Here is a 57,671-nt window from a genome sequence, read left to right on the forward strand (position 1 = left end):
CCCGCCCGAGGCGGTCTTCCGGATCGACCACTACCTGGGCAAGGAGACCGTCCAGAACATCATGGCGTTGCGCTTCGCCAACACCATGTTCGAGCCGCTGTGGAACCGGTCCTACGTGGACCACGTACAGATCACCATGGCCGAGGACATCGGCATCGGCGGCCGGGCCGGGTACTACGACGGCATCGGCGCCGCGCGCGACGTGATCCAGAACCACCTGCTCCAACTGCTCGCGCTCACCGCGATGGAGGAGCCGGTGTCCTTCGACGCCGACTCGCTGGTCGCCGAGAAGCTCAAGGTGCTCAGCTCGGTCAAGCTGCCCGACGACCTCTCGCGCGGTACCGTCCGGGCCCAGTACACCCGCGGCTGGCAGGGCGGCGAGCTGGCCAAGGGCTACCTCGAGGAGGACGGCATCCCGCCGGACTCGCGCACCGACACCTACGCCGCGATCAAGCTGGAGATCGCCAACCGCCGCTGGGCGGGCGTGCCGTTCTACCTGCGCGCGGGCAAGCGGCTGGGGCGCCGGGTCACCGAGATCGCGGTGGTCTTCCAGCGCGCGCCGCACCTGCCCTTCGACGCCACCGCGACCGAGGAACTGGGGCAGAACGCCCTGGTCATCCGGGTGCAGCCGGACGAGGGCATGACGGTCCGGTTCGGCTCCAAGGTGCCCGGCACCGCGATGGAGGTGCGCGACGTGAACATGGACTTCGCGTACGGCGAGTCGTTCACCGAGTCGAGCCCGGAGGCGTACGAGCGACTGCTGCTCGACGTCCTGCTCGGCGACGCGCCGCTGTTCCCCCGGCACGAGGAGGTCGAGCTGTCCTGGAAGATCCTCGACCCGATCGAGGAGCACTGGGCGCAGCACGGCAAGCCCGAGCCCTACGTGTCCGGGACCTGGGGTCCCGACGCGGCCGACGAGATGCTCGCACGTGACGGACGGAGCTGGCGCCGCCCATGATGATCGATCTGACGGACACCAAGTCGAGCAAGATCAATGCCGCACTGGTGGAGGCCCGCCGAGGAATGGGCAGCCCCACTCTCGGCATGGTGCTCACCCTGGTCATCGTCACCGACGAGGCCAACCAGTACGACGCGATGAAGGCCGCGAGCACCGCCGCCCGCGAGCACCCGTCCCGGATCCTGGTGGTGATCGGCCGCCCCGGCCAGGAGATCAGCCCCCGGCTGGACGCCGAGGTCCGGGTCGGCGACTCGGGTGTGGGCGAGACCGTACTGCTGCGCATGCACGGCGAGTTGGCCAACCACGCCGAGTCGGTCGTGCTGCCGCTCCTGCTGCCGGACGCGCCGGTCGTGGTGTGGTGGCCCGGTCGGGCGCCGGAGGTGCCGAGCAAGGACCTGCTGGGCGCGCTGGCCACCCGCAGGGTGACCGACGCCGCCGCGCCGCCGCGCCGGGCCGATGTGCTGCGTCTGCGCGCGAGCGCGTACACGCCGGGCGACACCGACCTGGCCTGGACCCGGACCACGCCGTGGCGCAGCCTGCTGGCCGCGGCGCTGGACCAGAAGTACAGCCGGATCCTGCGCGCCAAGGTCGGCGCCAAGGCGGGCAACCCGAGCGCGGAACTGCTCGCGCTGTGGCTGACCGACCGGCTCGAGGTCGACGTGGAGCGGGTGGAGACCGGCGGTCCCGGGATCACCTCGGTGACGCTGGTGACCGAGGACGGCGAGATCGTGATCGACCGCCCGGACGGGATGATGGCGTCGTTGTCCTCGCCCGGCCAGCCGGACCGCGTGGTCGCGCTCAAGCGCCGCGAGGCCTCCGACCTGGTCGCCGAGGAACTGCGCCGGCTGGACCCGGACGACGTGTACGCGGCGACCCTGGCCCGGGCCGCGCTGGAGGCGGCGCGCGATCCCTCGCCGGGCTCGTTCACCGAACCTCCGGTGTCGCAGACGCCGGTGCGGGACGTGGAGCGCGCCGAGGAGGGCGAGGCGCCGCGCCCGAAGGCGACCAAGGACCTCGGTACGGCTCCGCCGCTCAAGCGCACGTCGAGCGCTGCGGCGACCAAGCCGGTCGCCACCCGCAAGGCCGTCGACAAGGGCGAGGCCGCCGCGGCCAAGCCCGCCGCGCCGCGCACCCCCCGGAAGAAGAAGGACGGCGGCGCGTGAGCGCGCACGGGCCGGTACGGGTGCACGCGGACACCGTGCTGATGGCCAAGGCGGCGGCGACCGGGCTGATCCAGCGGGTCGCGGACGCCCAGGCCGAGTTCGACGTCGCGCACCTCGTGCTGACCGGTGGCCGCAACGGCAACGCGCTGCTGCACGAGTTGTCGCTCACGCCCACTCTGGGTGCGATCGACTTCGACCGGCTGCACATCTGGTGGGGCGACGAGCGCTTCCTGCCGGCCGGTCACCCCGACCGGAACGAGAGGCAGGCGCGCGAGGCGTTGCTGGACACCGTCCCGGTGGTGCCGGAGCTGGTGCACGCGATGCCGGCCAGTGACGGTCCGGACGGCGACGACGTGGACGCGGCGGCGCGGCGCTATGCCGCCGAACTGGCCGCCGCCGCGTCGGACGGCGCGTCGGTGCCGGCGTTCACGCTGGCCATGTTCGGGGTCGGCCCCGACACGCACGTGGCGTCGCTCTTCCCGGGCTTCGCCGCGACGGCGGAGTCGGTGCGCACGGTGGTCGCCGTACGCGAGGCCCCCAAGCCGCCGCCGACCCGGATCACCCTGACCTTCCCGGCGATCCGAGCGGCGCACGAGGTGTGGCTGCTCGCCGCGGGCGAGGACAAGGCGGACGCGGTCGCCACGGCCCGGACCTCCACGGACGCCACGAAGACCCCGGCGGCCGGGGCCTACGGCACGGGCGCGACGTTGTGGCTGCTGGACCGGGCGGCGGCGGCGAAGCTGCCCGAGTAGATCGAAGCGGCTTCGGCCGTGGGCCGGTTGCGAACACGGGGTAGGGCGGGAGCCGGTCGGCTCCCGCCCCACTTTTTCGCAGGTGCCGTGCGGGTCCGGGCGGGCCGTCCGCCATCGCCGCGGCACGCCGGCCCGTCTTCGTCGCCGTGGAGTTCCACGGGTCGATGGTGTCCTCTCGAGGTCGACCCGGGCACGCCCACCCGCCGGCTCCCGCGTCACGATCGCACCCGCGTCCCGCTCAGGAGTGGAAGATCTCCTTGATGTCGGTGATCTCGTTCGCCGCGTTCAGGGTGATGTCGTACGTGCCGTTGGACGAGCACAGGTTGTCGCCGTCGGTCTGGTGGGACAGGCACTTGTCGATGTGCTCCCAGATCTGGCCGATGTACTCCGCCTTCCGCGCCGGCGGGCCGGCGAAGGTGCCGGTGGCCTTCGGGGCGAACAGCAGCGGCGTCTGCTCGGCGCCGACCGGCTCGTAGTGGCCGTCGTTGGGATCGCAGACGAACTTGGTGTTCTTGTAGTACAGCGAGCCCTTGGTGGGCAGCTTGGTCGGATACACGATCTTGTGGCCGGGCTTGGCCGCGGGCGGCGGGCCACAGTCCTCACCCGGTTCGCCGCTCGCCCCACCCGTCGACGGCTTGGCGGACTTCGGCGCCTGGGTGCGCGCCGGGCCGGAGGCGGTGGGACCGCCGCTGGGCGCGGGTGCCACCACCTGTGCCGTGGCGGCCGGCGTGTCGGCCGCCTTCGGCGTGTCCTTCTTGTCCTTGTCGTCCGCGTCACACGCGACCAGCGCGAGCGCGGCGACCGTCGCGGCGGTGATTCCGCCCCACATCCTGCGAGTCGTCGGATACATCGAACCCCCTGTACGCCGGGCGCCGAGCGCCCGCACTTCGATGGAACTCGCACACATTAGCGATCTTGGAATCTCGCCATACGTGAACCAACACGCGTAAGGTAAAGGTAACCTCAAGATAACTACCGACTCTGGTAAAATCGCGCTCGGTGGACATCTCGTCACCACACGGACGAGCCGACCGTGGCCGGATCCGCACCCGTTCGGCCCCGTCGGCGGCCCGCTCGCGATAGCGTCACGCGGAGGTCTTCGGGACCAGAGGCGAGGTGGGACCCGTGCGGTTCGGATGGCTGCGGCGCCATGAGCGTCACCTGGAGGAATACCGGCACCGGCGCGAGCAGGCGTCGCCGTGTCCGGGCCGTGCCACGCCCGAAACCCCGCCCGCCGCGCCCTCCTTCGCCGAATTCGCCCGCCGCGAGGGACACAATCCGGCCGAACCGGAATCGAATCCGCCGGGCGGCACCGGCCCGCCGGCCGAGTCCGACGACGCCGAGGCCACCCGGGCACGGATGCTCACCGAGAAGGCACAGCAACTGACCCGGGCCGGCCGGCACGCGGACGCGGCGGCACCCGCCCGCGCCGCGGTGCGGATGCTGGGGGCGTTGGCCGGCAAGGACCACCACCGGCACGGTCCCGCGCTGGTCGGCGGGTTGCGCGCGTTCGCCGCCGTGCTGGCGGCCGACGGCCGGGCCGAGGACGCGGTCAAGGTGGCCACCAGCGCCACCGAACACGCCCGCCGACTGGCCGCGCTCGACCACCGCGCACACCGCCCGCTGCTCGCGGTGGCGCTGCGCGAACTCGGCGCGCGGCTCGGCGACCACGGCGACGAGTCGGCGGCGCTGGGCGCGCTGCGCGAGTCGGTCCAGGTGTTCCGCACGCTCGCCGCCCAGGCGCCCGAGCGACATCGCGCCGAACTGGCCATGTCGCTGGACGAACTCGCCGGTCGACTGGCCGCCACCGGAGGCACCGAGGCCGCGCTAGCCGCGTTCACCGAGGCCGAACGGCTGCTCGGGATCGGCCCCCCGCAGGCCCGCCAGGCCGCCGTACTGCTGCGCCACGCGACCCTGCTCGCCCGGCTCGGCCGAGGTCCCGAGGCGATCGCGCTGGCCACCGACGCGGTCGAGGTCCGCCGGGGCCACGCGGGCGCCGAGCACGCCCCGGCCGGCCGCCGCGAGGACGAACTCGCCGCGTCCCTGCAGAGCCTGGGCCTGCTGCACAGCGCCGGCGGCGCGCACGACGAGGCGGTGGACGCGCTGGAGGAGGCGGTCCGGCTGCGAGCCCGACGGGTCAGGGCCGACCCGGTGCTGGCCCGCCGCCCCGAAGTCCCGGTCACCTACGCGCTGTACGGCATCGTCCTGGTCGCCGCGGGCCGGCCCGCCGACGCCGTCCCACCCCTTGCCGCGGCACTGGGCGTGGGCACCGCGCTGAACCTGGACCGGGTCTCCGACCTGGCCGGTGACACCCTGGTCCGAGCGCATCGCGCCGACCCGGAGGCGGTCCGCAACCGCTGGATCGCGGCCACCGGCGAGGAGTTGCCCGCCTGGATCGAACGCGGCCAACGCCCGCTCCCACAGCAGGCCAACCGCCGCCAGGTGCAGCACCGCCCCGAATCCCGCGAGGCGCTGCCCGTCCACGACTGACCTCGCGCGGCGCCCCTGCGGCCCACGACGAAGGCGCACGACAAAAGAGCCGCCGGGAGCGGCGACGCACCCGAAGGTGTATCGCCGCTCCCGGCGGCTCACCCACGACGGCCTACGGCCGTACGTGTGGGTCGAGACTCACCGACTCCTCGCGACTCGCCGACGTGCCGACTCGTCGAGGCTCGGAAAACTCAGAGCTCGCCGCGCAGCTTCGCCAGCGCCTCGGCGAGGATCGCCTCGCCGTCGGCATCGCTGCGACGCTCGCGCACATAGGCGAGGTGCGTCTTGTAGGGCTCGGTACGCGGGGCGTCCGGCGGGTTGTGCTGGTCCTGCCCGGCGGGCAGGCCGCAGCGGGGGCAGTCCCACGTCTCGGGGACCTGAGCGTCGGTCGCGAAGCTCGGCTGCGTCTCGTGCTTGTTCGCGCACCAGAAAGAAATACGGAGACGTGGGGCTGCTTCGCCGCGCTCTGCCTCCCCCATCGGGCCGGCGCCGACCCGACTCCCACGGATGGCGTTGCCACTTGCCACGGTAAAAACTCCCCTTGGTCCTTGAGGTCGCGCCCCCGTTGCGCGGCTTGGCGTCCAGTGTACGTGCGCCCCGCGCAAGGTTGAACCGAGCGGTGGGCCTTTTCCGACAGTCCGTCAGAAAGGCCACCGCGCGGGTGGAAACAGCGGCCGAACCGGCGCTGTCAGTACGTGTTCTTGAGCAGCAGACCGAGTACGACGATCGTCACGAACCAGCACACACCGACGATGATGGTCATGCGGTCGAGGTTCTTCTCGACGACGGACGAACCGCCGAGCGAGGAGGACATGCCGCCGCCGAACAGGTCGGACAGGCCGCCGCCCTTGCCCTTGTGCAGCAGCACCAACAGCACCATGAGCAGGCTGAAGACGATCAGGGCGATCGAGAAACCGGTGACCACGGCCGGGCCCAACTCCTTCTGGCGGAACGCGGGGGCCGAGGATTCCCGGCCATCGGACAGAGTACGCTGCCGCGCCCCGCATGTGGGAGCCGTGCGCCCCTTCGGCTAATCCGGCGGATCATACTATTACGGTCGACCGGGCTCGGACCCCTCCCCCGGCGACCCGTGCCCTCGGGGCTCCTGCCCGGCATCGCCGGCCGGCTCCGGAGCGGCCGGATCCACGTCGCCGGTGTCCTCGACCTCCACGTCGTGGCCGGTGCCGCCGACCAGCGCACCCGTGCTGGTCAGCGGGTGCCCGGGATCGGTGCCGCGGGACCCGCGCGCGGAGCCGGTACGACGCACCGCGACGCGGTTGTCGCCACCGGCGACGATCGCGCCGGTGTTGGTCACCGGGCCACCCGACAGGCTGATCCCGTCGTTGCCGCGCGGCTCGTCCTCGTTCTCGTCCGGTTCGTCGGCATGCGACGCGGAATCGTTCACGTGGTACCTCCCGGTGTCGATCGTGCGCCCGATCCGGCCGCACCGGAACCCCGTACGGACGCCTGATTGCCCCGCCCGGCGACGATCGCGCCGCTGTTGTTCAGATCACCCGAGACGTGCTGGATGACGCCGTTGTTCAGGACCAGCTCGTTGCGCTGCCGATACTCGGTCACGTCCACGTGCCGGCGCTGGAGGAAGTCCAGCACGAACACGGTGAACTTGCGCTCGATCAGCTTGAGGTACTTCTCCGCGTCCGAGTTCTGGAAGAACGTCGCGTAGTTCGCCGACGCGCCCAACTCTCGCACCGACGCCCGGGCACCCCGGTCCACCGGGAGGTTGCGCGCCGCGCGCTCCTCCGCCGCGCGCAGATTGCCCGACCGGCGCCACCACGAGGCCCACACCCGCATCAGTCGACCCGCCGAGGAGACCATCAGCCCCGGCGCATCCACCAGCGAACGGCCGAACGCGCCCCACAACGTCGCCGCGTCGGCGGTGTGCAGCCACTCGTCGGCCACGTGGTAGTCCGGCCGGATCGGCGGCAGCACCAACTCGTGCAGTTCGGTGTACAGCAGTCGGCCGTCCATGGTGAAGCGGATCAGTACCGAGACCACCACCTCCTGCGACCACGTGCCCACCCGCACGCACAGGTACCGCCGGGTGGCCTCGGCCGGCGGCGGCACCGCGCCGCCGGTCACCCCGCTGCTGAACTCGTGCATCTGCACGCTCAGTCCGGACAACCGGTGCCGGCCCTCCTCGGACCGGGCCAGTTCCTCGAACGACGCGCAGATGGCGCTGGTCAACTCCTCGACGGTGAACGGCGTGAACGCCTTCGTCCCGCCGGACGGGCGCGCCGCCTCCAGCACCGAGGGCTCCGCGCCGCGCAACTCGACCGGGAAGGTCCAGCTCTCCACCAGTTCACCCGCGCCGACGAACGGCAGGTATCCGCTGTAGCGCACCGTGGAGGGAATCGGCGGGCCGGTCGGGAGCGTCCCGACCGAGCCGCCCACCGGCGCGTGCGTCGGGCGCGGCGGCAACACCTTGGCCAGGGCCCCCTGGAGGGTTCCCGGCGGGACCGGCGTCGCGTTGCCGGCCGGTGGCTCGGCCGGCATCCAGGTCCGCCCCGGCCCCAGGTCCGTGACCACGGTGGCCCGCTGCTGCATGCGCTCGATCCACACCACGAACACCACGACCGCGTAGGTGGGCAACACCGTCGCCGCCAGCGTGCCGCCGGACGGGAAGCCGCCCTCCCCGCCCGCGACGTACAACATCAACCCGAACAGCAACGCCGCCACCCAGGACACCTGCGCCGCGGCCCGGGTCCGGAAGTCGCGGACGCCACCGCCGCCGGCGACCCCGGTGCGCACCGTCAGCAGCCCGACGATGACCACGATCGCGAGCCAGAACAGGCCGGGCGCGAACCCGAAGCCGATCAGGAACATCACCGCGGGCACTAGGAACGCGATCACATCGCGCAGGATCCGCCGCCGTCGAGCGGCCAACGCGTGTTCCAGGACCGCCTGTTCGTTGTATCCGTAGGACGGCGCCCGGTCGCGGTGGGCGTTCTCCCACAGTTCCTCGATCACCCGGGCGGCGAACCGCTCGTCGATCTCCGCACCCGTGCACAGATACCGCGTCGCTCCGGTATCCCCTGTTCTGGACATGTCTGGAAATGACACCCGGACCCCCTGGGGTCGGCCGACCGAAACGCCCTGGAGGGGCGACTACCGGCCACTTGGCGATGACTTATGGTCAGGTACCGGTTACGCGAGGGGCAAGCGGATTGGAAATACTTACGTGTGGTTTATGAGGAACGAGCGATTCCGGCCGGCGGCCGGATCGCGGACGGTCCGGCGAACCCGTGCGGACGCCCCGGACGGTCCCGAACAGGCGCCTTGGGACATGGCGGAGGCCCGGAGCGATCTCCCGCTCCGGGCCTCCACCGCGGGTCACCCGCGAGCGCGCGACCGCTAGGCCTTCTGCTCCTGGTAGCGGACGATCTGCGCGAACTCCTCGGCCGCCAGGCAGGCGCCGCCGACCAGGCCGCCGTCCACGTCCGGCTGCGCCATCAGCCCCGCCACGTTGCCGGGCTTCATCGAACCGCCGTACAACACCCGCACCCGGTCCGCGAGTTCCGGCGTGTACAGCTCGGCGAGCTTGCCCCGGATCGCCGAGCACACCTCCTGCGCGTTCTCCGGAGTGGCCACCTCGCCCGTGCCGATCGCCCAGACCGGTTCGTACGCGATCACCACGGACTCGGCCTGCTCGGCCGTGATGCCCTTGAGCGCACCCTCGACCTGCGCGAGCGTGTGGGCCACGTGCTCGCCCGCCTTGCGCACGTCCAGGCCCTCGCCGACACAGACGATCGGCACCAGGCCGCTGCGGTACGCCGCGTGCGCCTTCGCGTTCACCAGCGCGTCGTCCTCGGCGTGGTACTGCCGCCGCTCGGAGTGCCCGACCAGCGCGTACGTGCAGTTGAGCTTGGCCAGCATCGCGCCGGAGATCTCGCCGGTGTAGGCGCCGCCCACGTGCTGCGAGATGTCCTGCGCGCCGTAGGTGAACCGGAGTTTGTCCGCGTCGACCATGGTCTGCACCGAGCGCAGGTCGGTGAACGGCGGCAGCACCGCGACCTCGACCCGGTCGAAGTCCTTGTCGTTCAGGGTGAAGGCGAGCTTCTGCACCAGGGAGATGGCCTCCAGGTGATTCAGGTTCATCTTCCAGTTGCCCGCCATCAGCGGGGTGCGACCGGAGTTGTTCTTGACGGCAGACATCGGGTTCAGCCCTCCAGGGCTTCGAGGCCGGGCAGGGACTTGCCTTCGAGGTACTCCAGGCTCGCGCCGCCGCCGGTCGAGATGTGACCGAAGGCGTTCTCGTCGAAGCCCAGCGTGCGGACGGCCGCGGCCGAGTCGCCGCCGCCGACCACGGTGAACGCGTCGGAGTCGATCAGGCCCTGCGCCACCGCGCGGGTGCCGTGGCTGTAGGGCTCCATCTCGAACACGCCCATCGGGCCGTTCCAGAAGACCGTCTGCGCGTCCGCGAGCTTGTCCGCGAACAGTTCGCCGGACGCGGGGCCGATGTCCAGACCGAGCCGGTCCGCCGGGATCGCGTCGGCGGAGACCACCGCGTGGTCCGCGTCGGCCGCGAACGCGGTGGCCGCGATCACGTCGACCGGCAGCACGAACTCCACGCCGTTCGCCTCGGCCCGCGCGAGGTACTCGCGGACCCGGTCGAGCTGGTCCTTCTCCAGCAGCGACTTGCCCACCTCGTGGCCCTGGGCGGCCAGGAAGGTGAACACCATGCCGCCGCCGACCAGGATCCGGTCCGCCTTGTCCAGCAGGCTGTCGATGACGCCGAGCTTGTCGGACACCTTCGAGCCGCCCAGGATCACCGCGTACGGACGCTGCACGTCGTCGGTGAGCCGCTTGAGCACGTCCAGCTCGGTGGCGATCAGGCCGCCGACCGCGTGCGGCAGTCGGGCCGGCACGTCGTACACCGAGGCGTGCTTGCGGTGCACCGCACCGAAGCCGTCGCCCACGTACACGTCGGCGAGCTCGGCGAGGCGGTCCGCGAAGGCGCCGCGCTCGGCGTCGTCCTTGGCCGTCTCGCCCGGGTTGAAGCGCAGGTTCTCCAGCAGCGCGACCCGGCCGTCGGCGAGCTTGCCGACCGTGGCCTGCGCGCTCTCGCCGACCGTGTCGGTCGCGAACGCCACGTCGGCGCCCAGCAGTTCGCCCAGCCGCCCGGCCACCGGCGCGAGCGAGTACGCGGGCTCGGGAGCGCCCTTGGGCCGACCCAGGTGCGAGCACACGATCACCTTGGCGCCGCGGTCGACCAATGCCTTGATGGTCGGCACGCTCGCCCGGATCCGGCCGTCGTCGGTGATACGTCCGCCGTCGAGCGGGACGTTGAGGTCGGCGCGCACCAGGACGCGCTTACCGGATACGTCGATGTCGTCGATGGTCTTCAAGTTCGACTCGTCCTCGGATGTCGAAGAAACGGGTGGGGTAGCGCAAGAAACGGGCCCGAGTGACGACGTGTCACCCGGGCCCGCATCGTCAAGCGTTATCGGTGCGTGTACCGCACCCTCAGAGCTGACCACCGATGTAGCCGACCAGGTCGACCAGGCGGTTGCTGTAGCCCCACTCGTTGTCGTACCAGCCGACGACCTTGACCTGCTTGCCCTGGGCCATGGTCAGGCCCGAGTCGAAGGTGCACGAGGACGGGTCGGTCACGATGTCCGAGGAGACGATCGGGTCCTCGGTGTAGGTGAGGTAGCCCTTGAGCGAGCCCTCGGCGGCCTTCTGGAAGGCGGCGTTGACCTCGTCGCGGGTCACCTCGCGCTCCAGCTCGACGACCAGGTCGGTGACCGAGCCGGTGGGAACCGGGACGCGCATCGCGATGCCGTCCAGCTTGCCCTTGAGCTCGGGGATGACCAGGGCGGTGGCCTTGGCGGCACCGGTCGAGGTCGGGATGATGTTGGTCGCGGCGGCCCGCGCGCGGCGCAGGTCCGAGTGCGGGAAGTCCAGGATGACCTGGTCGTTCGTGTACGCGTGGACCGTGGTCATCATGCCCTTGACCAGGCCGAAGTTCTCCAGGAGAACCTTGGCCATCGGCGCGACGCAGTTGGTCGTGCAGGAGGCGTTCGAGATGATCGTGTGCGCGGCGGCGTCGTACTTCTCGTGGTTGACGCCCATCACGATCGTGACGTCCTCATTCTTGGCCGGAGCCGAGATGATGACCTTCTTCGCGCCGGCCTCGATGTGCTTCTTGGCCTTCTCGGCGTCCGTGAAGATGCCGGTGGACTCGATCACGATGTCCGCACCCAGCTCGCCCCAGGGCAGCGCGGCCGGGTCACGCTCGGCGATGACCTTGAAGGTCTTGTCGCCGACGGTGATCGCGTCGTCGGTGTAGGTGACCTCGTGGCCGATCCGGCCGAGGATGCTGTCGTACTTCAGCAGGTGGGCCAGGGTCGCGATGTTCGTGAGGTCGTTGACCCCGACGATCTCGAAGTCCGCGCCCGAGGCCAGCGCCGCGCGGAAGAAGTTGCGGCCGATACGGCCGAATCCGTTGATGCCTACCCGGATCGTCACGAACCGATCTCCTCTGTCGAACGCCGAATGCCCTGATGGTGAATGGCCGAGGAGATGGTCAGTGGAATCTGCGATATCCCCGGCCATGTCCGACCCTACCGTGACGCCCCGGGCACCTCCACGCAGGCTTGCTGCACAAGACGCCCGGAGCCGTACGGACCATCACAAAAACGGATCAACGGGCGCTCGATCTCGCGGTCACTTCTCGCCGACGGTCTTGGTGATACCGAAGCCGCCGAACAGCGCGAAACCGTAGATCAGCACGTCGAAGAACCCAAGTTCGTCCTTCCACTCCCGAAAGATCTCGTTGCTGAATTCGCGCACTGCGGTGAGCACCGAGATGTCCAGGCTGTCGGCGCCGTCGATGGTGATCTGAGTGAGTTGCCCGAGCGCGACGCCCAGGATCGCCAGTCCGGCACCGACGAACGGCAGCACCGGATCGGCGGCACCGATTCGGCCGAGCACGAACGCGATCAGGGCCGCGACGCCCAGACCGAACCAGTTGCTCTCGATGCCCGCCTTCGCGGTGATCACGCCGTACAGCCCGGCGGCCAGCAGCATCGCGACGACTCCGGCCAAGACGGCCAGGCCCGGCTTTCCCTGCCGGCGCGGCGGCACCGGCGGCGGGCCGCCGTACGGACCGGGACCGAACGGCCCGGGCGGACCCGGCTGTTGCTGCCACTGCCCCTGGCCCGGTTGCGGCCCCCACTGCCCCTGGCCCGGTTGCGGCCCCCACTGCCCCGGGCCGGGCTGCCCCTGCGGCGGCCCCCAGGGGCCGGGCGCGTTGTTGCTCAAGGTGATTCCCCCCGAATAAAAACTCGCACACGCGGGAACTCGCGTGTGCGCAGAGACGTTAATGGCCCCCGACGGAGGAGTCTCCGCCGGGGGCCATCGTTTGGCTACCGCTTTTCGCCGATCACCACATCGTGATCATCGGCTCCTACTTGTACAGCTCCCGCAGGATCCGGTCGACGACCACCTTGCGGTCCTCGGCCGAGGCCAACTGCTCCAGGCCGAAGCCGAAGAGCATGGTGTCGTCGGTGGCGATCACCGACGAACCGAACGCGGCCTGGCTGCGGCTGAAGCCGACGAGCGCGAGGTCACCGGGCGGCGGGCCGGCCAGGGCCCACGGACCCAGACCGGTCTCGAAGCCCTCGGCGTCCACGACGCCGGCGCTGGTGGTGACCTTGGTGTCGTCCACGAACAGGCCGGTGCCACCGGTGTTCGAGTCGCTCACGTACGAGATCGAGACCTCGATCTTCTTGCCCGCGTACGCGGACAGGTCGAACGCGACCGGCTTCCAGCCACCCGAGTTGCCGGTGAAGGAGTTCCACGCGCCGGTGGTGCCGGTGCTCAGGCACTTCGGGGTGGTCACCGTCAGGTAGTGCCGCAACTGCGTGTGGGTCCGGACGAAGTCGCCACCCTCACAGGAGGTGGGCGGCCTGGTGCTGGTCGCGCCGTTGAGGTCGGGCAGCGTCGTCCAGTCGTCGGCGCCGACCGTGTGGGCCTCCACGATCGCGTGGTCCCACTCGCGCTCGGTGTCGTACGAGAACTGCGCGGTGAGCTTCGCCGCGTCCGCCGCCGACACCCCGGTGAGGTCGATCGTGCGGGTCAGTCGCTTGTACGCGTTGTCCGAGTGCAGGCCGTTGATGTACCACGAGCCCTCGGCCGGCGAGTACGGCCCGGACGTGTTGCCCGAGTAGGTCGCCACCGAACGGCTGTCGAACATCGGGAACTGCTCCGGCGTCAGGATCGCGCTGGTGGGCAGGAAGCCGCCCGCCTCGTTCAGCGGGTTGCTCGCCGTGCCCGGCAGCGGCTTGTCGACACCCTGCAGCGGCGGGGCCGAACCGACCACGCCGGTGGCGCCGTTGGTCGCCGACCGGTCGTACGCGCCCAGCCAGTACTGGCTGAAGTCGTCCGAGACGATCAGACAGTCGCCGGCCGCGTCGGCGGTGACCTTGCAGGGCTGGTCGGGGTGCCCGTTCAGGCCGTAGTAGATGCCGCCGCCCGCCGCGCTGCGCAGGGGACCGTAGTAGGCCGCGGTCTCGCCGAGGAAGGCCAGCTTGCCGCCCTCGTTGAGGAAGTCGCGCACGTTGATGGTCACGTCCTGGACCACCGGGGTGACCTGGGCGTCCTGGACCGGCTCACCGAAGAAGTCGGTGTTCTCCCGGGCCGCGTCCTGGGTCAGTCGGTTGTCGCCGAGGTACCAGAACACCCCCTTGAAGTGCGAGAGCACGCCGAGGTGATGCGGTGCGCCGAGCTTGTCGACGTCGTACACCGCCGCCTTGATGCCGTTGGCCGCCAGCGCGTCCACGTACTGCCGGGCGTACTTGGGGCCGACCGTGTTCGGCGGGTAGGTCGGGTTGACGCCCTTGTAGTCCTCGTTGGCCAGGACCAGCGTCTCGGTCTTCTCGGCGATGCCGCTCTCCACCGTGAAGGTGAAGCGATCGCTCTCCACCTTGCCGGTGCCGGCCTTGTCGCCGGTGAACCACACCTCGATCCGGTCACCGGTACGCACGTTCTTGATGTCGCCGCGGTACTCGGCGTAGTAGTCCGAGCCCTGCTCGCCGTACCGCTTGCCGCCCTTCCACTCCTTGACGCCCGCGGTCTTGGTCGGGCCGCCGTTGACGCGGTAGTTGAGCTTGCGGTTGGTCAGCGCACGCTTGGCGATCACCGCGACGGTCTGGTCGTCGTGGTCCTCGGCGTAGGAGTGCGCGAACCGGTCGGCCACCAGGTCGGGGGCCTTGCGCCCGACCGAGGAGATCGGGTCGTCCGGGTCCTTGGCCGACTTGGCGATCGAGAGCGCGAACGCCTGGTTCTTGGCGTACTCCATCCCGACCAGCGTCTCGTCGTTCGGGAAGCTGAAGATGCTGCCGCAGTTCTCCACCGTGTACGGGTCGTCCGGCAGGTAGCCGGCGGCCGTGGCGCACGTGGACATCTCCGGGGTGAACGACAGCGTCTTGTACGCCTCGTTCATCTGCCCGTCGGTGTCGCCGTTGGTGGTGTACAACTCCGCCGACAGGTCCGGGTCGAAGTCCGGGACCGCCGGGTGCTCGTCGTCGCCGGCGAGCGCGATCATGATCTCGTCGTCGGGGCTGGGTGTGGCCACCTGCGAGCCGACGCCGTACAGGATCAACTGCGCGGCGGAGTGGTAGTTGACCACGAACTCCGCCTTGATGCGCTTGGCGAAGTTCTGGATGGCCTGGGTCTCCGGCTCGGAGGCCGGAGCGGTGCCCCGGTAGGTCTCGTTCAGCGGGTCGGGCGAGGAACCCTCGTTGTCGTAACCCCACTTGTAGTCGAAGTTGCGGTTGAGGTCGACGCCGTCGCCGGCGGTGATCACACCGTCGCCGTTGTTGTCGCGCAGGTTCTTGCGCCACAGCCGCTGGCCGGTCTGGAAGGTCCAGTCGTAGCCGTCGGGGTTGGCCGAGAGCACGAACCACAGCTCGTTCTCCGAGACCAGCTTGGTGGCCTCGTCGTCCGTGCCGTAGCCGTCCACGTAGTGGTGCAGGAGCCGGCGGGTCATCTCCGGCGTGATCCACTCACGCGCGTGCTGGTTGGACATGTACAGCACGCCGGGCTTGGATCCGTCCGCGCTGGTCCGGACGTTCTTGGTCACCTTGACCGCGAGGATGTCCTGGCCGAGCACGGTCTTGCCGATGCTGACGGTCTTGGCGATGTCGGGGTGGTCCTTGGCGATCTGGACCAGCTCCGCGCCGAGGCCGCCGGGGCCGCTGTACTTGCGGAAGACGCCCGCCGCGGCGGGCGCGGCCTGCCGGTTCTGGACCTGGGACTTCGCCTCCAGGGCAATGCCGGCGGCACGCAGCTTGGCGGCCTGGGCATCCCCCAGGACCACGTCCAGCTTGGCCTTGCCGTCGGCTGCCTTGGTCACCTGGGTCTCGTGTCGGTCCACGCCGAGGTCGAAGATCTGCTTCAACTGCGCGGCGTCGGCCGTGACGGAATAGGACTGCGGACCGCTGTCGCCCGCCGGAGGAAGTTTCGCTTCCGGCGGCGCACTGGTCACTTCGGGATAGGAGACCGGTTTGTCGGCGGGTGCCGCGGTACTCACCGGCGCTGCGGTCAACAGACCGAGCGCCAGTGAGAGCGCCGCGATTCCCGTCGTTCCGATCCGGACTCGTGTGGTGGTGCCCCTGGAACGATGACGCCTCATCGACCCCCCAGTCGTGTGGTCGGCGTGCATAGGGACGGCGCGAAATCACGACCTAAGGGACGGAACGTGACTCCTGCGCCCGGGTGTTGCGCATGCTACGGCAACTACCGTGTGGTACACGAGACCTGACGGACGGTCATATTCGGTCGAAGCTACGCGCTTTTTAACCCGCATTGTGGTCAGAACCAGTCGGGGCACCACGGCTCGCGCGGCGTCCGCAACAGGGCCTCGGCACGCTCGGCCGCACCGGGCGTGCGCTCGGATATGCGGTCGGCGACGGCGAGCCGTACCGGCGACCCCGAACCCAGGTACAGCGCGCCCAGCGTCGAGGCGTCCAGGACCAGGTCGGCCGGGTCGCCGGTGGGTACACATCGCGCGTCCTCGGCCGCGCCGTCGATCGCGAACCGACCCGCGGCGTAGCCCATGTCGTCGCGCACCTCGACCACGAGCCGGTCGCGGGCGCCGTACGTGCGGGCCGAGAACGCGGCGGGCACGTCCAGGATCCGCGCCCACACGAAGTCACGGCGCGACTGCGTGGTGATCGCCCGCGGGTCCCGCACCAGCATCGGCAACAACTCGTCGGGACTGCGGTCGGGGCCCTCGATGCGCTCGACGTAGTCGACGCTCGCACAGAACCGCCACAGCGCGATCTCCGCCGCCGGGGTGAGCGCGAGCAGCGAGTCCACGGTCAGCGTGACCTTGGGTACGAACTCGTCCCAGTGGTCGTCGGTGCGATAGCTCACCAGTCCGGCGACCTTGCCGGAGGGATCGCGGTACACCGCGTGGAAGCGCGGCGGCACCGGGTTCATCGGCAACGAGACCAGACCGGTGTACATCTTCCACCACAGCGGGGTGCGGCCGATCGCGCCGGGCCGCAGCGGGCGGAACTCCTCGTGCAGCGGCGGACCCAGCTCGGCCACCTCCTCGGCGGAGACCAGCTCGATCCGGGCGCCGGGCTCCACCGGCGCGTCCGGCACGAAGTCGGTGCGCACCGCGTCCAGGGTCAGCTTCTGGTACTCGGTGGCCGCTCCGAAGCCGAACCGGCCGTAGATCCGGTACTCGGCGGCGATCAGGATGGCCAGCGCCTCGCCGCGCGCGGCGGAGTCCGCCAGGTCCAGGCCCATCATCTCGGTGAGCAGGCCTCGGCGGCGGTGCGTCGGCGAGACGGTGACGTTGGTGATCGCCGAGACCGGCACGATCGCGCCGCCGGGCACGGTCAGACCGGTGGCGAAGCTACGGAAGGTACCGACACAGCGTCCGCCGTCGAAGGCGCCGCGCGTACGGGCGAAGTCGGCCCGCTCGCGCCAGTGCTCGATCCGCTTCTCCCGAGTCTCCTTGGCATCGTCGGGAACCCGGAGAAAACCGATGCCGACGGCGTCGGTCCAGGGGATGATCTCGTCCTCGCCGATCGTGCGGATGTCCACTGCGGTGGTTCCTTCCTCGCGTGTGCGGCCTCCCTCCGACTACGGACGAAGGCGCCGACCCGGAGACCCTACGTCTCGCGGTTCGACGCCTTCGAGTGGTTTTCGGGTGCGCCGGTCCACATCCGGGCCGGTCGGGACCGGATCAGGACACGAGTATGTCCACCGACAGGCCCGCGTCCGTGCCGGGCATGCCCAACTCGCCCGCGCGCTTGTCGGCCATCGCGAGCAACCGACGGATGCGACCCGCGACCGCGTCCTTGGTCAGCGGCGGCTCGGCCAGCCCGCCGAGCTCCTCCAGGGACGCCTGCTTGTGGTCCAGCCGCAGCTTGCCGGCCGCGGCCAGGTGCTCCGGGACCTCCTCGCCGAGGATCTCCAGGGCCCGCTGTACGCGCGCGCCCGCCGCGACGGCCGCGCGGGCCGAGCGGCGCAGGTTCGCGTCGTCGAAGTTGGCCAGCCGGTTCGCGGTGGCCCGCACCTCGCGGCGCATCCGCCGCTCCTCCCAGGCCAGCACGCTCTCGTGCGCGCCGAGCCGGGTGAGCAGCGCGCCGATCGCGTCGCCGTCGCGGACCACCACGCGGTCCACGCCGCGCACCTCGCGCGACTTGGCCGCCAGGCCCAGCCGACGGGCCGCGCCGACCAGCGCGAGGGCCGCCTCCGAGCCGGGGCAGGTCACCTCCAGGGCCGAGGAACGGCCGGGTTCGGTCAGCGAGCCGTGTGCCAGGAACGCGCCCCGCCAGGCGGCCTCCGCGTCACAGGTCGCGCCGGAGACGACCTGGGGCGGGAGACCCCGCACCGGGCGCCCGCGCGCGTCCAGCAAGCCGGTCTGCCTGGCGAGCTGGTCGCCGCCGACGGCGACCCGGACCACGTAGCGGCTGCCCCGCCGCAGCCCGCCGGGGGCCACCACCACCAGGTCCGAGCTGTGCCCGTAGACCTCCAGGATGTCCTTGCGCAGGCGGCGCGCGGCCATCGCCGTGTCCAACTCCGCCTCGATGACGATCCGCCCGCCCACGATGTGCAGTCCGCCCGCGAAGCGCAAGAGCGCGGAGACCTCCGCCTTGCGACAGCACGACCGGGTGACCGGGAGGCGGCTGAGCTCGTCCTTCACTGCTGCCGTCATCGCCATGGAGCGATCCTTTCACGATCGACGAAGATCCGGCCGTAGGCTGCGGCCAACCGTTCGGGGTCGTGTCGCGGGGAGCCGTCGACCGCCGAAACGGGGGCCAAGTGGACGTGTCCACCGAGCGCCGCCGTGGCCCGTTCCAGGCCCGGTACGTCCTCCACACGGTCGCGGTCGCCGAGGACGATGTCAAAGGTCAGTCCCGGCGCGTGCGCGGCCAGTACCTCCAGGTGCTGCTGCGGCGAGAAGCCCGCCGTCTCACCCGGCTGCGGGGCCAGATTCAGCGCCAGCAGCCGTCTGGCCTTGGTCTCCACCAGGGCCGTCGCCAACTCGGGAACGAGCAGGTGGGGCAATACCGAGGTGAACCAGGAACCGGGCCCGACAACCACCCAATCGGCGTCACGAACCGCCGCGACCGCCTCCGGCACGGCGGGCGGATCGCCCGGCAGCAGCCGGATCCCGCGCACGTCGCCCGGGGTCACCGCGACCTGCGCCTGCCCGCGCACCACCGACACCTCGTCCGGCCGGGCCGGGTCGTGCCCGGCCACGTCCGCCTCGATGTCCAGCGGGACCGCCGACATCGGCAACACCCGCCCGTGCGCGCCGAGCAGCCGCCCCATCCAGTCCAGCGCCGCGATCGGGTCGTCCATCAGTTCCCACAGGCCGACCAGGAGCAGGTTGCCGACCGCGTGTCCGTTCAGCTCGCCCTCGCGGCGGAACCGGTGCTGGATGACCCGGCTCCAGGTCACCCCCCACTCGTCGTCGCCGCACAGCGCGGCCAGCGCCATCCGCAGATCGCCGGGCGGCAACACGCCCAGGTCCTTGCGCAGCCGCCCGCTGGAGCCGCCGTCGTCGGCGACCGTGACGATCGCCGTCAGGTCGTCGGTGAGCCGGCGCAGTGCCGCCAGCGAGGCCGAGAGCCCGTGTCCGCCGCCCAAGGCGACCACCTTGGGGCCGCTCATTCCCTGCCCATGTCGCGGTGCACGAGCACGGTGTCCAGACCGTCCTCGGTGAGCCGGCGGGCCAGTCGCTCCGCCATCGCCACGCTGCGGTGCTTGCCGCCGGTGCAACCCACCGCGAGCGTCACATAGCGCTTGCCCTCGCGGCGGTAGCCCTCGGTGACGATGTGCAGCAGCTCGGCGTAGCGGTCCAGGAACTCCTTGGCACCGGTCTGGTCGAACACGTAGCGGCTGACCGCCTCGTCCATGCCGGTGTGCGGACGCAGCTCCGGAATCCAGTGCGGGTTGGGCAGGAAGCGGCAGTCGACCACCAGGTCGGCGTCCACCGGCAGGCCGTACTTGAAGCCGAAGGACATCACGGTGGCCCGCAACTGCGGCTCCCCGGACCCGGCGAACCGGTCGTCCATCCGCGCGCGCAACTGGTGCACGTTGAGGTCGGACGTGTCGATCACCAGGTCGGCCTCGCCGCGCAGCTCGCGCAGCAGTTCGCGCTCGCGGGTGATGCCGTCCGGGATCCGCCCGTCGCCCTGGAGCGGGTGCGGCCGGCGCACGCCCTCGAAACGACGCACCAGGACGTCGTCGGAGGCCTCCAGGAAGACGATCCGCCGCACCACACCGGCCGCCTCCAACTCGCTCAGCGCCGAGCGCAGGTCGTCGAAGAAGGTACGACCGCGCACGTCCACGACGACCGCTATCCGCGCGACCGCACCCTGGGTACGGGCCCCGAGGTCGACCATCGCCGGGATCAGCGACGGCGGCAGGTTGTCCACCACGAACCAGCCGAGGTCCTCCATGCCCTTGGCGGCGGTACTGCGACCGGCACCCGACATGCCGGAGATGATCACCAGCTCCGGAGTGCCCTCGACCTCTGCGTTCGTGATCTCGGTACTCATGCGTCCCCCCGGTGCGTGCCGCACCTACGGCTGGGCGAGTTCAACGCTTCCTCCTGCTGTTTCCTGCCTCGGGGGTACAACCGGGACCGCCTCATCGGCTTCGACAACCTCATCCACCGCAACAACGGCGTCGTCTTCAATGATCTCGCCCGTCGCGGTGTTCACCGCCGGCGCCGCGGGCGCCCGCGCGGCGAGCGACGCCACGATCGCCGCCGCGGTGGCGCGGCCGATCCCGGGCACCTCGGTGATCTGCTCGATGGTCGCCGTGCGCAGCCGCTTGAGCGAGCCGAAGTGCGCGAGCACCGCCTTGCGACGGGTCTCGCCCAGCCCCGGGATGTCGTCGAGCGCGCTCGCCGTCATCGCCTTGGACCGCTTGGAGCGGTGATAGGTGATCGCGAAGCGGTGCGCCTCGTCGCGGATGCGCTGGAGCATCAGCAACGCCTCGCCGCTGCTGCGCGGGAGCACGACCGGGTCGTCCTCGCCGGGCACCCAGACCTCTTCGAGCCGCTTGGCCAGCCCGCACACGGTGACGTCGACCACGCCGGCCTCCTCCAGGGCCCGCACGGCGGCGGCGACCTGGGGCTGACCGCCGTCGACCACGATCAACTGCGGTGGGTAGGCGAACCGCTTGGGCTTGCCGGTCTCCGGATCGATCGGACCGGTGTTCTCCGCGTCGTCCGCGCCGTCCACGCCGCCGTCGGCCGCGTCCGTGGCCGCGTCGCGCGCGAGGTCGGACCGGTACCGCCGGAACCGCCTGGTGAGCACCTCGTGCATCGCCCTCGGGTCGTCCTGCCCCTCGAACGACTTGATCGCGAAGCGCCGGTACTCGCTCTTGCGCGGCAGACCGTCCTCGAAGACCACCATCGAGGCGACCACCTCGGTGCCCTGCAGGTGCGAGATGTCGAAGCACTCGATGCGCAGCGGCGCGGTGTCCATCTCCAGCGCCTCGGCCAGTTGTTGGAGCGCGAGCGAACGTGCGGTCAGGTCGCCGGCCCGGCGCAGCTTGTGCAGGTTCAGCGCCTGCGCGGCGTTGCGCTGCACGGTCTCCTGAAGCGACTTCTTGTCGCCGCGCTGCGGCACCCGCAGCTCCACCTTGGCGCCGCGCAACTCGCACAACCACTGGGTCAGCGCCTCGGTGTCCGCGGGCAGCGCGGGCACCAGCACCTCGCGCGGCACCGCCTCGCCGCGTTGTTCGCCGTAGAGCTGCTGGAGGAAGTGTTCGACCAGGTCGGCGGTGTCCACGTCCTCGACCCGCTCGGTGACCCAGCCGCGCTGACCGCGCACCCGGCCGCCGCGCACGTGGAAGATCTGGACGGCGACCTCGAGTTCGTCCTCGGCCAGCGCGATCACATCCGCGTCGGTGCCGTCGCCGAAGACGATCGCGTTCTTCTCCAGCGCCCGGGTCAGCGCCGTTATGTCGTCCCGCAGCCGGGCCGCCTTCTCGTACTCCATCGCCTGCGCGGCCCGCTTCATCTCCCGCTCGACGCGCTTGATGTAGGGGCCGGTGCGGCCGGCCATGAACTCGCAGAAGTCCTCGGCGAGCGCGCGGTGGTCCTGCGCGGAGATCTTGCCGGTGCACGGCGCCGCGCACTTGCCGATGTAGCCGAGCAGGCACGGCCGGCCGGTGCGGTGGGCGTTCTTGAACACGCCGGCCGAGCAGGTACGCACCGGGAACACCCGCAGCAGCAGGTCGAGCGTCTCGCGGATGGCCCACGCGTGCCCGTACGGGCCGAAGTAGCGCACGCCCTTGCGATGCGGACCGCGCATCACCTGCGCTCGGGGGAACTCCTCATTGAGGGTCACCGCGAGCGAGGGGTAGCTCTTGTCGTCGCGGTACTTGACGTTGAACCGCGGGTCGAACTCCTTGATCCAGGAGTACTCCAGTTGGAGTGCCTCGACCTCGGTGCCGACCACGGTCCAGTCCACCGCCGCGGCGGTGGTGACCATGCTCTGGGTGCGCGGGTGCAGGTTGGCCAGGTCCTGGAAGTAGGACGAGAGCCGGGCACGCAGGTTCTTCGCCTTGCCGACGTAGACCACGCGCCCGTGCTCGTCGCTGAACCGGTACACACCGGGCGACGTCGGGATCTGGCCGGGAGCGGGCCGGTACGACGACGGGTCCATTTCTCCACCCTATGTGCTGGCTCCAACAGATTTTCGCGGTCAACCCACGACGATCTCACCGTTCGCGACCGCGACCGGCAGCGGCGTCAGGCCGCGCCTGGCGGGCCGGCGAACGACGGAGCCGTCGTTCATCGAGAACTGGCTGCCGTGGCACTGGCACTGGATGACACCCTGGTCGACCTTGGTGACCAGACACCCCTGGTGCGGACAACGGGCGTCGAACGCCTTGTAATCGTCCTTGGCCGGCTGGGTGACCACGATCGAGGTGTCGGTGTACACCTTGCCCTTGCCGACCGCCACGTCCTCGGACCGACCCACCGTGACCGGTCCGTCCAGCAGCTTCTTCTCGTGCGGCGACGCGGCCTGGTTGTCCGCGGTGCACGCGCTCAGGCCGAGCCCGGCGGCGCCGACCGCGCCGACCACCGCGGCCCCCCGCAGCAGCGTGCGCCGGTCCGGTCCGTGATCGCCCTGCGGGTCGGTCGCGGTCTCGGTCCGGGGCTGCTGCTGCGCGGTCATGCGGGATCTCCTTGTGAACGGTGACGCCGGTGGCGTGGCCCGGACGGGCCACGCCACCGTGAGGCCGGTCAATCCTCGCACCCGGCCCGGATGCCACTCACGTCACCGTCGGTCGTACAGCACGTCCTGGAGGAACTTGCCGGTGTGGCTGCCGGCCACCTCGGCGACCTCCTCGGGCGTGCCCTCGGCGACGATCAGGCCGCCGCCGCTGCCCCCCTCGGGCCCCAGGTCGACCACCCAGTCGGCGGTCTTGATCACGTCGAGGTTGTGCTCGATCACGATCACCGTGTTGCCCTTGTCGACCAGGCTGGTCAGCACGCCCAGCAGCCGGCGGATGTCCTCGAAGTGCAGACCCGTGGTCGGCTCGTCGAGCACGTACACCGTCTTGCCGGTGGAGCGGCGCTGCAGTTCGGAGGCGAGCTTGACCCGCTGCGCCTCGCCGCCGGAGAGCGTGGTCGCGGGCTGGCCGAGCCGCACATAGCCCAGGCCGACGTCGTTGAGCGTGCGCAGGTGCCGGGCGATCGCGGGGACCGCCTCGAAGAAGGCCAGGCCCTCCTCGATCGGCATGTCGAGCACCTCGGAGATGTTCTTGCCCTTGAAGTGCACCTCGAGCGTCTCGCGGTTGTAGCGCGCGCCGTGGCAGACCTCGCACGGCACGTAGACGTCCGGCAGGAAGTTCATCTCGATCTTGATGGTGCCGTCGCCCGAGCAGTTCTCGCAGCGACCGCCCTTGACGTTGAACGAGAACCGGCCCGGCAGGTAGCCGCGCACCTTGGCCTCGGTGGTCTCCGCGAACAACTTGCGCACGTGGTCGAACACACCGGTGTAGGTGGCCGGGTTCGAGCGCGGGGTGCGCCCGATCGGGCCCTGGTCCACGTGGACGACCTTGTCCACCAGGTCGGTCCCGGTGATCCGGGTGTGCCGGCCCGGCACCAGTCGCGCGCCGTTGAGCTCGCGGGCCAGGTGGGTGTACAGGATGTCGTTGACCAGGGTCGACTTGCCCGAGCCGGACACGCCGGTGATCGCGGTGAACACACCCAGCGGGAACGCCACGCTGACGTCCTGGAGGTTGTTCTCCCGGGCGCCGTGCACCACCAGTCGGCGCTTGGTGTCGGGCACCCGGCGCTCGGTGGGGGTGGGGATGGACTTGCGGCCGGAGAGGTAGTCGCCGGTGGCCGAGCGCTTGTTCTTGAGCAGTTCCTTGTAGCTGCCCGAGTGCACCACCTCACCACCGTGCTCGCCCGCGCCGGGACCGATGTCCACGACCCAGTCGGCGATCCGGATGGTGTCCTCGTCGTGCTCGACCACGATCAGCGTGTTGCCCATGTCGCGCAGCCGGACCAGGGTCTCGATCAACCGGTGGTTGTCCCGCTGGTGCAGGCCGATGGACGGCTCGTCGAGCACGTACAGCACGCCGACCAGGCCGGAGCCGATCTGGGTGGCGAGTCGGATGCGCTGCGCCTCGCCACCGGACAGGGTGCCCGCGGCCCGACTCAGCGAGAGGTAGTCCAGGCCGACGTCGACCAGGAACCTCAGCCGCTCGTTGACCTCCTTGAGCACCCGCTCGGCGATCTTCTTCTCCCGCGCCACCAGCTTGATCCGGCCGAGGAACTCGGCGCAGTCGCTGATCGACATCGACGCGACGTCGGCGATCGACTTGTCCGCGATGGTCACCGCGAGCACGATCGGCTTGAGCCGGGCGCCGTGACACGTGGCACACGGCACCTCGCGCATGAAGCCCTCGAAGCGCTCGCGACTGGTGTCGGTCTCCGCCTCGGAGTGCCGACGCACGATGTAGGGCAGCGCGCCCTCGAAGGACGTGTAGTACGAGCGCTCGCGGCCGTACCGGTTCTTGTACTTGACGTGGATCTGCGTCTTGTGGCCGTTGAGCAGCGCCTTCTTGGCCCGCTGCGGCAGACCGTCCCAGGCGATGTCGGTCCGGAAGCCCATCTCGGCCGCGAGCGCGGAGACCAGCCGGCCGAAGTACTCCGACGCGTGTCCGCTCGACCACGGTGCGAGCGCGCCCTCGTCCAGCGACTTCTGCCCGTCGGGCACCACCAGCTCGGGGTCGACCTCCATCCGGGTGCCGATGCCGGTGCAGTCGGGGCACGCGCCGAACGGCGAGTTGAAGGAGAACGAGCGCGGTTCCAGCTCCTCGAACGACAGGTCGTCGTACGGGCAGTACAGGTGCTCGGAGAACATCCGCTCGCGGTGCGCGTCGTCCTCGGGCAGGTCGACGAAGTCCAGGATGACCATGCCGGAGCCGAGCGAGAGCGCGGTCTCCACCGAGTCGGTCAGCCGGCGCTTGGCCGAGGACTTGACGGTCAGGCGGTCGATGACCACCTCGATGGTGTGCTTCTCCTGCTTCTTGAGCTTGGGCGGGTCGGTGAGCTGGATCACCGCGCCGTCCACCCTCGCCCGGCTGTAGCCCTTGGACTGGAGCTCGGCGAACAGGTCGACGAACTCGCCCTTGCGCTCGCGCACGATCGGCGAGAGCACCTGGAAGCGGGTGCCCTCCTCGAGCTCCAGCACCCGGTCGACCACCTGCTGCGGGCTCTGCCGGGCGATCGGGCGGGAGCACTGCGGACAGTGCGGATGGCCGATTCGGGCGTAGAGCAGGCGCAGGTAGTCGTAGACCTCGGTGATCGTGCCGACCGTGGAGCGTGGGTTGCGGTTCGTCGACTTCTGGTCGATCGAGACCGCGGGCGACAGGCCCTCGATGAAGTCGACGTCGGGCTTGTCCATCTGCCCGAGGAACTGGCGCGCGTAGGACGACAGCGACTCGACGTAGCGGCGCTGTCCCTCCGCGAAGATCGTGTCGAACGCGAGCGAGGACTTGCCCGAGCCGGACAGCCCGGTGAAGACGATGAGCGCGTCGCGCGGAAGGTCGAGGGAGACGTCCTTGAGGTTGTGCTCGCGCGCGCCACGGACGATGAGACGGTCGGCCACTTGAGAATCGAAACCCTTCGACGACATGCCGCTGCGGCTGGATGGTGTCGGATCGGTACGCGTCGACGCGCGGAACGAGGTCGACAGTGCGGATCGCGGCGGTGTTCGAGCAGTGTCGGACCAGTGCTCGATGATGTACCTCGCGCCATCGTAAGCAGCCCGGGGCAGGTTTTTGTTCCCTTTGGGCCGCCAGGCTATCGCACATTCATTCGAACAAAACTTCTTGCGGCCACTCTTCACTCGATCGTGTGAAACACAGGCCCGGGGGTCCGCGCCACTAAGGTGAGACCCCAAGACCTCGTCGCTCCGGGACCCGTCTCGTCCCGCAGGTCGGCGGCGAGGCCGATCCGGGGGAGGTATGCGTGACCACGGACGGGTTCGATCCCGCCGCACTGCTCGCGGAGATCAACGACGCGACCGCGCAGGTATTGGCGACCGCGGAACGGCTGACGCCCGAGCACCTGGCCGGGCCGTCGTTGCTGCCCGGGTGGACCAGAGGCCACGTGCTGACCCACCTCGCGCGCAACGCGGACGCCCTGACCAACCTGCTGAACTGGGCCCGCACCGGGATCCCGACCCCGATGTACCCGCCCGGTGACGCCCGCGACCGGGCCATCGCGGAGGGCGCCGGGCGGCCCGCCCAGGAGCTGCTCACCGACCTGTACGACGCGTCCGGCCGGTTCGCCCAGGCGTTCACCGCGATGACGCCGACCGCGTGGGGCGCCAAGGTCACCGCGCGCAACGCGGGCGAGATCGCCGCCACGACGCTGCCCGCGAAGCGGCTGCGCGAGCTGTACATCCACCATGTCGATCTGGACGCGGGCTGGACGCCGGCGCACTGGCCGACCGAGTACACCGAGCGCGAGCTGAACGAGGTCGCGGCCTCCTTCCGCGGCCGCCCGGACTGCCCGCCGCTGCTGCTGCGCGACGACATCACCCACCGCGAACTGCGCATCGGCCCGGAGGGCGTGGCTCCGGCCGCCGTGGTCTCCGGCCGCCGGCAGTCGCTGCTCGCGTGGCTGATCGGCCGCACCAACGGCGACGGGTTGATCGTCGAGCCGTTCGGTCGACTGCCACCGCTGCCCGCGTGGATGTAGCGGGTGGTTCCGGTCGGCGAGGGCGCCGGTCGGTAGCCGGGAGGGCGCGCGGACGGGGAGGATGGCCTACATGACGTATCACGGATCCGTGAAGGTCGGCGGCGCCCCGGCCGTGCGCGAGCTGGCCAATCTGATGATCACCAAGGTGGCCGTCGGGCCCTACGACAACGACGCCTACCTGCTTCGCTGCCGCGCCACCGATCGGCAGTTGCTGATCGACGCGGCCAACGACGCGAGCACGCTGATCACCCTGGTGGGCGACGGCGGCCTGGCGAAGGTGGTCACCACCCATCGGCACCAGGATCACTGGCAGGCACTCGCCGAGGTGGTCACGCACACCGGCGCGACCACCGTGGCCGGGCGCGCCGACGCCGAGGCCATCCCGGTGCCCACCGACGTGCTCGTGGACGACGGCGACACGATCGCCTTCGGCGCGATCGAACTGCGGGCCATCCACCTGGTGGGCCACACCGAGGGCAGCGTGGCGCTGTTGTACGACGACCCCAAGGGCCACCCGCACCTGTTCACCGGCGACTGCCTGTTCCCGGGCGGGGTGGGCAACACCTTCGGCGACCCCGCCGCGTTCGACCGGCTGATCGACGACGTCGAGCACAAGCTCTTCGACCGGCTCCCGGACGAGACCTGGGTCTACCCGGGCCACGGCAACGACACCACGCTGGGCGCCGAGCGCCCGAGCCTGACCGAGTGGCGCGAGCGCCGCTGGTGATCCGCGCGCGCCGAGCGCCGGTCCGGCCGGGTCAGGCCCGACCGGCGCTCGGCGCGTTCGCCTTGCGCCGGGCCCGGTGCGCGGCCACGTTCGCGCGGTTGGCGCACGCGTCCGAGCAGTAGCGCTTGCGGCCGTTGCGGGAGGTGTCCGCGAACACCCGGTCACAGTCGGCCGCCGCGCACACGCCCGAGCGGCCCACACCGTAGTCGGCCACCAGGTTGGCCAGCCCCATCGCCGTGTTGATCCGCAAGCGCTGCACGAACGGCACCCCCGAAGGCGCGTGGTGCAGGTGCAGCCCGCGGCCGTGATCCACCAGCCGCGGCCGCACCTCGACCCGCGCCAGCAGGCCGTTGACGTGTTCGACGGCCGCCTCCAGGTCGGTGATCACGAAGAACGCGCGCAGCTCGCCGGCCCACTCCAGCAGGGGTTCGAGCGCGTCCCGGTCCAGGTCCTCGACCAGGAACGAGAACGCCCGCAGCACCTCCCGCGCGGAGAGCAGGTCCGGCGTCGAGCCGTGCGTGCCCGTCCACGCGTTGACCATCGCGACGGCAGCGCCGACGCCGTCACTACGGTAACCGTTGACTTCCATTGAACCCTTACCTAGGCTGCGAGTATGTAAGGAGCTACACCAGAACACTCATTACCCTATGCGATATGGGGGCAAAACGATGTCTTCCCGGTGCGATGCCTGCGGGCGGATCGAGGATCCGCGCATGACCGTACTGTCCCGGCACTCCACATCCCAGGGCGAGATCGTCTACACCCGCTGCCTGTGCGGCAGCGTCGGCGTGCGACTGCGGCCGGGAACGACACAACGACCCCCGCACGAGGTGGTCCTCGCACAGGGGCCGTCGGCCGTACCGCTTCCGGGCTGAAACGCTCCGGGGTCTAGACGCTCGCGTCCTTGTCGGCTCGCTCCGCCGCCTCGGCCGCCGCGTGCTCGTCCTTCTTCGTCTTGCGCAGGCTCAGCACCGTGGTCACCGTCAGGGTCGCCACGATCACGCCGAGCGAGAGCGGAATGCCGATCTCCGGCACGTGCACACCCTGACCGTGCAGCGCCTCGAAGATCAGCTTGACGCCGATGAAGCCGAGGATCACCGACAGGCCGTACGACAGGTAGACGAGCTTCTTGAGCAGCCCGCCGATCAGGAAGTAGAGCTGGCGCAGCCCCATCAGCGCGAACGCGTTCGCGGTGAAGACGATGTACGGCTCCTTGGTGAGGCCGAAGATCGCCGGGATCGAGTCCAGGGCGAACAGCACGTCGGTGGTGCCGACGGCGATCATCACGATCAGCATCGGGGTGACGAGGCGCTTGCCGTTCTCCTTCACCACGAGCTTCATGTCGCGGTAGCCGTCGGTGGTCGGCAGGACCTTCTCGACCTTGCGCAGGAGGGCGTTCTCCTCGAACTCCTCCTCCTCGTCCGACTTGGCCTCCTTGATCAGCTTCCACGCGGTCCAGATCAGGAACGCGCCGAAGATGAAGAAGACCCACGAGAACGCGGCGACGACCGCGGCGCCCGCGGCGATGAAGATGCCGCGCAACACCAGCGCGAGCAGTACGCCGACCAGGAGCACGCGCTGCTGGTACTGCGGCGGCACCGCGAACTTGCCCATGATCAGAACGAACACGAACAGGTTGTCGACGCTCAGCGACTTCTCGGTGATGAAGCCGGCGAAGAACTCACCGGCGGGTGCCGATCCGGAGAAGACCCACAGGCCGATTCCGAATACGACGGCGAGACCGACCCAGAAGATGCCCCACAGGGACGCTTCCTTGAGGGTGACCTCGTGCGGTTTGCGATTGAGGAACAGATCGACCGCCACCAGTGCCAACAGCACGACGATGGTCAGGATCCAGGCAACGGGTGAAACGTCCACTGCGCCTCCGGCAGACGTGGGGGGTCGCGTCATAGCCGGAGGGGGGATGCACCCCTCCGATTGCCTCCAGGATGCCAGAAGGTAAAGGAAACACCAAGCGATCCTTTACCAAATCCTGGTGACAGGTCGTCAGAAGACCTCTTGCGTCGGCCCGCTCGGAGTGTCCACTCACCCGTCAGGCCACCGGCGCGAACCCCCGACGCGGCTTGAGCGCGGGCGCCGGCAACCGCTCCGGGGCCCGGGCGGGCGGGACCGGCAGGCCCAGCCTGCGGGCACCGAGACCGGCCAGCAGCAGCGGCAGCAGGCGGGCGGTCACCCGGGCGTCGGCCAGCGCCGCGTGCGCGTCGGGGAAGGTCAGCCCGAAGTGCGCGCAACAGGTCCCGAGCTTGTGGTCGGCCAGCGGCAGTGCGGACGCCTTCGCGAGCTTCATCGTGCACAGCGCGGGCAGCGTCGGCGGGGTCATCCCCGTCGCAACGAACTCGGCCTCCAGGAACCGCTGCTCGAAGGACGCGTTGTGCGCGACCACCACGGCGCCCGCGAGCAGCCCGGCCAACTCGGTGGCGACCTGCGCGAACCGGGGCGCGCCCACCACGTCGGCGGCGGTGATGCGGTGTACGTGGCTCGCGCCGACCGAGCGCCCGGGATCCAGCAGCGTGGTCCACTCGCGCAACACCTCGCCGGTGCCGCGCATCCGCACCACGCCGATCTCCACGATGCGATCGCCACGGGCGGGCGAGAACCCCGTGGTCTCCAGGTCGACGACCGCGAACTCGGTACGCGCGACCTCGGCGGGCACCCCGAGCACGCGCGCGGGATCGACATAGGCGAACAAGGCGACATCCCTCTCCCCCGGCCGCCTTGACACGACCGACGGGGCGAGAGTCTATGACCCCCGCCCCGCCACATTTACCGCATCAGCACAATCCGCCCCATTCGAGCGACCCCACCATCCGCCGGGCCAAACCCACCTCACCCGACCGACGTTCGAGGCCACCCCGGCCGGAGACCAAACCGCAGCACCACACCCGGCCGGGCAAAACCACCTCAGCCCGGCCGGCGTTCGAGACCACCCCAAGCCAACCGACGCCGAACCCGAACCGGCGAACCAGTCCAGCCCGGCCGGCGTTCGAGGCCACCCCGGCCGGAGGCCGAAACCCCGCGCGCTCCGCGCTCAACGCGTGCCGGCCACCCAGGACAACAACTGCCGCGTCGCATCCGCACCGCCGGAGGGCAGGTCCGCCGTGTACACCCAGGGCAGCCCGATCCACGGGTCCATGATGTGGTCCTCCGGAATCGCGGTCAGCCGCAACAACGACCGCCACAACGGGTCGAGCAACGGCCCGAACGACTCGGCGTCACCGCGCGAGCCCACCACGACCACATGCACCCCGACCCGGGGCCCCTCCTCGACGATGTGCCGCAGTTGCGCCGCGCTGCGATCGTCGAAGCCGAACGGGAAGTCGTGCACCAGCAACAACTGCCGGGCCAGGTCCAGCTCGCTCGGCAGCGAGTCCACCGCGTCGTTGGCAACCGCCATCCGGACCAGCTCGATCCGGTCCAGCAGCCGCCCGAGCAGCGCGGACACATCGGCGGCGTCGGTGGCCACCGGGCCCACCAGCAGCCCGGAGGCCGCGAGCGGCTGCAACGGCGCGGCCGCCGTGCCCTTGCCCGCCGGGTCCACCACGTGCACCTTGAACTCGCCCACCGGGAACGCCGCGAACATCCGCGCGGTCAGCGACACCGCGAGCTCGTCGGCCCGCTCCGAGCCGTTGCCCCGCTCGCCCTCCAGGCCCGACGCGGCGGTGTCGATCCACAGTCCGCGATCCATCGGCAGCCGCAACACCATCGGCACCCGCAGCTCCGGCCGCTCCGGCAGATGCAGGTCGCCGAGCCGAATCGCCGGCGCCCCGTCCTCGGGAGCCTGCCACCCGGCCCACGACGTGCTGTCCCAACGCGCCATCACCGGCGGCAGGTTCGGCTCCAACTGCTCGATCTCGCCGACCAATTGCGCGGTGTCCCGGTCCAGCACGGCCTTGGCCTGCTCGGCCAGCGCCCGGTGCCGATCACGCGCGGTGTCCTGCGCGGCGAGCCCCGCCGGCGAGAAGCGCGCGGCCGGGTCGTTCAGGACGCCTTCCAGCTCCTTGTCCAGCCGACCGTCGGCGTACTCGATCGCCGACCGGTAGGCGGCGGCCGATCGGGCCGCGTCCTCGAACACGCCCCAGACCTGCTCGTACAGCTTCTCCACCTCGCGCCGCGCGGCCCGCTGCGCGGCCTCGCGCTCGACGTCCGGCGGAGCCGCGGCCCACGCCATGCCGCCGTTCGGGTCCACCCGGGGCACGGTGCCCGGCTCGCGCGGCTCGGTGGGCGCGTTCGCGGCGCTGAACGGCGCGGCGGTGGTACCGCCCAGCGCGGTGCGCGCCCGGTCCACCACGCGGGCCCGGTTCGCCACCCCGACGTCCTTGAGCAGCGCCTCCAGGCCGGCCTCGTAGCCCTGCCCGACGGCCCGCACCTTCCACGCGCCCTGACGGCGGTACAGCTCGACCGTTTGCAGCGCACGCTCGCTGCCCAGGTCGGTGATCCGGAACGTGGCCAGATCCTCGCCGGCCGCGCGCACGGTGACCACCGGCGCCGCGACCACACCGAACCGGTCCACGCCGCCGCCCTCGATCGTGACGCCGACCAGTGCCCGCTCGATCCCGGCGGGCAGCTTGTCCAGCTCGAAGGTCGCACCGGCCTGACGGATGCCCACCCCGGCGGCGTCGACACCGCCGCGCTGGATCACATCGTCGTCGTCGCGGACCCGATCGTCGGCCCCTACCAGGGTCACCACCAGCTCGACCGGGCATTGCGCCGCGATCTCGACCTCCACCCGGGTGTCGGGCAGCGCCAGGTTCTGACCCCGTACCAGTTCGGTGCTCACGTGCGTTCGTCCCCTCCCCGCCCCGCCGGGACGGACCCCGCGCGAGCGGGCCGGGAGGCGTGTTCCGCCCGTCCCGGCCCGCTCACCATGTTTGGTTGTACGTCCTACAGGTGCGCCATCAGAGCCGGGAGCAGGTCGCGCAGCGTCTGCCCGTGTGCGGGCTCGCCGATCGCGGCCATCTTCCAGGCGGTGCCGTGCCGGTACAGCTTGGCCATGATCTGGCCGGTGTAGTTGCCACCGCCGGAGAGCGTGTAGCGCGCCAGCTCGGTGTTCGTGCTCTCGTCCACGATCCGGCAGAACGCGTTCTCGATCTCCTGGAAGGTCTGCCCCTGGAACGAGCTGACCGTGAAGATGATCTGGTCCACGTGCACCGGCACGCGGGACAGGTCCACGAGAATCGACTCGTCGTCGCCGTCACCGTGCCCGGTCAGGTTGTCGCCGGTGTGGCGAACGGACCCGTCCTTGCTGGTGAGCTGGCCGAAGTAGCAGACGTCGACCGGCTGGTTCTCGGCGAACAGGACGCACGACGCGTCCAGGTCGACCTCCTTCTCCCGGCTGCCGAACAGGCCGCGGCGCTTGATGGCGTCCCATCCCAGGCCCATCCGGACCATGGTCAGCTCGCCACCACCCGGCTTGTCGAGTGAAATCCTCTGGCCCTTGGACATGTTGACGGCCACTGGCGACGTCTCCCCTCACAGAATTTGGTCACGCGGCTCGCGGGCCCCGCCCCGACGGGGCGGGCCCACACTGGCCGCAGAGTAGTCCTCGGAGGTCGCCGGTGTCCCGGCGAGCCCCCTCGGTCGCGTTCCGGATCACGAACCTACCGGTCAAGACGTACAGGCATCACAGGCCGTTCCCTCATATCCGGCAATCCGTCCCGGACATCCTGCTACGCGATGCCCGCCGCCTTCATCCCGCGCAGCTCCTTCTTCAGCTCCCCGACCTCGTCGCGCAACCGCGCGGCCAGTTCGAATTGCAGTTCCGAAGCGGCGGCGTGCATCTGCTCGGTCATCACCCGGATCATGTCCGTGAGATCGGCCGCAGGCATATTGTCCGAACCCGCCTTCCTGCCCAGCGACGGCACCGGCGCCTTCGTCCGGCCCTTGTTGCCGGCCAGCAGATCGGCGGTGTCCGCGTCCTCGCGCGAGATCGAGTCCAGGATGTCCACGATCTTCTTGCGCAGCGGCTGCGGATCGATACCACGCTCGGTGTTGTACGCGATCTGCTTCTCGCGCCGCCGGTTGGTCTCGTCGATCGCCTTGGCCATCGACGGCGTGATCTTGTCCGCGTACATGTGCACCTGGCCGGAGACGTTGCGCGCCGCGCGGCCGATGGTCTGGATCAGCGAGGTCCCCGAGCGCAGGAAGCCCTCCTTGTCCGCGTCCAGGATGGACACGAGCGAGACCTCGGGCAGGTCCAGGCCCTCGCGGAGCAGGTTGATGCCGACCAGCACGTCGTACTCGCCCAGCCGCAGCTCGCGCAGCAACTCGACCCGGCGCAGCGTGTCGATGTCGCTGTGCAGGTATCGCACCCGCACACCCTGCTCCAGGAAGTAGTCCGTGAGGTCCTCGGACATCTTCTTGGTGAGCGTGGTGACCAGCACCCGCTCGTCCTTCTCGGCACGGGTGCGGATCTCGTGCAGCAGGTCGTCGATCTGCCCCTCGGTCGGCTTGACCACGACCTCGGGGTCGATCAGGCCGGTCGGGCGGATGATCTGCTCGACCACCGCGTCCGCCTTGGCCAGCTCGTACTTGCCGGGCGTCGCGGACAGGTACACCGTCTGGCCGACCCGCTCCAGGAACTCCTCCCACTTGAGCGGGCGGTTGTCCATCGCGGACGGCAACCGGAAGCCGTGCTCGACCAGGGTGCGCTTGCGCGACGCGTCGCCCTCGTACATCGCGCCGATCTGCGGCACGGTCACGTGCGACTCGTCCAGCACCAGCAGGAAGTCCTCGGGGAAATAGTCCAGCAGCGTGTTCGGCGCGGTGCCCGCCTCGCGGCCGTCCATGTGCCGCGAGTAGTTCTCGATGCCGGAGCAGGTGCCGATCTGGCGGAGCATCTCGATGTCGTACGTGGTGCGCATGCGCAGGCGCTGGGCTTCCAGCACCTTGCCCTGCTTGTCCATCCGGGCGAGCGTCTCCTCCAGCTCCCGCTCGATCCCGGCGACCGCGCGCTCCATCCGCTCCGGACCGGCCACGTAGTGCGTGGCGGGGAACACGTAGAGCTCCTGATCCTCGCTCACCACCTCGCCGGTGAGTGGGTGCAGCGTCATCAGCGACTCGATCTCGTCACCGAACATCTCGATCCGCACGGCCAGCTCTTCGTAGACCGGGAAGATCTCGATCGTGTCGCCGCGCACCCGGAAGGTGCCGCGCGTGAACGCGACGTCGTTGCGGGTGTACTGGTTGCCGACGAAGCGGCGCAGCAGCGCGTCGCGCTCGATCTCCTCGCCGACGCGCAGGCGGACCATCCGGTCGACGTACTCCTGCGGGGTGCCGAGGCCGTAGATGCAGGACACGGAGGCGACCACGACCACGTCACGACGGGTCAGCAGCGAGTTGGTGGTCGAGTGCCGCAGCCGCTCGACCTCCTCGTTGATCGAGGAGTCCTTCTCGATGTAGGTGTCCGTGGTGGGGACGTACGCCTCGGGCTGGTAGTAGTCGTAGTACGAGACGAAGTACTCGACGGCGTTGTTCGGCAGCAGCTCACGGAATTCGTTGGCGAGCTGCGCCGCGAGGGTCTTGTTGGGCGCCATGACGAGCGTCGGCCGCTGGAGCCGCTCGATCATCCACGCGGTCGTCGCCGACTTGCCGGTGCCGGTCGCGCCGAGCAACACCACGTTCTTGTCGCCCGCGCCGATCCGCTGTTCGAGCAGATCGATCGCCTGCGGCTGATCGCCGGACGGCTGGTAGGGACTGACGACCTCGAAGGGCGCCACTTTGCGTTCGAGATCGGTGATGGGTCGCACTCAACATACGTTACGACCTCGGGCCGACAAACGGCGTCCGCGCCGTTTGTCGGCCCGAGGTCGTAACGTGCCGGCGGCCTCCGCGCCGGACACAACCAGTGGAGCGGGCGGGTACACCGATCAAGCCGACCAGGGCGCGACCGCGGCCTCAGTCGCCCGTCAGCCGCTCCCACAGGGCCAGGATCTGCGGCTCCAGCGCCGACAGCGGACCGTCGTTGTCGATCACCACATCGGCCACGGCCAACCGCTGCGCCCGAGAGGCCTGCGCGGCCATCCGGGCCCGAGCGTCCGCCTCCGGCATACCCCGCAGCCGGACCAGCCGGTCGAGCTGGGTCTCGGGCGCCGCGTCCACGACCACGACCAGGTCGTACAGCTTCGCGAGGTCGTTCTCCGCCAGCAGCGGCACATCGTTGACCAGCACCGCGTCCTCGCCGGCCGCGGCCGTCAACTCCGCCGCCCGGGCGCCGACCAGCGGGTGCACGATCGCGTTCAGCGCGGCCAACCGCTCCGGCGATCCGAACACGACCCGGCCCAGGCCCGGTCGATCCAGCGAGCCGTCCGGCAACAGCACCCCCTCGCCGAACTCCGCCACCACCGCCGCCAGCCCCGGCGTCCCCGGCGCCACCACCTCACGCGCGATCCGGTCCGAGTCGATCACCACGGCACCCAACTCCGCCAGCCGCCGCGCCACCTCACTCTTCCCGGCCCCGATCCCCCCGGTAAGCCCGACATTGCCCCTGCTGCCCATGCCGCGCCCCTCGTACGTTCTTCGGGTGGAACCGGAACCGGGCCACGGTAGGCCAGGCGGTTCCAGGGTAGAAGGGCGCCGCTCCCGAGCACACGGGAGCCCGCCCAGGACACACCGGGACGGGCTCGGCCGCGACGACGCGGGGCGGGTCAGATGTTGAGCTTGCGGAAGATCGGGCGGGGGACGTGGCGCAGGGCGGACATCACGAAGCGGAACTGGCCCGGGACCCAGACCACCGAGGACTTGCGGCGCAGGCCCTTGACGATGGCCTCGGCGACGACCTCGGGAGTGGTCGCCAGCGGCGCGTCCGGCAGGCCCTCGGTCATCCGGGTCTTCACGAAGCCGGGCCGCACGACCATCACGTGCACGCCGGTGCCGTGCAGCTTGTCGCCCAGGCCCTGGGCGAACGCGTCCAGGCCGGCCTTGGTCGAGCCGTAGATGAAGTTGGACTTGCGGGCCCGCTCGCCGGCCACCGACGAGATCACCGCGAGTGCGCCGTGGCCCTGCCGGGACAGCGCGTTCGCCGCCGCCAGCCCGGCCGAGACGCCGCCCACGTAGTTGACCTGCGCGACGCGCGCGGCGGCGGCGGGAGACTTCTCGTCCGCCTCCTGGTCGCCCAGCACCCCGAAGGCGAGCAGGACGACGTCGATGTCGCCCGCCGCGAACACCTCGTCGATGGTCTTCTCGTGGTCGTCGGTCTCGGCCGCGTCGAACCCGACCACCTCGACCGAGGCACCGAGGCCGCGCAGTTCCTCGGCGGCGGCGTCCAGCGCGGCGGAGGGGCGGCCGGCGAGCACGACCCGCCGAACCCGCTCGGCGACCATCGCGCGGGCCGTGGTCAGCGCGATCTCGGAGGTACCGCCGAGAACGAGCAGGGACTGCGGTGCGCCCAAGGCGTCTTTCACGGTGCGTCCTTCACAAGAGCGTGGTTCACAAGTAGACGGAAGAGGGGTGGATCAGAGCCCGAGCCGGCGGGCCTGGTCGGAGACGAAGATCCCGTCCGGGTCGACCTTGGCGCGCACCTCGCGGAACCGCTCCAGACGCGGGTACATCCGGGCCAGGTCGGCCGGGTCCATCCGCGAGTCCTTGGCGAGGTAGAACCGGCCCTCGTTGCTCAGCACGATCTCGTCGAGCTGCTTGAGCAGCCGCGCCAGCCCCGGGGTGTTGGTCGGGAAGTCGAGCGTGAGCGTCCATCCCGGCTTGGGGAAGGACAGGAAGCCCTCGTTGCCGGGGCCGAAGCGCTTGAGCACGGTGAGCGAGGAGGGCGCGCCGTGCGCGCTGATCGTCTCGACCGCCTTGACCAGTGCGTCCTCGCGCCCGAACGGCACCACGAACTGGTACTGGAGGAAGCCGGTCCGCCCGTACACCCGGTTCCACTCCTGGACCAGGTCGAGCGGGTGGAAGAACGCGGTGATCGACTGGAGCTGGCCGACCTTGTGCTTGGGCGCCTTGCGGTACCACAGCTCGTTGAACAGACCCATGGTGAGCTTGTTCGGCAGCCGGCCCGGCACCACGTCCGGCACGGTCAGCAACGAGCCGGTCCTGAACCGCAGCGGGTCCCGGCGCTTCTTCGCGGGCAGGTCGTCGAGCGCGGCGAACTCGCCGCACGTGAGCACACAGCGGCCGAGGTTGGGGCCCTTGGCCAGGCAGTCCAGCCACGCGACGGTGTACGTGTACTTCTCGTCCGTCTCGGCCATCAGCGCCATGGCCTCGTCGAGGTTCTTCGTCCGGTCGGTGTCCACCGACGCGAGCGAGGTCTCGATGGGCGTCATCCGGATGGTCGCGGACAGGATCAGGCCGGTCAGGCCCATCCCGCCGGCGGTGGCCCAGAACAGCTCCGGGTCGCCCTGCGGGGTGATGGTGCGCTCGGTGCCGTCGGCCATCAGCATGTCGATGGACAACACGTGGTTGCAGAAGCTGCCGTCCGCGTGGTGGTTCTTGCCGTGCACGTCGGCGCCGATCGCGCCGCCCACGGTGACCTGCCGGGTGCCCGGGGTCACGGGCACGAAGAACCCGAACGGCACGAACAGTTCGATCAGCCGATCCAGGCTCACCCCGGCCTCGCAGGTGACCAGGCCGCGCTCGAGGTCCACCGCGAGGATCCGGTCCAGCCCGGTCATGTCCAGGACGGTGCCGCCACCGTTCTGCGCGGGGTCGCCGTACGAGCGGCCGAGGCCGCGGGCGATCACGCCGCGCGAGGTGCGCTGCCCCAACGCGGTCACCACCTGATCGCGGGTGGTGGGGCGCACGACGTCGGCGAAGGTGGGAGCGGTGCGCCCCCAACCGTGCAGGCCGACCCGCCGAGCGGTTGGTCGTACGTCGGCCGACGGGCCGTCAGACATGGAAAACTCCCAGAACAAAGGTGAGAAGCCAGGCGAAGCCAAGGCCGACGAGGACCTTGTCCTTGAGAAGAACGTCCTCGGGGGACCCGGCGGTTCCGGCGTCCACGTACACCGCGTAGCGCAGGAACGCGAAGCCGAACGGGATCAGCGACAACTGGTGCCAGGCGAGCGTGGAATCGCCCTCGGGAATCTGAAATGCCCACAGGGAGTACGTGAGCAGCGTCACCGACACCGCCATCTGCCACACGAAGCGCAGGTAGGTGATCGAGTAATTGGCCAGCGAGGCGCGCGTCTTGGCCGCCTCCTCGCCCATCAGGACCATCTCCGAGTAGCGCTTGCCGGCCACCATGAACAACGAGCCGAAGCCCGCGGTCAGCAGGAACCAGCGCGACAGCGGCAGTTCGGAGGCGGTACCGCCGGCCATCGCCCGGAACAGGAAGCCGGAGGCGACCATGGCCAGGTCGAGCACCACGACGTGCTTGAAGGAGAAGCAGTACGCGACGTTGAGCACCACGTACAGGCCCAGCACCAGCGCGGTCCCGGGGTTGCACAGCAGCACCCCGAGCACGACCGCGGCGATGCCCAGGAGCGGTCCCAGCACCCACGCGAGCTTGACCGGCACCACGCCGGAGGCGATCGGGCGGTTGCGCTTGGTCGGGTGCTCGCGGTCGGCCTCGACGTCGAACGCGTCGTTGATGTAATAGATCGCCGAGGCGGCCAGGCAGAACAGCGCGAACATGATCGCGCTGTGCCCCAGGACGTAGCCCTCGTCCAGCCGCCCGGCCGCCAGTGGCGCGGCGAACACGAGCACGTTCTTGACCCACTGCTTGGGCCGGGCCAACTTCAGCAGGCCGCCCGCGAGTCCCCCGCGCGGTGGGCGCGCGGGGGCCTGGGCGGGGGCGGCGTCGACCGCGGCCGGAACCAGGGCCTCACTCGACTCGATCGGCGATTCGACTTCGGATGTACTCAAGACCTCAGAACCCCTTCGGACGCTCTGCGCGACGAGCCCAGGCGCGGCCCAAGCCGCCTGCCGCGAGCCCCATGGTCGCGCCCGCGGCCACGTCGGACGGATAGTGAACGCCCACGACGAGCCGCGAGAAACACGTCGCAGCGGCGGCCGTACCCGTGACGGCGGTGGGCAACAGGCCGTGGAACGCCACGGCGGCGGCGGCGGAGGACACCGAGTGCGAGGACGGGAAGCTGTGCCGGCCCGCGGTGCGCACCGTCGGCTCCAGGCCCGGTATGGCCGGCCGGGGGCGGCGCACCACGCGCTTGACCACCATGCTGGCCACGTGCGCGCCGGCGACCGTGGCGGTGGCCCGCAGCCACTCGGGCCGACGGCCCCGGTCCACGGCGGCGCCGACCAGACCGGCGGCGAGCCAGACACCGGCGTGCTCGCCGGCGAAGGACAGCGCCTTGCTCGTGCGCTGGACCACCGGGTGCCCGGTGCGCCCGCGCACCCCGCGGTACAGGGCGACGTCGGACGCGCCCACCGTCTTGACTACCTGCCCGGTGGCGAACGCTCCACCAAAGGCCATCGATATCCTCATTCCTACCGCAAGTCGAATGGGCGCCCTGCCCCGAAGTCCGGGGGCCTACGTGCTTCGGCGATCTTCCCGACCGCCCCACGGGCCACATCCGTACGAGCCCGGCGCATGGCACCAATGAGTCAGGGTACGCGAACCCGGCGCCGGCGCTTCGCCGACCCGTTGCGGCGCCCGTCGGCCGGGCCCACGCTTCCTCGCTCCCGCACCGACGCTGCCAAACATGCGGCGGGCGCACCACGAGGTGGGCCTTTCGTGACGGAACTGTGGCAGACCCGCAGCCTGCGCGACGCCGGAGCGATACGCGCAACGCGCCCCCGGAGAAGTCAATTCAGCGGCGCCGGCGAGAAGGCGCCCGCCACGATCCGCGCCGGCGCGCCGCTTCCGTCGGCCGGCACCGACCACACGTCGCCGGCCGCCGCCGACCCGGTCGGCAGTCCGTAGCCGATGGTGCGTTCGTCCAGCCACACGGCCTGGTCGTCCACGCTGCGGGTCTCCGCGAGCGGCGTCTCGCGCATCGTCGCCAGGTCGAGCACGTGCAGTCGCCACGGGTTGCGCGTGCTCTGCGAGACCTTCTTCTTGAACACCAGGCGGGTGCCGTCCGGCGACAACGACGGGCACTCGACGTTCTCCCGCAGCACCGTCATGGTGCGCGCCCGCAGGTCGCCGCGGACCAGGTAGGTGCGGCCGGAGGTGTTCGTGGACAGCGTGGCGTAGAACGTGTTGTCGTCGGCGGTGAAGGTGACGCCCCAGAAGTTGCGGTCCGGCGACGTGAGTTCCTTGCCGTCCCGGGTGGTGGTGAAGTCCTCCAGATTGGCGGCGAGTTCACCCGTGTGAGTGTCCAGGACCGAGGTGCGGGTGGAGAAGGTCATCGACGCGTACGAGTCGCCGTACACGAACACCGTCCACGAGGCCATCCGGCCCGATGCCGACACCCGCGCCCGGTTGGGCGTGCCCGCGAGCTCGACCCGGCGCACCTGGCGCAGGTTCGCGTCCAGCACCAGGGCCACATTGGTCCTGGTGATCCCGCCCTCGACGGCCAGGCACACCGCGGTGCCGCCGGCCGCGTAGACCCGGTCGCACGAGCGCTCGCCCACCGTGCGCGGCCCGCCGGGATCGGCCGCCGCGACGGTGGCCAGGTGCCCGTACCCCGGACCCGACTCGGTGCTGCGGAACAGCAACCTCGGCGCGCCGGCCAGGGTCAACGGCGGCCCGCCCGGCGCGGTACCGGAGCCGCCGTGCAACTTTTCGTCCTCGCGCCGGACCGCGTAGAGCGTGTAGACGACCGCGATCCCCGCGAGCAGGACCAGGACCAACCCGAAGATCACCACGCGCGCCTTGGTGACGGCCGGTTTCACCGGTGCGTCAACGGACATCGGACACCTCCCGTGCCCGTCCCGCGCGCCCGGCCCGGCGCACCCGACCACCCGCGAGGGCCAGGGCCGAGCCGAACAGCGCCACCGCGAGCGCGAGCGCGAGGACGCGGATCGCGGCGGCCGGCCCCCACGCCGTCCACAGCGCGCCGAAGATCATCGACGAGGCGAAGCGGCCCATCGCCTGCCCCGTCTGCACCACGGCCAGCCCGCCCGCGCGACCCGTCGCGGGCAACCGCGCGCCCACCGCCGCCGAGAGCACGCCGTCGGTCGCCGCGTAGAACACCCCGTGCAGGGCGAGCACCGCGATCAGCAGCCCGACCCCGCCGAGCGGGCCGCCGAGCAGCAGGTAGGCCGCCAACAGCACGCCGTGCCCGGCCAGGAACACCCGCCGCCGACCCACCCGGTCGGCGAGCCGGCCCAGCGGCAGCGCGAGCACCAGATAGACCCCGGCGGTGCCCAGCGGGAGCAGCGGGAACCAGTGCGGCTCGATCTCCAACCGGTGCTGGAGCAGCAGATAGACGAACGCGTCGCTGACCGTGACCAGGCCCAGCGCCGCCGCGACCACGCACAGCCGGCGATAGGGCCGATCCCGCAACAGCCGTATCCCGTCCCGCCAACCGGGCTTGTGCTCGATCGGATCGCGATGGTCGCGGACGAACAGCACCAGCATCGCGACGCCGACCAGGCCCACGCAGAAGCTCACCACGAACACCGCGTCGTAGGCCGTGCCCACCGCGGCCAGGATGGCGAACGCCACCAGCGGGCCGGTGAACGCCCCGGCGGTGTCCAGCGCGCGATGCACGCCGAACGCGCGGCCCTGCGCCTGCGGGCTGCTGGAGAGCGAGATGAGCGCGTCCCGGGGCGCGGTGCGCAGCCCCTTGCCCGCGCGATCGGCGGCCAGCACCGCGCCGATGCCCGGCACCGAGGCGCCGGCCAGCGGCAGACCGAGCTTGGCCACCGCCGACATCCCGTAGCCGACCACGGCCACGTGCTTGCGCGCGGCGAAGCGGTCGGCGAGATGGCCGCCGACCAGCCGCAGAAAGACCGTGACGCCGGAGTACAGGCCGTCCAGGAAGCCGAACTGAAGCATCGTCAGGCCCAGCCCGGTGACCAGGTAGACCGGCATCACCGCGGTGACCATCTCCGAGGAGACGTCGGTGACCAGGCTGACCATGCCGAGCGCGATCACATTGCCGGTGACCACCACGCCGGCCGCGGACCCGACCCGCCCGCTCCCCGGCTCGGTCGCCGCCTCGGTCGCCGCCTCCGGACGTCCGGACGAGACGTACACCCCCGCACCCTCCCCCGGCTGCCGTGTGACCGTCCCCGACCCTAGTCCCGTTCGCGCGCTCCCACCGGAAAAGCCGAAAGGCCCCACCTCCCCGAAGGGAGATGGGGCCTTCGCATCCGGCGGTATCGCTACCGGCGGATCAGTCGAACACTTCGGCTCGAACCCTTCGGTTCGAACACCGCGTCCGGCACGAGCGGACCGAGGTCAGCTCTGGCCGCCCGCCAGCTTCTCGCGAAGCGCGGCGAGGGCCTCGTCGGACGCCAGGGCGCCGCCGGTGGTGTCGGCCTCGACCTCGTCGTCACCGCCCGAGGAGTACGCGCCCGCGGCTTCGCCGGCCACGGCCTCGGCCTCGGCCTCGCGGGCCTTGACGACCTGCTGCTGGTGCGACTCGAAGCGCGCCTGGGCGTCGGCGTACTGCTTCTCCCACTCCTCGCGCTGCTTGTCGAAGCCCTCGAGCCAGTCGTTGGTCTCCGGGTCGAAGCCGTCCGGGTAGATGTAGTTGCCCGCGTCGTCGTAGGTCGCGGCCATGCCGTAGAGGGTCGGGTCGAACTCGGCCGTGGCCGGGTCCGCGCCGAACGCCTCGTTGGCCTGCTTCAGCGAGAGGCTGATGCGGCGACGCTCGAGGTCGATGTCGATGACCTTGACGAAGATCTCGTCGCCGACCTGGACGACCTGCTCCGGGATCTCCACGTGGCGCTCGGCCAGCTCGGAGATGTGGACCAGACCCTCGATCCCCTCGTCCACGCGGACGAACGCACCGAACGGAACGAGCTTGGTGACCTTGCCGGGAACGACCTGGCCGATCTGGTGCGTCCGGGCGAACTGCTGCCACGGGTCTTCCTGGGTCGCCTTCAGCGACAGGGAGACGCGCTCGCGGTCCATGTCCACGTCGAGCACCTCGACGGTGACTTCCTGGCCGACCTCGACAACCTCGGACGGGTGGTCGATGTGCTTCCAGGACAGCTCGGAGACGTGCACGAGACCGTCGACGCCGCCGAGGTCCACGAACGCACCGAAGTTGACGATCGAGGACACGACGCCCGTGCGGACCTGACCCTTCTGCAGGGTCGTGAGGAAGGTCTGGCGCACCTCGGACTGGGTCTGCTCGAGCCAGGCACGGCGGGACAGGACCACGTTGTTGCGGTTCTTGTCCAGCTCGATGATCTTGGCTTCGAGCTCCTTGCCCACGTACGGCTGGAGGTCACGCACACGACGCATCTCGACCAGCGAGGCCGGGAGGAAGCCGCGGAGGCCGATGTCCAGGATGAGACCACCCTTGACGACCTCGATGACGGTACCGGTGACGATGCCGTCTTCTTCCTTGATCTTCTCGATGGTGCCCCAAGCGCGCTCGTACTGAGCCCGCTTCTTCGAGAGGATCAGGCGGCCTTCCTTGTCCTCCTTCTGGAGAACCAAGGCCTCGATGTGGTCACCGACAGTGACGACCTCGTGGGGGTCCACGTCGTGCTTGATGGAAAGCTCGCGGGACGGGATGACGCCTTCGGTCTTGTAACCGATGTCGAGCAGGACCTCGTCCCGGTCGACCTTGACGATCACGCCATCCACGATGTCGCCGTCGTTGAAGTACTTGATCGTCTCATCGATCGCTGCGAGGAAGTCTTCCTCGGAGCCGATGTCGTTGACCGCCACCTGCGGGGTGGTGCTGGGCGTGGCCTCGGTGCTGCTCGTCATGTGGGTAAGGGCTCCGGGTACGGACAGAAGTCGTTTTCAAACACGCTTGTGGACCCGGTTTCGCCCCCGACGCCCGCGACCATGCAAGAGGATGGCGTGGGATCGACAAAGGTGAGCGCGACCTGCTCCGTCTGAGTTCACGCAGGCCCGCGGCGCAACTTGCAGCATACGGGGCCGACCGGGTGCGGTCAACGCGCACGGGATGCATGGGGTCAACCGGGACGTCCCGGAGGGAGTACCCTACGCGCGTCCGTGCCCGCCCGCAGTCCCTGGAGCATCGTGAACCGCCCCCTCTCCCCCGACCCGCACGCGATGGCGGCCCGGTTCGTCGACCCCGACGACCTCGACGACGCCGACGACGACGCGGCGCGGCGCAAGGTCGGCCTGGTGGAGAGCGTGCGCGCGGGCCGGCAGTGGTGGGACGCCAACGCGGACGAGTATCAGGTCGAGCACGGCGACTTCCTCGGCGACGCGCGTTTCACGTGGTGCCCGGAGGGGCTGGACGAGGACCGGGCGGGGCTGTTGGGGCCGGTCGAAGGACGCAGCGTGCTGGAGGTGGGCGCGGGCGCGGCGCAGTGTTCGCGCCGGCTGCTCGCGCGTGGCGCCTTCCCGATCGCGCTGGACCTGTCGCTGCGCCAGCTCCAGCACTCGCGCCGGCTCGACGTCGAGCACGGCACCCGGGTACCGGTGGTACAGGCCGACGCGGCGCGTCTGCCGTTCGCGAACGAGAGCTTCGACCTGGCGTTCTCCGCGTACGGCGCGCTGCCGTTCAGTCCGGACGGCGCGGGGATCATGCGCGAGGTGTACCGGGTGTTGCGGCCGGGCGGGCGGTGGGTCTTCTCGATCACCCACCCGGTGCGTTGGGCGTTCCCGGACGAGCCGGGGCCCGAGGGGCTGACCGCGGTGACGTCGTATTTCGACACGACGCCGTACGTCGAGCAGGACCACACCGGGCGGGCGACCTACGTCGAGCAACACCGCACGCTCGGTGACCGGGTGCGCGAGGTGGTCGGCGCGGGGTTCCGGCTGACGGACATCGTGGAGCCGGAGTGGCCGGAGGGCCTGGACTCGGTGTGGGGCGGGTGGAGCCCGCTGCGGGGTCGGCTGTTGCCGGGGACGGCGATCTTTGTGTGCGGGAAGGGGTGAGGGGGCCGGCGCGGGGCCCGGAGCTGCGGGGGGCACGGGGCCGGAGCGGCGCGGGGCACGGAGCTGCCCGGGGCCCGGAGCGGGTCGGGGCCCGGAGCGGGTCGGGGCCCGGAGCGGGTCGGGGCCCGGAGCGGGTCGGGGCACGAAGCGGGTCGGGGCACGGGTCGTGAGCAGGGCCGGACGGGCGGGCGGAGTCGCGGCGGGGGCGTTGCTGCTTGTTGGGCGACTTCGTCGCCGGCTCGCGAGGCGCCGTCTTTTTTCTCTCCCCCGCTTCGCTCCTCCGAGAAAAAAGACGGCGCCTCGCTCGTGACTTCGTGTCCCTCCGCTTCGCTCCGGGGCACGAAGTCAAAGTTCTGCGGCTCCGCCGCTCTCCGCGCTTCGCGCGTCGATCAGTGGGGGTGGGCTGGGTCGGGGGCGCTGACGCGCGTGGGGGTGTCCGGGGTGTCGGCGGTTTTCGGGGTGGTGGTGGGCTGTGGGGTCGGGCGGGATTTGCGGTCGGCGATGAATTGCAGGGCCACCGCGATGAGGAAGAGGACTACGCCGGTCACCAGGAGGGCCAAGGGGACGGTGTCGTGGACGGCGCGGAGCTTTTTGCTCTGGTCCTTGGCGTCGGCGATCAGCTTTTGGGACCACTCGGGGCGGGGCTTGAAGGTGCCTTCGAAGACCTTGGTGACCACGGGCCGGGCGTTGGGGTCGTCGGCGGGCGGGGAGGTGCGCAGCTCCTCGGTACGGGTCTCCTCCAGGTAGACCGGGATGCCGGTGACCGGCTCGACCCACATCCGGCGGGTCGCGGTGTACCAGAGCTGCATGCCCTGCTTCTCGACCGCGATCGGGTCCAGGCCGCCGGGGAGCTGCTTGGGCATCGGGACCTTCATCCACGGCACCTCCTGCTCGAAGCGGTAGGTCTGAAGCCCGTCCCGCTTCGCGGTGCCCTTGTACGCGATCACATTCGCGCTGTGCGCCTGCGAGTCGTAGTAGTTGTAGTCGCGCTTGCCGGTGAAGAACGGCCACTTGTACGCGAGCCCGGTGTGCGCGGCGGGCGCGCCGTCGATCGACTCGCCGCAGCAGTTCCGGGGGATCTGGCCCGCCGCCTCGAACGCGTAGCGCTCGGGAAGTTGGGTGACGACCTTGCCGGTGCTGTCCAGGACGGCCAGGTTCAGGTCCCACACGACGGTGCCGTCCTTCGAAGCCTTGGCGTCCGGGCGGATCGTCTGGATCGCGGTGATCCTGGCCTTGCCCGGCCCCTCGGGGGCACCCAGGAGCGTGGCGTCGGTCGCGTCCAGGACCACCACCCGGTAGGCGTCCTCGCCGGACAGCGCCCGGGCCACCATCTTCGGGAAGACGAACTCGCGCAGCAGCGGCGCCAGCGCCACGCAGAACACTGCCGCGACCAGCAGGATCAGACTGGACTTACGACGCATCGAGGTGGACCCCTTGCCGATGGAACCGGTACGGATTCGGGCCGCCGCTAGCCCGGCCCTACGCCTCAGGGGCGTGCGGGCGGGCTGGTGACCTGGAGCGGCTCGTGTACCGGCGCGGGATCGGCGGCGACGCACGCGTTCAGCGCGAACGCGGCCCCCACGGCCAGGAGCGCCCCGACCACGATCGCTGCGAAGGAACGCATCCGGCGGTCCACCCTTCCTGCTGCCTCGGCCGCCGTCCCGGCGGCCGACGATGGGGCACGGTAGCAAGAAACAAGAACAGGTTCCCGTTTTTTGCGGATCGGATTCCGGCCGACTACGGCGTGGCCGCGGCTCCCGAGGCCGACGTCGAGGCCGAGGCGTTCGCCGGGTCGCCGGTGCCGGTGGACGTGCTCGACGGCGACCCCGAACGCGAACCCGAGGCCGTGGCCGGCTTGCTCGTGGCGGGCTTGCCCGTGGCCGGCTTGTCGGTGGTCTGCTTCGGCGGCGGGGTCGACTTGGCGGGGGGCTGCCGGGCGTCCGGAACGGACCGGGCCCCGGTCGCGTAGTACGTCATCCACGACATCACGTTGCGGACGTACTCGTCCGAATGGTTGTAGGACAGGATCGCCGCGTTCAGACCCGCCCCGGTGGACAGGTCCCGGTTGCCCGCGCACAGGTAGCGGCCCGCGGTCAGCGTCGCGTCGAAGATGTTCTGCGGGTTGATCTGGCCGTCCCGGTTGCCGTCCATCCCCCAGCCCTTCCAGGTGGAGGGGATGAACTGCATCGGGCCCACCGCGCGGTCGAACTCGGTGTCGAAGTCGTAGCGGCCGCCGTCGGTGTCGGTGATCCGGGCCCACGGACCGCCGTCCAGGCGCGGGCCCAGGATCGGGGTGACCGCCGTACCGTCCACGGTCACGTTGCCGCCGTACGCGTGCTCCGACTCGACCCGGCCGATGCCCGCGAGCAGCGTCCACGGCAGCTTGCACCCCGGATCCATCCGGGCCAGGTTGGACGCGGCCTGCTGATAGGCCAGCAACACCGTCTGTGGGATGCCGCCGGTGCCGGTCGCGGTGGTCCCGCGGGTGCCGGCCGCGGCGGTCGGCGTCCCCGGCGCGGCGGTGGTGGGCGGCGCGGACGTGGTGGGCGCGCCCGGCAGCGCCGCCGGCAGCACCGGCGGCGGCGCTTCGAAGTGGGTCGGGCCGCCGCCGTTGGCCGAAGTGCCGTTCTCCGGCGCCGGATCGGACAACCTCGGCAGATCCGAGGTGGGCACCCGGTGCGCGGTGACCATGGTGAACGGGGACTGCACCGCCGCGCCGCACGCCAGCACCACCAGGATCGCCGCCGCGCTGCCCACCCACGGGTTCAGGATGCGTCTGCGCTTGGCGGGAGCGTCCGGCTCGCCCGATACCGGCGGCGCCACGGGACCCGGCTCCGACGCGGGAGCGGTGGCGGATATGCGCTCCGCCACCACCTCCACCGCGTCCACATCCGGCGTACCCGGCTTCTGCGGATCGGGCCCCGACTCGGCCTCTTCCACGAAGCTCCCCCCTCTGTGCGCAAGTTCGACTTCACACCGGTCGTCCTCGACCACCGGTGACCCGTGCGAACCTATGCCGGCCACGGCCGGCTCTCCACCCCCACGGCGCACTCATTCACGATCAGTGACCCGCGTCCTCCCAGTTCGCCCCGAAACCGACCGACACGTCCAGCGGGGCGCGCAGCGGATACGCGCCGGCCATCTCCCGACGCACCAGCACCTCCAGCCGCTCCCGCTCGCCCGGCGCCACCTCCAGGACCAGTTCGTCGTGAACCTGGAGCAGTATCCGCGAGGCCAGCTTCTCCTCCCGCATCGCCCGATCCACCGCCAACATCGCGACCTTGACGATGTCCGCCGCCGAACCCTGGATCGGCGCGTTCAACGCCATCCGCTCGGCCATCTCCCGACGCTGGCGGTTGTCGCTGGTCAGGTCCGGCAGATAGCGCCGCCGACCGAACACCGTCTCGGTGTACCCGGTCTGCCGGGCCTCCTCGACCACCTTGTGCAGATAGTCGCGCACCCCGCCGAACCGCTCGAAGTACGTCTCCATCAGCCCGCGCGCCTCACCCGGCTCGATGTCCAACTGCTGCGAGAGACCGAACGCGGAGAGCCCGTACGCCAATCCGTACGACATCGCCTTGATCTTGCTGCGCAGCGCGTGATCCACCGCCTCCGGAGCCACCGAGAAGACCTGCGCGGCCATCGTCGAATGCAGGTCCTCCCCCGTCGTGAACGCCTCGATCAACGCCACGTCCTGGGACAGGTGGGCCATGATCCGCAACTCGATCTGGCTGTAGTCCGCCGTCAACAAGCCCTCGAAACCCTCGCCGACCACGAACGAGCGCCGGATCAGCCGCCCCTCCTCGGTCCGGATCGGGATGTTCTGCAGGTTCGGATCCTGCGAGGACAACCGGCCCGTGGCCGCCACCGTCTGATTGAACGTGGTGTGGATGCGCCCGTCGTCGGCGACCGTCTTGACCAGACCCTCGACCGTGGTGCGCAGCCGGGTCTGATCGCGGTGGCGCAACAGGATCACCGGCAACTCGTTGTCGGTCTGCCCCGCCAGCCAGGTCAACGCGTCCGCGTCGGTGGTGAAACCGGTCTTGATCTTCTTGGTCTTGGGCAGGCCCAGCTCGTTGAACAGGATCTCCTGCAACTGCTTGGGCGAACCCAGGTTGAACTCGTGCCCCACCGCCGCGTGCGCCTCGTCCGTGGCCTGCTTCACCGCCGCCGCGAACTGCTCCCGGAGCGACTCCAGATACGGCAGATCCGCCGCGATACCCAACTGCTCCATCCGCGCCAGCACCGGCAGCAGCGGCAACTCCATGTCCTGGAGCAGCTCCAGACCGCCCTTGGCGGCCAACTCCACATCCAGCGCCGCCGCCAGGTCCACCACCGCGCGGGCCGCCAACATCAGCGCCGCACCCGGCTCCGCCTCGTCCTGATCGGACATGTCCAACGCGAGCTGCCCATCGCCCGCGCCGCTCTGGTCCACCTTCAGCTCACGACCCAAAAAGCGCTCGACCAGCGTCTCCAACGCGAACGAGCGCTGCCCGGGCAACACCAGATACGCGCCCAGCGCGGTATCGCTGGTGACCCCCCACAACGCCCAGCCGCGCGCGGCCAACGCCAGGATCGGGCCCTTCGCGTCGTGCACCGCCTTGGTCCGCTGCGGATCCGCCAACCAGGCCGCCAGCGCCGCGTCGTCGTTCTCGTCCATGCCCAACGGGTCCACGAACGCCGCCGCGCCGTCCGCCGCGGCGAACGCCAGCCCCTTGACCTCGCCGGTCCCGCGCCCCCAAGCGCCGTCCACCGCGAGCCCGGTGCGCTCGGTGCCCGCCGCGTGCTCCTCCAGCCACGCGGTCAGCCCGCCCGGCTCCACCACCGTGGTGTCCAGCTCGAAACCCGGCTCGGCCTCGATCACCTCCGGCACCAGCCCCGGATCCACCGCCCACAACCGGTCCCGGAAGTTGGTGTTGCGGAACTCCAGCGTGTCCAGCACCACCTCGATCGCCGCCCGGTCGAACGGCTTGCGCTCCAGATCGGCCGGCGACACCTCCAGCTCGACCTCGCGCACCAGCTCGGTCAACCGCCGGTTGAGCTTGACGTTGTCCAGGTGATCGCGCAGATTCTGCCCCGCCTTGCCCTTGACCTCGTCCGCGCGCTCCATCAGCTCGGCGAACGAACCGAACTCGCGAATCCACTTCGCGGCCGTCTTCTCGCCCACCCCCGGAATGCCCGGCAGATTGTCGCTCGGGTCGCCGCGCAGCGCCGCGAAGTCGGGATACTGCGCCGGCGTCAGCCCGTACTTCTCCTCCACCGCCTCCGGAGTGAACCGGTGCAGCTTGCTCACGCCCATCATCGGATACAGCACCGTGACGTCCGAGGTGACCAACTGCAACGCGTCCCGGTCGCCGGTGAGGATCAACACCTCGAAGCCCTCGGACGCGGCCCGGGTGGCCAGCGTGGCGATCACGTCGTCCGCCTCGTAGCCCGCCACCCGCATGGTCGGCACGCCCATCGCGGTCAGTTCCTCGACGATCAGCTCGACCTGGCCCTTGAACTCCTCCGGAGTCTCCGACCGGTTCGCCTTGTAATCCGGGAACTCCTCGGTGCGAAACGACTGCCGGGACACGTCGAACGCCACACCCAGATGGGTCGGCGCCTCGTCCCGCAACACGTTCACCAACATCGACGTGAACCCGTAGACCGCCTGGGTCGGTTGGCCCGTCGCGGTACTCATCGACGCTTCCTTGAGCGCGTAGAACGCCCGATACGCCAACGAGTGCCCGTCGAGGAGCAGAAGTCGCGGCCGGGAACCGGCGGGAACGGAGGTCTGGGGGGTCTGAGTCGCTGCCACGACCGCGATCCTAGGCTGTCAGGCCGACACAACCACGTATCCGGAGGACCGGCCCATGCCCGACGAGACCACCGCGCCCAACCTAGACGAGGTCCTGGCATTCATGAACATCGGCAACCAGGAGACCCTGTCCGACCGGATGGGGATCACCTTCGTGGAGGCCACCGCCCAACGCGTCGTGGCCACCATGCCGGTCAAGGGCAACACCCAGCCGTACGGACTCCTGCACGGCGGCGCCTCCTGCGTCCTCGCCGAAACCCTCGGCTCCGTCGGCTCCGCACTGCACGCCGGCCCCGACGCGATCACCCTGGGCATCGAGATCAACGCCACCCACCACCGCTCCGCCAAAACGGGCCTGGTCACCGGCGTGGCCACCCCGGTACACCTGGGCCGCACCCTGGCCACCTACGAGATCGTCATCACCGACGAGGACGACAAGCGGGTCTGCACCGCGCGCCTGAGCTGCATGATCAAACGCGGCTGACCAAACGCGGCCGACCGAGCCGCGCCGGCGAACGGCGCCGCGCGGTGAAGGGGCCGACCCCCTCCACCACGCGGCCACCGCGGCGCTACGCGCCCTCGCCCAGATACGCCTCGCGTACCTTCGGGTCCGACAACAGCTGCTCGGCCGGACCGGACAAAACCACCGAACCGGTCTCCAGGGCATAGCCCCGGTGCGCCAGCCGCAGCGCCTGCGCCGCGTTCTGCTCGACCAGCAACACCGTGGTGCCCTGCTCGTTGATCTCCCGGATGATCTCGAAGATCTGCGCCACGATCAGCGGCGCCAGACCCATCGACGGCTCGTCCAGGAGCAGCAGCTTCGGCTGCCCCATCAACGCCCGCCCGATCGCCAGCATCTGCTGCTCGCCACCGGACAACGTGCCCGCGAGCTGCGACCGCCGCTCGGCCAGCCGCGGGAACAACTCGAACACCCGGTCCAACTCGGCCCTGGGCACCGACTTGAACCGGTACGCGCCCATGTTCAGGTTCTCCGTGACGGTCATCGCCGGGAACACCCGGCGACCCTCCGGAGAATGCCCGATCCCCAACCCCACCACGTGATGCGCCGGCACCCCGTCGATCCGCTCGCCGCGCCAGCGCACCTCGCCCTCACGCGGCGTCAACAGACCCGAGATGGTGCGCAGCGTCGTGGTCTTGCCCGCGCCGTTGGCGCCGAGCAGCGCCACGATCTCGCCCTCGTTCACCTCGATGTGCACGCCCTTGAGCGCCTGGATGGCGCCGTAGAACACGTGCAGGTCATCAAGCTCCAGCATCTTCTTACGGGGTGTCGTCGCGGTGCTCGCGGCCGGTTTGGCCAGCCCGACCGCGTCCGTGCCCTTGGACTCGGCGGTGCTCATCGCTGCTCCTCCCCGTCCCGCTGCGCGGGGACCGTACCGTCCGACTCGCCCGCGGCCTCGGCATCCGAGGCGGCGACCATCTCGGCGGCCATCTCCGATCCCAGATAGGCCGCGACGACCTCGGGATTGCGCTGCACCTCGGCAGGCGAGCCGGAGGCGATCACCTTGCCGAAGTTGAGCACCGTGACCCGGTCCGCCACCGACATCACCAGGCGCATGTCGTGCTCGATCAAAAGCACGCTGATACCCAGCTCGCGGTTGATCCGGCGGATCAACACCTCCAGCTCGAGCTTCTCGGTCGGGTTCGTGCCCGCCGCCGGCTCGTCCAGGAGCAACACCTGCGGATCGGTGGCCAACGCGCGGGCGATCTCCAGGCTGCGCTGCTGCCCGTAGGACAACGACGCGGCCAACTCGTTGAGCAGCCCGTCCAGCCCCACGAAGTGCAACAGCTCCAGCGCCCGCTTGTCGCTCTCGCGATCCTCGCGCCGCGCGTTCGGCAGCCCCAGCATGATCGACACCGGGCCGGCCTTCTGCCGGGTCTCCGCCGCGATCTTCACGTTCTCCAGCGCGGTCAGCGCGCCGAACAGGCGAATGTTCTGGAACGTGCGGGCCACCCCGAGCCGGTTCACCAGGTGCGGCTTGCGCCCCTTGAGCGAATGCTCGGCACCCGCCCGGTCGCGCAGCACGATGCTGCCTTCCTGCGGGACGTACATCCCGGTGAGCGAGTTGAACAACGACGTCTTGCCCGCGCCGTTGGGACCGATCACCGCGAGAATCTCGCCGCGGTGCAGGTCCAACGCCACATCGGACAGACCCACCAGGCCACCGAAGCGCAGCGTCACACCGCGCACCCGCATGACCTGATCGGCGGGATCCACCCGCGGCCCGTCGTCCGCCTTCGTCGTGGTGATGCTCACGTCATCCTCCCGCCGGCCGGCTCCGACATCGCGTCCGCGTCGCCGAGACCCGCCTTGGCCATGCTCAACTCGCGCTTGCGCCGAACCGAGGGAATCAGGCCCTGCGGGCGGTAGATCATCATGATGATCAACAGCGCGCCCAGGTACATGAATCGGTCGTTCGGGTTGACCCAGTCCTTCATGTACTGCGGCAACCAGGCCAGGAACGCCGTCCCGATGATCACGCCCCACAGCGAGCCCATGCCACCGAAGATGACGTAGGCCACCACCAGCACCGAGAACAGCAGCAGGAAGCTCTCCGGACTGATGAACCGAGCCTTGCTCGCGTACGCGACACCGGCGATGCCGGAGGTCGACGCGCCGATCGCGAACGCCATCAACTTGAACTTCACCGTCGGCACACCGGTCGCCGACGCCGCCACCTCGTCCTCGCGGATCGCGGTCCAGGCCCGACCCACCCGGGAGTGCTCCAACCGCAGGAACGCGATGATCAGGATCGTGGCGATGCCGATCAGCAGGTACCAGTAGGGCACCGGGTCCAGTTCCCAGTCGTAGTCGATCGGACCGACGTGCACCCCGAAGTTCGAGATGCCCTGGACCCCGCGCGGACCGTTGGTGAAGTCGTCCGCGTTCTTGGCGATCAGATAGATGATCTCGTGGAAACCCAGCGTCACGATCGCCAGGTAGTCACCGCGCAGCCGCAACGTCGGCGCGCCGAGCAGCAACCCGGCCAGCAGACACGTGGCCACCGCCACCGGGATCACCAGGAACGCGTTCAGCGTGAACGGCGGATCCACCGGCATCGCGCCGGTCCAGTACGCCGTGCTGTACGCCCCGATCGCGAAGAACGCGATGAAGCCCAGGTCGAGCAGACCCGCCCAGCCGATCACCACGTTCAGGCCGATCGCGAGCAGGACGTAGATCGCCACCTCGTTGACCAGAACCTGGTTCCAGAAGGTGGACAACAGATTCGGCAGCAGGATCAGCAGGCCGATCACCACGGCCGAAAAGCCGATCCGGACCCAAACGATCCTGCGCAGGTTCGCCGACGTCGCCCGGGTCTGCGCGATCAAGCCCTTGACCGGTCCGGTCACCGGCGTGTGGAACCGGTCCAGCGGACCGACACTCGCGGCCAGATAGCGGTTGTACAGCGGCTTGGCGAACTCCAGGACCGCCCACAGCGCCACCGCGCCCAGGACCCACCACACCAGACGCATCGACCCGAGGGTCTTGTCCAGCGAGAAGAACACGTCCTCGCGGCTGCCCTGCGGACCACTCATCACGTCCAGCAGCACCGCCGCCGAGACGGTGCCCACCAGGCGACCGACCATCGGCTGCTGATACCAGCGCTTGCGCCGCAACTTGGCCAGCGCCGAACCCGTCGGCGCGAGATCCCTGTCCTCAGTCGTCGTGGTCACGCCGACCTCCCCAACCGCTCGCCCAGGATGCCGGTCGGCCGGAACATCAGCACCAGGACCAGCACCGCGAAGGCACTGACGTACCGCCACGACTCACCGAAGATCGGCGAAGAGAAGCTCTCCACGATGCCGAGCAGCATGCCGCCCATCATCGCGCCGCGAATGTTGCCGACCCCGCCCACGACCGCCGCGGCGAACGCGGTGATACCCGGCAGGAAGCCCATCGTGAACGACAACTGCAGATGCAGGCCGAACAGGAAGCCGGCGATACCGCCCATGAACCCGCCGATGATGAACGTCCGCGAGATCACCTTGTCGATGTCCACACCCATCAGGCCCGCCGTCTCGGCGTCCTGCGCCACCGCCCGGATACCCGAGCCCAGCTTGGTGCGGTTCACCAGGTAGTCCAGACCGACCATCATCAGCACCGCCGCACAAACGATGAGCAGCTGCAGGATGGTGACCTGGGTGCCGAAGACCGAGAAGACCTTCTTGTTCTCGAACACCGTCGGCAGTGCGCGCGAGTCGCGACCGAACAACTTCCCCGCAAGGTTCTGCAGGAAGTAGGAGGCCCCGATCGCGCTGATCAGGAACGCCAACCGAGGCGCGTTCCTGCGTCTGAGCGGTCTATACGCGACTTTTTCCAGCGTAAAGGCCGTGGCCGCGCCGGCGGTACCGGAAACGGCCAGACCGGCCGCGACCAACAACACCGACATGAACGTCGTCGGATTGCTGCTCGGGTCGATCCAGGTCAAGGCGAGAAGCGCCGAATAGGCGCCCACCATGAACACTTCACTGTGTGCGAAGTTGATGAGTTGCAGAACGCCATAGACCAGGGTATAGCCGATGGCGATCACCGCGTACAACGCACCGAGCATGATCCCTGGAATAAGGTAATCCAGGATTTCATCAGGTTGCATAAGGAAAGCTTCCTCAAGAAAACCGGACGGGCCCGGGTCTTCCCGAAAACTCCGGGAAGACCCGGGCCCGATCGTCAGGTAGCGCCGCCCGATCTATCGGGTCAGCCGCCCACGAGCTGGTCGATGTCGCCCATGTAGCCGATCTTGCCGCCCTTCACCTGGTAGATGAAGGTCGTCGCGCCGTCGAATTCACCGTTCGGCAGGAACTTGAAGGTCTTGGTCAGACCCTTGTACGAGGCACCCTTGAGCTTGGTCAGCATCGCCTCGCGGGTGATCTTCTCCGCGCCGAAGGACTTCATCTGCTCGATCACCAGGTTGGCGATGTCGAACGACTCCGCCGAGTAGGTGCTCGGGTTCGTGTTGAAGCGCTTCTTGTAGTCGTCCGTGAACTGCTTCGTGGCCGCCTCGACGTTCGCGTCGGCGCACGGGCAGGTCAGGAACCAGTCGTTCGCGGCGTCCCCGGCGAGCGAGACGAACTGCGAGTCGTTGGTGCCGTCACCGGAGAACTTGGGACCGGTGAACCCGGCCTCCTTGAGCTTCTTGGCGAACGGCGCGCCGTCCTGGTAGTAGCCCGCGTAGATCATGGCGTCCGCGCCGGAGTTCTTGATCTTCGTGGAGATCGGACCGTAGTCCGGGGTCGCCTTCGGCACGCTGTCCGAGACGACCTGGACGCCGGCCTTGGTCAGCTCGTCCTTGGCGACCTTCGACAGACCCACGCCGTACTCGGTCTTGTCGTCGACGACGAAGACCTTTTTGACCTGAAGCTTCTTCGACAGGTACTTCGCCATCCCGCCGCCCTGGGCGTTGTCGTTCGGCGCCCCGCGCAGGAACGCGGTGAAATTGTTCTCCGCGTTCGTCAGGGACGGGTTGGTCGCCGACGGGGACACCGTGGCGAGCTTCGCCTTGGCGTAGTTCGGCGACGCGGCCTTGGTGGGGCCGGAGAAGGCGGGGCCGACGACGGCAACAACGTTGTTGTCGTCGATCAGCTTTTGCGCCGCGGAGACCGACTTCGTCTCCGACGCCTCGTCGTCCGAGGTCTTGAACTTGAGCGTGAAGGGAAGATCGCCCTTCGCGTTGGCCTGCTCGACGGCGAGACGTGCGCCGTTCTCTTCGTTGATGCCAAGCTGGGCATTCTCCCCCGAGAGCCCCGCTTGGAAACCTATGGTCCAGGTCGGCTTGTTACCACCACCGGGGGCGGTGCTGCCGCCTTCCTTCTTCTTGTCGTCATCGTCACTGCCGCACGCGGAAAGCACGAGTGCCGCTGCCGCGATGGGCAGCGCGATTTTGATCACGCGTCGCTTGAGCACAGCAAACCCCAACCCCTTGTAGAAAAAGTTCGGAGCCCGCATCGGGGCGCCTTCACAAACCGCGATGAACATGCGGTGCCCGGAATGTAGTCCGGCGGGAAGGGCAGCGGCAGTCCGCCGACTGAGATGTGATGCGCCCGTAACCAGAAGTAATCCAAAAGAAACAGTGAATTAAATCTATCGATCCAAAGTGATCAAATATGATCATCCGATGCCGGGAAAA

49 protein-coding genes (1 of these 49 cut by a window edge) are annotated in these 57,671 nt (G+C 70.0%); 9 read left to right on the forward strand and 40 right to left on the reverse strand.

The genetic code is table 11. The annotated features are described in order from the left end of the window. The 3 genes in view from zwf to pgl are tightly spaced (each overlapping or abutting the next) and all read left to right on the forward strand, a layout consistent with a single transcriptional unit that may run on beyond the window. Positions 1-958, forward strand: the 3' portion of a protein-coding gene (gene zwf / locus ACIRL2_RS11175) for a glucose-6-phosphate dehydrogenase (protein WP_402231660.1). It extends 599 nt beyond the left edge of the window; 958 of the gene's 1,557 nt are visible here — the last part of the coding sequence; its start codon lies beyond the left edge, outside the window; it ends in the stop codon at positions 956-958. After that, entirely contained in the window at positions 955-2,121 is a 1,167-nt protein-coding gene (opcA, locus tag ACIRL2_RS11180; RefSeq protein ID WP_395862594.1) for a glucose-6-phosphate dehydrogenase assembly protein OpcA, read from the forward strand. Before zwf ends, opcA begins: the two co-directional genes overlap by 4 nt. Beyond that, positions 2,118-2,873 carry a 6-phosphogluconolactonase gene (pgl, locus tag ACIRL2_RS11185; protein ID WP_402231662.1) on the forward strand — a complete coding sequence of 252 codons (756 nt, stop codon included), beginning with the start codon at positions 2,118-2,120 and terminating at the stop codon, positions 2,871-2,873. Before opcA ends, pgl begins: the two co-directional genes overlap by 4 nt. 238 nt (positions 2,874-3,111) lie before the next feature. Here the strand turns inward: pgl and ACIRL2_RS11190 are convergent, their stop codons facing one another. Beyond that, positions 3,112-3,723, reverse strand: coding sequence for a hypothetical protein (locus ACIRL2_RS11190; protein ID WP_402231664.1), 612 nt, complete (start codon positions 3,721-3,723; stop codon positions 3,112-3,114). Positions 3,724-3,998: 275 nt separating this feature from the next. Here ACIRL2_RS11190 and ACIRL2_RS11195 point away from each other — a divergent pair, with 275 nt between their 5' ends. Then, the gene (locus tag ACIRL2_RS11195) at positions 3,999-5,363 is read left to right on the forward strand and encodes a tetratricopeptide repeat protein (RefSeq protein WP_402231666.1); all 1,365 of its coding nucleotides are present in this window, start codon (positions 3,999-4,001) and stop codon (positions 5,361-5,363) included. A gap of 191 nt (positions 5,364-5,554) precedes the next feature. Here ACIRL2_RS11195 and ACIRL2_RS11200 read toward each other — a convergent pair whose 3' ends face one another. The 16 genes from ACIRL2_RS11200 to uvrA form a co-directional block, all read right to left on the reverse strand. Beyond that, positions 5,555-5,842: an RNA polymerase-binding protein RbpA gene (locus tag ACIRL2_RS11200; protein WP_020553570.1), complete on the reverse strand. Its 288-nt coding sequence runs from the start codon at positions 5,840-5,842 to the stop codon at positions 5,555-5,557. A gap of 209 nt (positions 5,843-6,051) precedes the next feature. Further along, positions 6,052-6,288, reverse strand: coding sequence for a preprotein translocase subunit SecG (secG, locus tag ACIRL2_RS11205; protein ID WP_026218871.1), 237 nt, complete (start codon positions 6,286-6,288; stop codon positions 6,052-6,054). A gap of 126 nt (positions 6,289-6,414) precedes the next feature. Next, the gene (locus tag ACIRL2_RS11210; RefSeq protein WP_395862587.1) at positions 6,415-6,768 is read right to left on the reverse strand and encodes a hypothetical protein; all 354 of its coding nucleotides are present in this window, start codon (positions 6,766-6,768) and stop codon (positions 6,415-6,417) included. Beyond that, positions 6,765-8,429: a hypothetical protein gene (locus tag ACIRL2_RS11215; protein WP_402231668.1), complete on the reverse strand. Its 1,665-nt coding sequence runs from the start codon at positions 8,427-8,429 to the stop codon at positions 6,765-6,767. The genes ACIRL2_RS11210 and ACIRL2_RS11215 overlap by 4 nt, the downstream gene beginning before the upstream one ends. A 306-nt stretch (positions 8,430-8,735) precedes the next feature. Further along, positions 8,736-9,536 (reverse strand): triose-phosphate isomerase, encoded by an 801-nt coding sequence (gene tpiA, locus ACIRL2_RS11220; RefSeq protein ID WP_395862583.1) that lies wholly within the window; start codon positions 9,534-9,536, stop codon positions 8,736-8,738. A 5-nt stretch (positions 9,537-9,541) separates the two neighbouring features. Next, positions 9,542-10,729, reverse strand: a complete 1,188-nt coding sequence (locus ACIRL2_RS11225; protein WP_395862581.1) for a phosphoglycerate kinase — start codon at positions 10,727-10,729, stop codon at positions 9,542-9,544. A 118-nt stretch (positions 10,730-10,847) separates the two neighbouring features. After that, positions 10,848-11,852 carry a type I glyceraldehyde-3-phosphate dehydrogenase gene (gap, locus tag ACIRL2_RS11230; protein ID WP_402231671.1) on the reverse strand — a complete coding sequence of 335 codons (1,005 nt, stop codon included), beginning with the start codon at positions 11,850-11,852 and terminating at the stop codon, positions 10,848-10,850. A 198-nt stretch (positions 11,853-12,050) separates the two neighbouring features. Further along, positions 12,051-12,647 (reverse strand): hypothetical protein, encoded by a 597-nt coding sequence (locus tag ACIRL2_RS11235; protein WP_402231673.1) that lies wholly within the window; start codon positions 12,645-12,647, stop codon positions 12,051-12,053. Positions 12,648-12,792: 145 nt separating this feature from the next. Further along, positions 12,793-15,918 carry a M14 family zinc carboxypeptidase gene (locus ACIRL2_RS11240; RefSeq protein ID WP_395862577.1) on the reverse strand — a complete coding sequence of 1,042 codons (3,126 nt, stop codon included), beginning with the start codon at positions 15,916-15,918 and terminating at the stop codon, positions 12,793-12,795. A gap of 281 nt (positions 15,919-16,199) precedes the next feature. Beyond that, the gene (locus ACIRL2_RS11245; RefSeq protein ID WP_395862576.1) at positions 16,200-17,444 is read right to left on the reverse strand and encodes a GNAT family N-acetyltransferase; all 1,245 of its coding nucleotides are present in this window, start codon (positions 17,442-17,444) and stop codon (positions 16,200-16,202) included. A 142-nt stretch (positions 17,445-17,586) separates the two neighbouring features. Further along, positions 17,587-18,567 carry a DNA-binding protein WhiA gene (gene whiA / locus ACIRL2_RS11250; RefSeq protein WP_020553580.1) on the reverse strand — a complete coding sequence of 327 codons (981 nt, stop codon included), beginning with the start codon at positions 18,565-18,567 and terminating at the stop codon, positions 17,587-17,589. After that, positions 18,558-19,523 carry a uridine diphosphate-N-acetylglucosamine-binding protein YvcK gene (yvcK, locus tag ACIRL2_RS11255; protein ID WP_395862575.1) on the reverse strand — a complete coding sequence of 322 codons (966 nt, stop codon included), beginning with the start codon at positions 19,521-19,523 and terminating at the stop codon, positions 18,558-18,560. The genes whiA and yvcK overlap by 10 nt, the downstream gene beginning before the upstream one ends. After that, positions 19,520-20,413, reverse strand: coding sequence for an RNase adapter RapZ (rapZ, locus tag ACIRL2_RS11260; protein ID WP_395862574.1), 894 nt, complete (start codon positions 20,411-20,413; stop codon positions 19,520-19,522). Before rapZ ends, yvcK begins: the two co-directional genes overlap by 4 nt. Positions 20,414-20,437: 24 nt before the next feature. Next, positions 20,438-22,534, reverse strand: coding sequence for an excinuclease ABC subunit UvrC (gene uvrC / locus ACIRL2_RS11265; RefSeq protein WP_395862572.1), 2,097 nt, complete (start codon positions 22,532-22,534; stop codon positions 20,438-20,440). Between the two features lie 39 nt (positions 22,535-22,573). After that, entirely contained in the window at positions 22,574-23,050 is a 477-nt protein-coding gene (locus ACIRL2_RS11270; protein ID WP_402231677.1) for a Rieske (2Fe-2S) protein, read from the reverse strand. Positions 23,051-23,152: 102 nt separating this feature from the next. After that, entirely contained in the window at positions 23,153-25,999 is a 2,847-nt protein-coding gene (gene uvrA / locus ACIRL2_RS11275) for an excinuclease ABC subunit UvrA (protein ID WP_395862570.1), read from the reverse strand. Between the two features lie 362 nt (positions 26,000-26,361). Here uvrA and ACIRL2_RS11280 point away from each other — a divergent pair, with 362 nt between their 5' ends. Then, positions 26,362-27,096: a maleylpyruvate isomerase family mycothiol-dependent enzyme gene (locus tag ACIRL2_RS11280; RefSeq protein ID WP_402231679.1), complete on the forward strand. Its 735-nt coding sequence runs from the start codon at positions 26,362-26,364 to the stop codon at positions 27,094-27,096. A gap of 70 nt (positions 27,097-27,166) precedes the next feature. After that, positions 27,167-27,823, forward strand: coding sequence for an MBL fold metallo-hydrolase (locus tag ACIRL2_RS11285; protein ID WP_402231681.1), 657 nt, complete (start codon positions 27,167-27,169; stop codon positions 27,821-27,823). A gap of 31 nt (positions 27,824-27,854) precedes the next feature. Here the strand turns inward: ACIRL2_RS11285 and ACIRL2_RS11290 are convergent, their stop codons facing one another. Next, entirely contained in the window at positions 27,855-28,412 is a 558-nt protein-coding gene (locus ACIRL2_RS11290) for a CGNR zinc finger domain-containing protein (protein ID WP_402231683.1), read from the reverse strand. A 124-nt stretch (positions 28,413-28,536) separates the two neighbouring features. On the opposite strand from ACIRL2_RS11290, the gene ACIRL2_RS11295 reads away from it, so the two are divergent. After that, the gene (locus ACIRL2_RS11295) at positions 28,537-28,698 is read left to right on the forward strand and encodes a hypothetical protein (protein WP_402231685.1); all 162 of its coding nucleotides are present in this window, start codon (positions 28,537-28,539) and stop codon (positions 28,696-28,698) included. Between the two features lie 13 nt (positions 28,699-28,711). On the opposite strand, the gene ACIRL2_RS11300 is transcribed toward ACIRL2_RS11295, so the two are convergent. The 13 genes from ACIRL2_RS11300 to rpsA all read right to left on the reverse strand — a co-directional run bounded on the left by ACIRL2_RS11300 (position 28,712) and on the right by rpsA (position 44,582). After that, positions 28,712-29,701, reverse strand: coding sequence for a TerC family protein (locus tag ACIRL2_RS11300; protein WP_402231687.1), 990 nt, complete (start codon positions 29,699-29,701; stop codon positions 28,712-28,714). Between the two features lie 175 nt (positions 29,702-29,876). After that, entirely contained in the window at positions 29,877-30,533 is a 657-nt protein-coding gene (locus ACIRL2_RS11305; RefSeq protein WP_395862561.1) for an exonuclease domain-containing protein, read from the reverse strand. Between the two features lie 339 nt (positions 30,534-30,872). Further along, positions 30,873-32,621, reverse strand: a complete 1,749-nt coding sequence (locus ACIRL2_RS11310) for a TerD family protein (protein WP_395862559.1) — start codon at positions 32,619-32,621, stop codon at positions 30,873-30,875. Positions 32,622-32,725: 104 nt separating this feature from the next. Continuing rightward, a complete protein-coding gene (locus tag ACIRL2_RS11315; protein WP_395862557.1) occupies positions 32,726-33,298 on the reverse strand; it encodes a TerD family protein in 573 nt (190 codons plus the stop codon). Positions 33,299-33,510: 212 nt separating this feature from the next. After that, positions 33,511-35,589, reverse strand: a complete 2,079-nt coding sequence (gene uvrB / locus ACIRL2_RS11320) for an excinuclease ABC subunit UvrB (protein WP_395862555.1) — start codon at positions 35,587-35,589, stop codon at positions 33,511-33,513. Positions 35,590-35,737: 148 nt separating this feature from the next. Continuing rightward, positions 35,738-36,337: a dephospho-CoA kinase gene (gene coaE / locus ACIRL2_RS11325; RefSeq protein ID WP_395862554.1), complete on the reverse strand. Its 600-nt coding sequence runs from the start codon at positions 36,335-36,337 to the stop codon at positions 35,738-35,740. Positions 36,338-36,486: 149 nt separating this feature from the next. Further along, positions 36,487-37,242 carry a decaprenylphospho-beta-D-erythro-pentofuranosid-2-ulose 2-reductase gene (locus ACIRL2_RS11330; protein WP_402231693.1) on the reverse strand — a complete coding sequence of 252 codons (756 nt, stop codon included), beginning with the start codon at positions 37,240-37,242 and terminating at the stop codon, positions 36,487-36,489. Positions 37,243-37,293: 51 nt separating this feature from the next. Next, positions 37,294-38,679 carry an FAD-binding protein gene (locus ACIRL2_RS11335; protein ID WP_395862550.1) on the reverse strand — a complete coding sequence of 462 codons (1,386 nt, stop codon included), beginning with the start codon at positions 38,677-38,679 and terminating at the stop codon, positions 37,294-37,296. Continuing rightward, positions 38,672-39,649 (reverse strand): decaprenyl-phosphate phosphoribosyltransferase, encoded by a 978-nt coding sequence (locus ACIRL2_RS11340; protein WP_395862548.1) that lies wholly within the window; start codon positions 39,647-39,649, stop codon positions 38,672-38,674. The genes ACIRL2_RS11335 and ACIRL2_RS11340 overlap by 8 nt, the downstream gene beginning before the upstream one ends. Positions 39,650-39,653: 4 nt before the next feature. Continuing rightward, complete coding sequence (locus tag ACIRL2_RS11345; RefSeq protein ID WP_395862547.1) at positions 39,654-40,217, reverse strand: phosphatase PAP2 family protein; 564 nt, start codon at positions 40,215-40,217, stop codon at positions 39,654-39,656. Between the two features lie 332 nt (positions 40,218-40,549). Further along, entirely contained in the window at positions 40,550-41,599 is a 1,050-nt protein-coding gene (locus ACIRL2_RS11350) for a hypothetical protein (protein WP_402231695.1), read from the reverse strand. Next, on the reverse strand, positions 41,589-42,890 hold the full coding sequence (locus ACIRL2_RS11355) for an MFS transporter (RefSeq protein WP_402231697.1): 1,302 nt from the start codon (positions 42,888-42,890) through the stop codon (positions 41,589-41,591). The genes ACIRL2_RS11350 and ACIRL2_RS11355 overlap by 11 nt, the downstream gene beginning before the upstream one ends. A gap of 204 nt (positions 42,891-43,094) precedes the next feature. Further along, positions 43,095-44,582, reverse strand: coding sequence for a 30S ribosomal protein S1 (rpsA, locus tag ACIRL2_RS11360; protein ID WP_078977653.1), 1,488 nt, complete (start codon positions 44,580-44,582; stop codon positions 43,095-43,097). Between the two features lie 312 nt (positions 44,583-44,894). Between rpsA and ACIRL2_RS11365 the strand changes: the two genes are divergently transcribed. Beyond that, the gene (locus ACIRL2_RS11365) at positions 44,895-45,728 is read left to right on the forward strand and encodes a class I SAM-dependent methyltransferase (RefSeq protein WP_402231987.1); all 834 of its coding nucleotides are present in this window, start codon (positions 44,895-44,897) and stop codon (positions 45,726-45,728) included. A gap of 389 nt (positions 45,729-46,117) precedes the next feature. On the opposite strand, the gene ACIRL2_RS11370 is transcribed toward ACIRL2_RS11365, so the two are convergent. The 4 genes from ACIRL2_RS11370 to polA form a co-directional block, all read right to left on the reverse strand. Next, positions 46,118-47,149: a DUF3068 domain-containing protein gene (locus tag ACIRL2_RS11370; protein ID WP_402231699.1), complete on the reverse strand. Its 1,032-nt coding sequence runs from the start codon at positions 47,147-47,149 to the stop codon at positions 46,118-46,120. Positions 47,150-47,214: 65 nt separating this feature from the next. Next, the gene (locus ACIRL2_RS11375) at positions 47,215-47,352 is read right to left on the reverse strand and encodes a hypothetical protein (RefSeq protein ID WP_395862540.1); all 138 of its coding nucleotides are present in this window, start codon (positions 47,350-47,352) and stop codon (positions 47,215-47,217) included. Positions 47,353-47,465: 113 nt separating this feature from the next. Then, the gene (locus ACIRL2_RS11380; RefSeq protein ID WP_395862538.1) at positions 47,466-48,668 is read right to left on the reverse strand and encodes a lytic transglycosylase domain-containing protein; all 1,203 of its coding nucleotides are present in this window, start codon (positions 48,666-48,668) and stop codon (positions 47,466-47,468) included. Positions 48,669-48,789: 121 nt separating this feature from the next. Next, positions 48,790-51,528 carry a DNA polymerase I gene (polA, locus tag ACIRL2_RS11385; protein ID WP_402231702.1) on the reverse strand — a complete coding sequence of 913 codons (2,739 nt, stop codon included), beginning with the start codon at positions 51,526-51,528 and terminating at the stop codon, positions 48,790-48,792. Between the two features lie 55 nt (positions 51,529-51,583). Between polA and ACIRL2_RS11390 the strand changes: the two genes are divergently transcribed. Then, on the forward strand, positions 51,584-52,012 hold the full coding sequence (locus ACIRL2_RS11390; protein WP_395862535.1) for a hotdog fold thioesterase: 429 nt from the start codon (positions 51,584-51,586) through the stop codon (positions 52,010-52,012). Between the two features lie 85 nt (positions 52,013-52,097). Here ACIRL2_RS11390 and ACIRL2_RS11395 read toward each other — a convergent pair whose 3' ends face one another. From ACIRL2_RS11395 to ACIRL2_RS11415, 5 genes are all read right to left on the reverse strand, one after another. Next, positions 52,098-52,802, reverse strand: a complete 705-nt coding sequence (locus tag ACIRL2_RS11395; protein ID WP_395862796.1) for an ABC transporter ATP-binding protein — start codon at positions 52,800-52,802, stop codon at positions 52,098-52,100. Positions 52,803-52,882: 80 nt separating this feature from the next. Further along, positions 52,883-53,803: an ABC transporter ATP-binding protein gene (locus ACIRL2_RS11400; protein ID WP_395862533.1), complete on the reverse strand. Its 921-nt coding sequence runs from the start codon at positions 53,801-53,803 to the stop codon at positions 52,883-52,885. Next, a complete protein-coding gene (locus ACIRL2_RS11405) occupies positions 53,800-55,221 on the reverse strand; it encodes a branched-chain amino acid ABC transporter permease (RefSeq protein ID WP_395862531.1) in 1,422 nt (473 codons plus the stop codon). The genes ACIRL2_RS11400 and ACIRL2_RS11405 overlap by 4 nt, the downstream gene beginning before the upstream one ends. Continuing rightward, positions 55,218-56,141 carry a branched-chain amino acid ABC transporter permease gene (locus ACIRL2_RS11410; protein ID WP_391582582.1) on the reverse strand — a complete coding sequence of 308 codons (924 nt, stop codon included), beginning with the start codon at positions 56,139-56,141 and terminating at the stop codon, positions 55,218-55,220. The genes ACIRL2_RS11405 and ACIRL2_RS11410 overlap by 4 nt, the downstream gene beginning before the upstream one ends. 101 nt (positions 56,142-56,242) lie before the next feature. Continuing rightward, a complete protein-coding gene (locus ACIRL2_RS11415) occupies positions 56,243-57,448 on the reverse strand; it encodes a branched-chain amino acid ABC transporter substrate-binding protein (protein ID WP_395862529.1) in 1,206 nt (401 codons plus the stop codon). Positions 57,449-57,671 lie beyond the last annotated feature (223 nt).

The organism is Embleya sp. NPDC127516 (genome assembly GCF_044765325.1).
Classification (GTDB): domain Bacteria; phylum Actinomycetota; class Actinomycetes; order Streptomycetales; family Streptomycetaceae; genus Embleya.

Coding starts and splice junctions, on each gene's coding strand:
- opcA (WP_395862594.1), top strand. CDS start 955: ATGATGATCGATCTGACGGACACCAAGTCGAGCAAGATCAATGCCGCA.
- ACIRL2_RS11190 (WP_402231664.1), bottom strand. CDS start 3,723: ATGTATCCGACGACTCGCAGGATGTGGGGCGGAATCACCGCCGCGACG.
- ACIRL2_RS11200 (WP_020553570.1), bottom strand. CDS start 5,842: ATGGGGGAGGCAGAGCGCGGCGAAGCAGCCCCACGTCTCCGTATTTCT.
- ACIRL2_RS11215 (WP_402231668.1), bottom strand. CDS start 8,429: ATGTCCAGAACAGGGGATACCGGAGCGACGCGGTATCTGTGCACGGGT.
- tpiA (WP_395862583.1), bottom strand. CDS start 9,536: ATGTCTGCCGTCAAGAACAACTCCGGTCGCACCCCGCTGATGGCGGGC.
- whiA (WP_020553580.1), bottom strand. CDS start 18,567: ATGGCGATGACGGCAGCAGTGAAGGACGAGCTCAGCCGCCTCCCGGTC.
- yvcK (WP_395862575.1), bottom strand. CDS start 19,523: ATGAGCGGCCCCAAGGTGGTCGCCTTGGGCGGCGGACACGGGCTCTCG.
- rapZ (WP_395862574.1), bottom strand. CDS start 20,413: ATGAGTACCGAGATCACGAACGCAGAGGTCGAGGGCACTCCGGAGCTG.
- uvrC (WP_395862572.1), bottom strand. CDS start 22,534: ATGGACCCGTCGTCGTACCGGCCCGCTCCCGGCCAGATCCCGACGTCG.
- ACIRL2_RS11270 (WP_402231677.1), bottom strand. CDS start 23,050: ATGACCGCGCAGCAGCAGCCCCGGACCGAGACCGCGACCGACCCGCAG.
- ACIRL2_RS11285 (WP_402231681.1), top strand. CDS start 27,167: ATGACGTATCACGGATCCGTGAAGGTCGGCGGCGCCCCGGCCGTGCGC.
- ACIRL2_RS11290 (WP_402231683.1), bottom strand. CDS start 28,412: ATGGAAGTCAACGGTTACCGTAGTGACGGCGTCGGCGCTGCCGTCGCG.
- ACIRL2_RS11295 (WP_402231685.1), top strand. CDS start 28,537: ATGACCGTACTGTCCCGGCACTCCACATCCCAGGGCGAGATCGTCTAC.
- coaE (WP_395862554.1), bottom strand. CDS start 36,337: ATGGGCAGCAGGGGCAATGTCGGGCTTACCGGGGGGATCGGGGCCGGG.
- ACIRL2_RS11335 (WP_395862550.1), bottom strand. CDS start 38,679: ATGTCTGACGGCCCGTCGGCCGACGTACGACCAACCGCTCGGCGGGTC.
- ACIRL2_RS11345 (WP_395862547.1), bottom strand. CDS start 40,217: ATGGCCTTTGGTGGAGCGTTCGCCACCGGGCAGGTAGTCAAGACGGTG.
- ACIRL2_RS11350 (WP_402231695.1), bottom strand. CDS start 41,599: ATGTCCGTTGACGCACCGGTGAAACCGGCCGTCACCAAGGCGCGCGTG.
- rpsA (WP_078977653.1), bottom strand. CDS start 44,582: ATGACGAGCAGCACCGAGGCCACGCCCAGCACCACCCCGCAGGTGGCG.
- ACIRL2_RS11365 (WP_402231987.1), top strand. CDS start 44,895: ATGGCGGCCCGGTTCGTCGACCCCGACGACCTCGACGACGCCGACGAC.
- ACIRL2_RS11370 (WP_402231699.1), bottom strand. CDS start 47,149: ATGCGTCGTAAGTCCAGTCTGATCCTGCTGGTCGCGGCAGTGTTCTGC.
- ACIRL2_RS11375 (WP_395862540.1), bottom strand. CDS start 47,352: ATGCGTTCCTTCGCAGCGATCGTGGTCGGGGCGCTCCTGGCCGTGGGG.
- ACIRL2_RS11390 (WP_395862535.1), top strand. CDS start 51,584: ATGCCCGACGAGACCACCGCGCCCAACCTAGACGAGGTCCTGGCATTC.
- ACIRL2_RS11395 (WP_395862796.1), bottom strand. CDS start 52,802: ATGCTGGAGCTTGATGACCTGCACGTGTTCTACGGCGCCATCCAGGCG.
- ACIRL2_RS11410 (WP_391582582.1), bottom strand. CDS start 56,141: ATGCAACCTGATGAAATCCTGGATTACCTTATTCCAGGGATCATGCTC.